Below are 56,624 nucleotides of genomic sequence, written 5' to 3' on the forward strand. Positions count from 1 at the left end.
CGAAGACAGACTCGTCGTCGACGGCCCATTTGCGGCCGGCGTGCCGACAAATGATCGCAATATCGTCCTGAAAGCGCTTTCCCTCGCTCGCGAGGAAGCGTCTCGCCTTAGCTTCGAAATCCCGCCGCTTCTCATCAGACTCACCAAGGCCTTGCCGCACGGCGCCGGCATCGGCGGTGGCTCGGCCGATGCGGCGGCACTCCTGCGCAGGCTCGGCTCTTTGTCTGCAGACTTGCCTGAAAATCTGGGGAAGCGAGCTGCCGAACTCGGGGCCGACGTGCCGATGTGCATGATCGGAAGACCGCTCATCGCTCGGGGCATTGGCGAAAAACTCGATCCAATCGAGATCGGCTCGATGCCCTCGATGGTGCTCGTCAATCCGGGCAAGCCGGTCTCGACGCCGGCGGTCTTCAAGGCGTTGCAGAATCGCGAGAACCTGCCGCTACCCTCCCTGCCCGAAGGCGGTTTCAAGTCGAGAGAAGACCTCTTTGTCTGGCTCGATGAGACCCGTAACGATCTTCAGGAAACAGCGACCGCAATCGAACCGGCGATCGGCGATGCTCTTGAGCAGCTCGCGGCCACAGGTGCCGACTTTGTCCGCATGTCGGGATCCGGATCGACCGTCTTCGCCCTTTATGAGGGTGCCGATCATGCAAAGCGCGGCGCAGAATCCATAGCTGAGGCTCGGCCGAATTGGTGGATTGCAAGCGCCTGACCGAGCAATTCCTTTAGCGCGATCGGTGGAACGCGCGCCTTCGCCGACAGTTCGGTTATCATGAGGCGACCGCAGAGACCTGGGGAGTGAATCGAGCCATGCCGCCCACCATCGATCAATCGGATTCCGACCGCTCCTTCATTTCTCTGTCGATCGCGATCCTCACCGTGTCCGACACGCGCTCCGAAGCCGAGGACAAATCCGGCAATCGCCTAGCAGGCCGGATCGAAGAGGCAGGCCATAAGCTTGCGGATCGCAGGATCGTCCGTGACGAGCGAGCGGCCATCGCCGAAACGGTCAAAGCCTGGGTGGAGGACGATAGCGTCGACGTCGTCATCACCACCGGCGGCACGGGCTTCACCGGCCGCGACGTGACGCCCGATGCTCTGGAGCCGATGTTCGACAAGCGTATGGAGGGCTTTTCCAGCGTCTTCCACCGCATCTCTTTCGACAAAATCGGCGTTTCCACCATTCAGTCGCGCGCAACCGCCGGCCTTATCGGCAAGACCTTCGTCTTCGTGCTGCCCGGTTCTCCCGGCGCCTGCGCCGATGCCTGGAATCACATCCTCAAGCCTCAGCTCGACTACCGTCACAAGCCGTGCAACTTCGTGGAAATCATGCCGCGTCTCGACGAACATCTGCGCCGGGGCGGACGCTCGGTCTAGCCCGCAGCGGTCGCGGGCCGAAGCTCCGTATCAAGCCGCTTTGCAGCCAGCCCCTTAGCGAGTTCCGACAAGGGCGCTTCTCCGCGCTGCTTGATCAAGCCGATCGCCTGCGCCTTCTTCAGAAGCAGGCCATCCGCAAGCGCGCTTCGGCGTTGCGTCAATCTGGACAGGAACCCGGCTCGATCACGCTTGGCGGTCCGAAAGCGAGCCGCCTGCGGGCCACCCGATGGCCCGTTGCCGTTGCCGATATGCTCGATGATTTCGTTCGTCCATCCGGTCGTCGGACGGCTACCTTTTTCCAGCCAGAGCAGCCATTCGGCCCGGTCCTGCTTGATCGTCGTCTCCAGATCGTCCGGCGCGATGACACGGCAGCCGCATTGATCGGCGACCGAGCGTGTGTCGTCCGTCATGCCGCGATCGATCAGAACCACGTTCTTGACCACGCCTTCGATGGAGCCGGAAATCAGCTCGGAAAGCGTCAGGGCGAGATGGCGGTCGTTGGAACCGCAGTCCATGTAGATGGTCAGCATGCCCAGACATGTAGGATCGCAAGCCTGTGATAGGCAAGCCTCTTCAAATGTTCTTGTCTTGTTCTCATTTTAGCTGTAAAGCATTTGTTCACTTGTTCACGCATTGTTCGAGGACCTGTCATGTTTGATATTGCAGCTGCGGACCGCGCCGCCTTCGATGCTTCGCTGGGCGTCGACATCGCCAACCGGATCATCGACGAGGGTGGCAGACGGATCGGCCCGTCTCGGCGCCGCGGCCGCGGTGCCGGCATCAATCCCAGCGGACGGTATGAGCCGTTCGCCCGCGATGCCTTTGACGATGGCTGGGATACGCTGGAAAATCTCCCAGCCTTCAAGACCGACGTTCAGGTGGAAAAGCCGCGCACGATCATCACGCGCAATACCTCGCCCGACATCTCCTTCGATCGCTCGGTCAATCCATATCGGGGCTGCGAGCACGGCTGCGTCTACTGCTTCGCCCGGCCAAGTCATTCCTATATGGGCCTATCGGCCGGCGTCGATTTCGAGTCCAAGCTCTTCGTCAAGCCGAATGCCGCCCAGCTTCTGGAGCGCGAACTCTCACGGCCGGGATACGATGTTCGCTCGATCGCGATCGGCACGAACACCGATCCCTACCAGCCGATTGAAAAGCGCTACGGCCTGATGCGCGAGATCCTGGAGGTTCTGGAGGCTGCGAACCATCCGGTCGGCATCGTCACCAAGTCGGCGCTCGTCCTGCGCGACATCGACATCCTCTCTCGCATGGCCGACAAGGGTCTCGCCCGTGTCGCCCTGTCGGTGACGACGATGGACCGCAAGCTCGCCCGCACCATGGAGCCGCGCGCTTCGACGCCGCAGAAGCGGCTCGATGCGATCCGCACGCTGAACGAAGCGGGTATACCGACCATGGCGATGACCGCGCCGATCATTCCAGGCCTCAACGACTCGGAAATCGAGCGCCTGCTGGAGGCTGCTGCGACTGCCGGAGCGAAAGAAGCCGGCTATGTCCTCCTGCGCCTGCCTTTGGAAGTCTCGCAGATATTCAAGGATTGGCTCCTGCGGCACTATCCCGACCGATATCGGCATGTCCTCTCGCTCCTGCGCTCGATGCGCGACGGCAAGGACTACGACGCGGAATGGGGCAAGCGGATGCGGGGCACGGGGCCCTATGCCCATCAGATCAAGCGACGCTTCGATCTCGCGGCCAAACGGCTCGGCCTCAATCAGAATCGCCAGTCCCTCAGGACGGATCTGTTCACTGCACCGCGCGGCGCCGGTGTCCAGCTATCTCTCATTTAGAGAACAAAACAGGATCACGATAAGCCGCTATCGTGAAACAAGGTTGTGCGTCGCCACCACCATGAACAGCGCGCGGCCTTGAGGAGAATCGGAGTTTGCGCAAGTCTTGCCGCACCATGGCTCGCCCTTCTTCTGATTCTCCGCCCCCTCCCATCACGACAGCCGTCAGATCGGCGACTGTCCGCACCCGACAGAAAAATGGATCCACAGGCGGGGTCTCGCTCAAGCCGAAGCCTGACTTCTCGCGCGAGTCGGCGCTTCTCGAAGCTGGCGCCGAATGGATCGCCGGGGTGGATGAGGTCGGCCGCGGTCCGCTCGCCGGTCCGGTCCTTGCGGCCGCTGTGGTGTTCGAAAACGCCGAAACGATACCGGACGGTATCAATGATTCCAAAAAGCTGACGGCGAAAGCTCGCGACCGGCTGTTCGAGGAAATTCTTGCGACCGCCCATGTCGCCATCGCCTCGGTCTCGGCAAGGGAAATCGATGTCATCAACATCCGTCAGGCCACACTGAAGGCGATGACCCAAGCGCTCGGACAACTCGCAATCCAGCCCGCTCACGCACTCTTCGACGGAAGAGATGTCCCGCCGTCCTGGGCCGCGCGCGGGACGGCGATAATCAAGGGAGACGCGGTCAGCGTCTCGATTGCAGCGGCCTCGATCGTCGCCAAGGTCCAGCGCGATCGCATGATGCAGCACGCCGACCGGGTCTATCCCGGCTACGGCTTTGCCTCGAATGTGGGCTATGGCAGTGCCACCCATCTCACCGCTATCACCGAGCTTGGGCCTACACCGATACATCGCATGAGCTTCCGCCCACTTCGATAGGTATCGAGCTTTTATCTCGGTCTCTTCTCCAATGAGATCGAACGCCGGTAACCACTTCCCTGTCTGCTTTTCTTGAGAGCGCCACGGCATTCTTTTATCGGCGAATATTTGAAAGCCCTGCTCTCGAATGACCGACGGCAGTTCGAGCTGCGTTAAAGCCCTTCGCCGAGTGTTGACCGACCCTGCGGCTCAATTCATTCGTCCGGCAGGATCAAGCGATTCATAGTCCTTGCCCGCAGGGGGGCGGGCGGAACATCGGTTTCCAGCTTCCCGTCTCGCTTCAGCAGGTTTAGCGTTCCCGATGATCGAGATAGAGGCGCACAGCATCCTGAACATGACGAAACCGATCCCCGCCGAGATGCTTGCCGCCATACCACCGTGTGACGACGACTAAGTGATCGAGGAGTTCCGCGCGCTCCAGCATGCGTACGATCACCATGCCCGCGCCCGCTTCACCGTCATCGTTCTTCGCGGGTCCGCTCTCGGTGAGAAAGGCCCAGGAATGATGGGTCGCCTTGGCGAATTTCTTTTTGCGCTTCAGCGAATCGACAAGTGCTTTCGCGTCCGCCTCGCTCGAACAGGGCGCGCCGGAGACCGCGTATTTCGAGCCCCGATCCGAAATGATGTTTTCGAGGACGAGCATGATTAGAGCCTGCCAAACCAATGCGCTTTAGCCAGAACATCCGATCCGATATCAAAATCGAAACGGGCGCCAGCAAGTTTCCACATCGCGCGCGGACGCGCTTCCGAGAAGGCAGTCTAAAACGAAATGGGCCCGGACGAACGCCCGAGCCCAATCAAAAAATAACAGCAAAGACCGCCGATCAGTTCAGACGTTGACGCACCGCCGCGATCGATTCCGAAACCGACTGGCCCGCGCCGTCACGCTGCGAAATCACTCGGGCTGCGGCCGCAACCGCGATATCGACCGCAGTCGCGCGGATTTCCTTGCGGGCATCGGACTCAGCCTGTGCGATCTGGTCTTCGGCCATCGCCGTGCGGCGCTCGACGAATTCCTTGTTCTTCTTAGCCGTCTCGGCCAGCATCTGCTGGGCCTCGCGCTTGGCCGCCTCGATAATGTCCTGGGCTTCCTGCTCGGCTTCACGGCGACGACGCTGATATTCGGCCAGCTGCTGCTTGGCCTCTTCCTTCAGCTCACGTGCCTCTTCGAGCTCCGACTGGATTCGCTTCGAGCGCTCATCCAGCGAGTCGTTGATGCGCCGGAAGCCCTTCACGTAGACGACCACCGCGAAGAAGGCAAGAAGGGCGATAAACGTCCAGAATGTATTGTCCATTCTCTTCTCCTTAGCCCCGCGTTTCAGCGACGGCCGATTCGACCTCGTCGCGCGAGACGTCGATCTTCACGACATCACGCAGGATCGTCTCGGCCACATCCGTCGCCATCACGTTCATCTCGTCCATGGCGGAACTCTTCGCCGTCGCGATGCGGGCACGTGCTTCGTCGATGCGGGCGTCGAGTTCGGCCTCCAGCTTGTTGCGCTGGGCGTCGGCCTCATTGCGGGCTTCGTTGCGCGCTTCCTGCGCTATGTTGTGTGCGCGCTCGCGGGCCTCCGCAAGCTCCTGCTCGTAGGCAGCCTGCGCTTCGTCGGCATCCTGCTTGGCGCGCTCCGCCGCCTCCATGTCGAGGGCGATGCGGTCGCGGCGATTTTCGAGAATGCCGCCGACCCGAGGAACGAGAACGTTCTTCAGAACCCAGTAGAAGACACCGAACGTGATCGCCAGCCACAGAAGCTGGGAGGGAAAGAATTCGGAATTGAACGGCGGAAAGCCGGCTTCGTGGCCGCCAGCGCCACCCGAGGTCTCGCTGTGCGTTCCTTCCGTTGGATCGCCATGGCCCTCGCCGGCCGATCCCGCTTCCTGCGCGAAAGCTTCGGTCATGAACATCAAATCACTCCGCCGAATTCCAAAGACCGGCGGCTGAAGCCGCCGGCCGTTTCATGCCTGAAATCTGCTCTTGTCGTCTGGATCAGACGGCGAAGAGGAGAAGCAGGGCGACGAGGAGCGAGAAGATGCCGAGCGCTTCCGTCACGGCGAAGCCGAAGATGAGGCGGCCGAACTGGCCGTCGGCTGCCGACGGATTGCGCAGGGCACCTGCCAGATACTGGCCGAAGATGGTGCCGAGGCCGATGCCCGCACCGCCCATTCCGAGGCAGGCAAGACCGGCGCCGATGAACTTCGCTGCTTCCGCTTCCATGTGAGGACTCCTTTTGAATTTGTCTCGTGTGCGGACTTGTTTGCGGCGGCTTTCACCGCCCGTTGTTTCCTGGATGAAGCTGTGACCTAGTGTGCGCCCGGATGGACAGCATCATTGAGGTAGAGGCAGGTCAGCACCGCAAAGACGTATGCCTGCAGGGCGGCGACCAGGAATTCGAGGGCCGTCAGTGCGACAGCCATGAGGAACGGCAGGATCGAACCGACGACACCAAGCGCGCCGAACGCGCTCAAGGAGACGACGAAGCCTGCAAAGACCTTCAGCGTGATGTGACCGGCAAGCATGTTCGCGAAGAGACGAACCGAGAGCGAAACCGGCCGCGACAGGAACGAGATGATTTCGATCAGCACGACGAGCGGCATCAGTATCGCGGGCACCCCTTCAGGCACGAACACGTTGAAGAATTTCACGCCGTGCTTCTTGATGCCGTAGCCGACGACCACCGCCATCACCAGCATCGCCAGGGCGAACGTGACAATGAGATGGCTCGTCACCGTAAAGAAGTACGGGAACATTCCGATCAGGTTGGCAACCAGAATGAAGGTGAAGATCGAGAACACGAAGGGGAAGAAGCGCATGCCGGCCGTGCCGGCCGCGTCCCGCAGCATGTTCGCGGTGAATTCGTAGGTGAGTTCCGTCATCGACTGCAGGCGGCCCGGAACAAGACCCCGGCCGCGCGTCGAATAATAGATGAAACCAGCCGTCAAGCCGGCTGTCGCCACCATGAAGAGCGCCGAATTCGTAAACGAGAAATCAAGTCCGCCGATCTCGATGGGAACGAGCGGAAAGATATTGAATTGGTGAATCGGATCGGTCGGGTCTGTTGCCAAACTCTGAGGTCCTTGTCGAAACGTCTATCGCGTCCTTGCGAGCCGGCCATGGCAATAGCCGCTGAAATTCGTCTTCGCAACACCCCATCTGGGCCGATGAGGCGCGATATCTAGGAATCCTTTGCGTTTTCCGGCGGACGATCGGAATTCTCACGGTGTTCCATCGGTTTGGCCGGCTTCGGACCGACTGAACGCAGCACGTTGCGAATGCCCGCCGCGAAACCGAGCATCAGAAAGACGATAAGCCCGAAGGGGCTCGTCCCGGCATATGTGTCGATAACGAACCCAAGACCGCCTCCGACAATGATCCCTGCGGCGAATTCGCTCGCGAGCTTCAGACCCTCGGCGATTCCCTTCATGCTGGAGCCAGAGCCGCTTTGCCGTTCGGCCTCATGGGCGCGGGTGGCCGAGCGCGCGGCAAGTTTCTTCTCAAGCGCGCTGCGCCGTTCGGCCCATTCCTCCGGCGTCCTTTTCACCGTGGGAGACTGAAGGTCATCGTCGCGATTCGGCTCGCCCTCGTCGTTGCTCGCGGAACTCACATCTCTCTCCAGATCATCAGGCCGTTCAGTGCGCCGACTTGTCGCTCTGCTTCTCGCTAAAGCCGGAAAAGCCGGTACGCATCAAGCTTGCTATCGTCGTAACGACGAGGATGCCGATGATGACGACGAGCGACCATCCGGTGGTGATGTGCGGCACCCATTCGATCGGCTGACCGTCATTGAGGAAGGGCAGCGTGTTCTTCTCCATGGCGTGGAAGACGAGCTTTACGCCGATGAAGCCGAGAATGAGGGCGAGGCCAAAGCCGAGATAGACGAGCCGGTCGAGAAGCCCGCCCAGCAGGAAGTAGAGCTGGAGAAGGCCGAGCAGGGCAAAGGCGTTGGTCGTGAAGACGATATAGGGCGAGTTCGTCAGCCCGTAGATCGCCGGGATCGAATCGAGCGCGAACAAAAGATCGGTCATGCCGAGGGCGACGATGACCACCATCATCGGCGTCATCAGCCGCTTGCCGTTCTCCCGAATGAAGAGCGCATTGCCATGGAACTCCGAGGTCGAGGGGAAGGTCCGGTCGAACCATTTCACTATGAAGTTCGGCTCGTATTCCTCGTCCGTCGTCTTCTGGTGCGCGAAGCTGTCAAAGGCGAGCTTCGCCGCCGTCGCGAGCAGGAAAAGGCCGAAGAGATAGAAGATCCAGGAGAACTGGTTGATCGCCGCTGCGCCCAGCGCGATGAAGATGCCGCGCATGATGAGCGCCAGCACGATGCCGATCAGAAGCGCCTTCTGCTGGTCCTCGCGCGGCACCTGGAAACTCTTCATGATGATCACGAAGACGAAGAGATTGTCGACCGACAGGCTCTTTTCCGTGATGAATCCAGCGAAGAATTCCAGCCCGTGCTTGTGGTCCCAAACGAGCCAGAGCGCTCCGCCGAAGACCAGCGCCAGCCCCATATAGAAAGCCGACCAGATCGCCGCTTCCTTGAAACTCGGCTCGTGTGCCTTGCGCACATGAGTCATGAAGTCGAAGACGAAGAGCCCGGCGATACCGGCGATGGTCGAGAGCCAGATCCACAATGGGATGGCGTCCCCGCCGCCCGAACCGGTCGATAGACTTTCCACTTCGATACTCCCTGACGTGATTCGTGGACCGGATCACCCTGCGGCGCGGTTCTTGAGCGACGAACGCCCCCGGCATTGTCGCGAGAGCCGTATCTAATCGCTGCTGACTGGACCGCAATGCGCGGCGATGCGCTTGGAGCTGGCAAACGAAAAATTCAACGATTTCACCGAGAAGCTTGACCTTCCAGTAGGTGGAAGCCCCACATCTCTTTCCGAGAGCAAATCCACGAGCGGGTTGAAGCATGGACCAGCGAACCGAATCATCGAAGACGCATGGGCACGAACATCACCACAGTCATGATCATGCCCACGGCCTCCATGATCACGGAGATACATCTGCCGTCATCCGAGACCCCGTCTGCGGCATGACGGTCGATCCGAACGCCGGCAAGCCCTCCACCGAACATGACGGCCGGACATTCCATTTCTGCTGCGACGGCTGCCGCAAAAAGTTCGAGGCGGCACCGGAGGACTATCTCACCGCGAAGGACCCGGTCTGCGGCATGAGCGTCGACCGGGCGAGCGCCGAGCACATGGCCAAGCACGAGGGCCAGCGCTTCTATTTCTGTTCGAGCCACTGCCAGTCGAAGTTCGAGGCCGATCCAGACGCGCATCTGAGCGAGTCCGACAAGCCGAAGCCCGCGCCCAAGGGCACGCAATATACCTGCCCCATGCATCCGGAAATCGTCCAGGATGGTCCCGGCGACTGCCCGAAATGCGGCATGGCGCTGGAGCCGATGGGCGCACCAGACCCGAACGAGGGACCGAATCCCGAGCTCGTCGACTTCACCCGCCGCCTCTGGGTCTCGGCGCTCTGCGCGGTGCCGCTTCTCATCCTCACCATGGGGCCGATGATCGGCCTGCCGGTGCGCGGCTGGTTTGGCGAGAGCCTTGCCGTCTGGATCGAGTTCGCTCTCGCGACGCCGGTCGTTCTCTGGGCCGCCCTTCCCTTCTTCAAGCGCGGCTGGGCCTCGATCGTCAACAAATCGCCGAACATGTGGACGCTGATCGCCATCGGCGTCGGCGCGGCCTATGGCTACTCGGTCGTCGCGACGATCTTCCCGGGTCTATTCCCGCCATCCTTCCGCGAAAACGGCGTGGTGCCGGTCTATTTCGAGGCCTCCGCCGTCATCGTCGCGCTGATCTTCGTGGGCCAGGTGCTCGAGCTGAAGGCGCGCGAGCGAACCGGCTCGGCCATCCGCGCGCTTATGGATCTCGCCCCGAAAACCGCCTGCCGCATCAAATCCGATGGCTCGGAAGAGGATGTCGAACTCGACGCGCTGAAGGAAAGCGACCGTCTTCGCGTTCGCCCCGGCGAGAGCGTACCAGTGGACGGAACGGTCGTCGAAGGTGGCTCGTCGATCGACGAATCGATGATCACCGGCGAGCCGATGCCCGTGACCAAGGAAAAGGGCGACACCGTCACCGGCGGCACGTTGAACAAATCCGGCTCATTCGTCATGGAGGCGCATGCCGTCGGCGAGGACACGACCCTCTCGCGCATCGTCGAGATGGTCGCGACCGCCCAGCGTTCGCGTGCGCCGATTCAGGGCCTTGCGGACAAGGTGGCCGGCTATTTCGTGCCGGCCGTCGTTGGCGTCGCGGTGATCGCCTTCATCGCCTGGGGCCTCGTCGGCCCGCAGCCGGCGCTCGCCCATGCGCTAGTGGCGGCAGTCTCGGTCCTCATCATCGCCTGCCCCTGCGCTCTGGGGCTCGCAACGCCCATGTCGATCATGACGGCGACCGGGCGTGGTGCCTCCGCCGGCGTCCTCATCAAGGATGCCGAGGCGCTGGAGCGCTTCGAGAAGATCGACACGCTTGTCGTCGACAAGACCGGCACGCTCACCGAGGGCAAGCCGAAGCTGACCGATGTGATCACGGCCGATGGCGTCGACGAGGCGAAGCTCCTCACCGCCGCGGCCTCGCTCGAACGCGGCTCGGAGCATCCCCTCGCCGAAGCGATCGTCTCGGGCGCGAAGGAGCGGGATGGAAAGCTTGAGGACGCAAGCGATTTCGACTCCGTCACCGGCAAGGGCGTAAAGGGTTCGGTCGCGGGCCAGAAGGTCGCGCTCGGCAACAAGGCCATGATGGATCAGGAAGGCGTCGACATCGCCGCCCTCTCCGAGAAGGCCGAAACGCTTCAGACCGAGGGCAAGACCGCGATGTTCGTCGCGATCGGCGGAAACCTCGCCGGTGTCGTCGCCGTGGCAGATCCTGTGAAGTCGTCGAGCGCCGATGCGATTCGCTCGCTGCACGACAGCGGCATCCGCATCGTCATGGCAACCGGCGACAACGAGCGCACGGCAAAGGCCGTCGCGAAGGAACTCGGCATCGACGAGGTTCGCGCCGGGCTCTCGCCTGAGGACAAGCAAGCTCTGGTCGAAGACCTGCGTTCGAAGGGCGGCAAGGTCGCGGTGGCCGGCGACGGCATCAATGACGCGCCGGCTCTTGCGGCGGCCGATGTGGGGATCGCCATGGGCACCGGGGCCGACGTGGCGGTGGAGAGCGCCGGCATGACGCTGGTGAAGGGCGATCTCGGCGGCATCGTCCGTGCCCGCCACCTTGCCGAGGCGACGATCCGCAACATCAAGCAGAACCTTTTCTTCGCCTTCGCCTACAACGCCGTCGGCGTGCCGATTGCGGCGGGCATCCTCTACCCGGTCTTCGGCCTGCTCCTTTCGCCCATGATCGCGGCAGCGGCGATGAGCCTATCCTCGGTCTCCGTGATCGGAAACGCGCTCAGGCTGCGGACGGTGAAGCTCTGAGCTTTCGGAGATAGGCTCAGGGAAAAGCAATCGGGCGGCGCGCGATAAAAGACCGCGCCGCCAGAACTTCAACCGCAAGCCTTGCGGATCGCCTGCATGTTCGCGGCATAGCTCTCCGGCGTTCCGCCTTTGAAGACCGCCGAGCCGGCGACAAGCACGTCCGCTCCCGCCTCGACCACCAGCGGGGCCGTCTCGGTCGTCACGCCGCCATCGATTTCGATGCGGATATCGCGGTCGCCGATCATTTGCTTCACGCGGCGGACCTTCTCCACCACCGGATGGATGAATTTCTGGCCGCCAAAGCCCGGATTTACGGTCATCAGCAGGATAAGGTCCACCTGATCGACCACATATTCGATGAAGCTTTCCGGCGTCGACGGATTCAGCGAGACGCCCGCCTTCACGCCAAGCTCGCGGATGGCAGCAAGCGAACGCGCCAAATGCGTCGTCGCCTCGGCGTGCACCGTGATCACGTCGCAGCCGGCATCGGCGAAGGCTTTCAGATATGGGTCGCAGGGCTCGATCATCAGGTGGCAGTCGAACACCTTCTTCGAAGCGCCGCGCACCGCCTTGATGATCGGCGGGCCGAAGGTGATGTTCGGCACGTAGTGCCCGTCCATCACGTCGAGATGGATCCAGTCGGCGCCTGCCTCGTCGACGGCGCGAATTTCCTCGCCGAGCCGCGCGAAATCCGCCGAAAGGATCGAGGGTGCGATCAGAACTTCACTCATCTCTCGCCTTTCTTGCGGCTCGATGAAAAAGGGGCGAACGCTTCCCGCGATCGCCCCGGACTTCGTTTTGGGGCGCGCCTCAGGCGGCAGCGTCCTTCGCGGCCTCGACCACCTTGTCCGGCGTGATGCCGAAATGTTCGAAGAGCTTCGGTCCGGGCCCGGAAGCGCCGAAGCCCGTCATACCGACGAAACGCCCACGATCGCCGAGCCAGCGATCCCAGCTCATTCGCACGCCGGCCTCGATCGCGACACGCGGCACGGAGCCCAGAACAGAGGCCCTATAGGCGTCGTCCTGTTCGGCGAAAAGCTCCATGCAGGGCATCGAAACGACCGCGGCATTCAGCCCCTGGCCTTTCAGAGCTTCGGCGGCCTTCAGCGCGACCTCCACCTCGGAGCCCGACGCCATGAGGGTGACGTCCCGCTCGCCGGCGGCTTCCTTCAGGACGTAGCCGCCTTTCAGGCTGTGGTTCTCCGAGATATCCTCACGCACCGTCGGCAGGCCCTGGCGGGTCAGCGCAAGCACCGATGGCCGGTCGTGTTCGAGCAGCGCAGCCTCCCAGGCCTCCACCGTCTCGATCACGTCGCAGGGGCGGAAAACCAGCATATTCGGCGTCGCGCGCAGCATTGTGAGGTGCTCGACCGGCTGATGGGTCGGGCCATCCTCGCCGAGACCGATCGAATCGTGGGTCAGCACATAGACGACCCGCTTGCCCATCAGCGCCGAAAGCCGCATGGCGCCACGCGCATAGTCGGAGAAGACGAGGAAGGTGCCGCCGTAGGGGATCAATCCGCCATAGAGCGAGAGCCCGTTCATGGCTGCGGACATGCCGTGCTCGCGAACGCCGTAATGGATGTAGCGGCCGGAGAAATCCTCCGCCGTCACCGGCTTCAGGTCCTTGGTCTTCGTGTTGTTCGAGCCGGTGAGGTCCGCCGACCCGCCGATGGTCGTCTCGACCACGCGGTTGACGACTTCCAGCGTCATTTCCGAGGCCTTGCGGGTCGCGACCTTCGGCTTGTCCTGCAACAGCGCATTGCGGAAGTTCAGCATCTCGCCCGTAAAGCCCGCCGGCAGCGTGCCGGAGGAAAACGCCTCGAAGCGCTCGCGCTCGGGATGGTCGGCGATCTTGCGCTCCCAGGCCTCGCGCGCCTCGCGGCCCTTGGCGGAAACTTCACGCCAACCCTTCACGACGGCGTCCGGCAATTCGAAGGGCTCTGAATCCCAGACCAGCTCCTTGCGGGCGAGCGCGATCTCGTCGTCGCCGAGGGCCTCGCCGTGCACCTTGTGGGTGCCGGCCTTGTTGGGCGCGCCATAGCCGATCACCGTCTTGCAAGCGATGAAAGCCGGCCGATCGCTCTTGCGTGCTTCTTCGATCGCCTTTTCCACAGCGGCCTCGTCATGGCCGTCGACCGAGAAGGTCTTCCAGCCGGCAGCCTCGAAGCGCGCGACTTGATCGGTCTTGGAAGCGATCTCCACCTTGCCGTCGATCGAGATACCGTTGTCGTCCCAAAGGACGATCAGCTTGTTCAGCTTCAGCGTCCCCGCGAGATCGATTGCTTCGTGGCTGATACCTTCCATCAGGCAGCCGTCGCCCGCGATCACATAGGTATAGTGATCGACGAGATCGTCCCCGAAGCGCGCATTCATCAGCCGCTCGCCGATCGCCATGCCGACGGATGTCGCAAGGCCCTGCCCGAGCGGACCCGTCGTCGTCTCGATACCGGCCGCATGGCCATATTCTGGATGGCCGGCGGTGCGGCTGCCGAGCTGACGGAAATCCTTGATCTGCTCGATCGGCATATCCTCGTAACCGAGCAGATGATGGATCGCATAAAGCAGCATCGAGCCGTGGCCCGCCGAAAGCACGAAGCGGTCGCGGTTCGGCCAGTTTGGCTTCGACGGATCGACCCGCATGAATTTCTGGAACAGAACGGTCGCGACGTCCGCCATGCCCATCGGCATGCCCGGATGTCCGGAATTCGCCTTCTGCACGGCGTCCATGGCGAGCGCGCGGATGGCGTTCGCCATATCCCGCGGATTGCGATCGGTGGTCTCGGGCGATGGTTTATCCAGCATGGCGGTCAGCTTTCTCGGCAAGCGTAAAAAGTCATCAGGATGCGCGTCGTTTGCGCTCCATCAGTTTCAGAATCAATGGGGTCAGGATCAATTGCATCGCGATATCGAGCTTGGCACCCGGCGCGACGATGGAATTGGCCCGTGACATGAAGCTGTGCGGGATCATCGACAAAAGATAGGGAAAGTCGATGCCGCGCGGATTGGCGAAGCGGATGACGATCATGGATTCGTCCGGCGTCGGAATCCAGCGCGCGATGAACGGGTTCGACGTATCGACGATCGGCACCCGTTGGAAGTTGATATCGGTCTGGGCAAATTGCGGACAGATATATTTCACGTAGTCCGGCATGCGCCTGAGGATCGTGTCCATCACGGCCTCTGTGGAATACCCTCTCGTCGACTTGTCCCGGTGAATCTTCTGGATCCATTCGAGATTGATCACCGGCACGACGCCGATCTTCAGGTCCGGGTAACGCGCGAGATCGATCGTACCCGTCTTCACGCAGCCATGAAGACCCTCGTAAAAAAGCAGATCGGAGTTTTCGTGCAGCGGCTGCCATTCGGTGAACTTGCCCTCCGGCAGGCCGTACTGCTCCATCTCCCGGTCGTCATGAATGTAATGCCGCGTGCGGCCCGTGCCCTTGCGGCCGTATTCGTCGAAGACGTCGCGCAGGTCTTCCAGCAGATTGGCTTCTGGCGAAAAATGCGAGAACGTCGTGTTCCCGCCTGCCGTTTCGGTCGCCATCTTCACCCGCATCGCATCGCGGTCATAGCGGTGGAACGCGTCGCCATCGATGAAGGCAGCGTCGACATTCTCACGCCGGAAGATCTGGTCGAAGATATCCTTGACCGAGGTCGTCCCAGCGCCTGAAGAGCCGGTGATCGCGATGATGGGATGTTTGGCGGACATTGAAACGCTTGATTACACGGCGGCGCTTTACGGCCTGAAGAGAGTTCGTTTTCCGAACAGCGGCGAGCGGTCGGCGAGCGCGTCGGGATCCGCGATATAGCGCTCGATCCGCTCGACCTCGCGCTTGGAGCCGAAGACCAACGGCGTTCTTACATGCAGGCCCTCGGGCTCGATATCGAGAATGCGCGTCGTGCCATCGGTCGCGGCACCGCCGGCCTGCTCAACGAGCATCGCCACCGGGTTCGCCTCGTACATCAGCCGCAGCCGGCCCTTCTGATAGCCCTTGCGCTCGTCGGCAGGATAAAGAAACACCCCGCCCCGTTGCAGGATGCGATAGGCGTCGGCCACCAGCGAGCCGACATACCGCATACCGAATTCCCGATCGCGAGGGCCCTCCTCGCCGGCCAGCAGATCGTCGACATAGTTTCGGATATGCGAGTCCCAATGCCGGTAGTTCGACATGTTCACCGAGAACTCTTTCGCCTTGTCGGCGATCGACACGGAGGCGGTCTGCTCGACGAAACCGCCGAACTTCGGTGAAAACAGGAACACATGCGTGCCGTCGCCGACAGTCAGCACAAGCTGGAGCTGCGGCCCGTAGACGAAGAAGCCCGCGGCAAGCTGATTCGCGCCTGTCTGCATGAAGACGGTCTTCGGGTCCGTGCGATGAGCATCGGTTACCGGAAGGATGGAAAAGATCGTGCCGATCGAGACATTGGTCGAGATGTTGGACGAGCCGTCCAGCGGATCGATGGCGATGGCGAAGTCGCCGTTCTCGTCGAGGGTGACCGGCCCTTCCTGCTCCTCCGAACCGAAGAACACGAAGCCCGAGTCCTTCGCGGCCTGAAGGAACGCCTTGTCCGCAAGGACGTCGAGTTCCTTCTGAACATCACCGTCCGTGTTTGTGTCGCCGCGCTGCTCGCCGAGATTGCTGCCGCCCTCGATGATCTGGTTTCGCACCTTCACCGACGCCGTGCAGAGATGGCGGATCGCCTCGGCGATGCGGCGCTGGCCTTCATCCGCATCTAGTGCGGATCTCAAGTAAGCGTCGAGCGACGATGGCATGACGGTTTCTCCCAAGGCTGCACGGACCTGTCGAGGCCTCCTTACACTATGAGGCGGGCCCAAGGGCAAGGTCCGGATATCGCTACTTGGATGACCAACCGCATGGCGACCAGGCGAGCAGTGATTTCGGATCGGCCTATCGGGTGCCGAGAAAGGCGGGCGGATCGAGAAGCGGAGCCTTTTTCAGGGCTTCGATCGAGCCGGAGCCCGTACAGAAGCAGACGATCCGCAGCGTCCGGATGACGTCCTCGAAATGCGCCATCAATGCCTCTACCGACGTTTCGGCCGCCTTCAGGGTTGCTGCCGCCTGCCCCACGAGATCGGCGCCGCAGCGAATCGCCTGAGCAACCTCGATGCCGTTGCGGATGCCGCCCGAAGCGATGACCGGCGTGTCCGGACAGACCCTCCTGATATCTGCAACCGCACGCGCCGTTCCGATACCCCAGCCGGCAAAGAGCTCGGCGATCGCCTTCTGTCGTGGATCAGCGGCGCGCGCCGCTTCCACCTTCGCCCAGCTCGTACCGCCTGCCCCCGCTACATCGATCGCGGACACACCGGCATCGACCAGCCGATTCGCGACCGCGCCGGAAATCCCGGCGCCGACTTCCTTGACGACGACCGGTACGGAGAGCTTCGAACACAGACGTTCGATTGCGGAAAGGACACCCCGCCAGTTCGTATCCCCGCCCGTCTGAACCGCTTCCTGAAGCGGGTTGAGATGAATTATCAAAGCATCCGCCCCGATCATCTCCACCGCGCGCATCGCTTCCGTCTCACCATAGCCGAGCACGAACTGCGCCCCGCCGATATTCGAAAGGAGCGGCACCGAGGGCGCCCGCTGACGCAGCGAACCATCGAGACCGCCGCCGCCGCGCCCTTCCAGCGCGACACGTTGAGATCCCACTGCGAGGGCAATACCCAACGCCTCAGCGGCTTCGGCGAGATGGGTATTGATCCGGGCCGCTCTTTCCGGCCCGCCGGTCATGGAGGAGATCAACAGCGGCGCTTGAAGCTTCTTTCCGAGAAAGGACACCGACAGGTCAATTTCCTCGAGCGAAAGCTCCGGCAGCGCGACATGTTCGAAGACGATCCGGTCGAGCCCGGTCGCGGCGTTTCGCGCGCCACCATCCTGCGCAAGCACGATATCGAGATGATCGATCTTACGTGACCCGATGTCGCTGGCCTTTGATCCTTTGTTTTCAGAGGCCAATCTTGTCTGCCCTAACGTTTTGCCAGTTATTCAAGGCGCATTCATTTCCCGGTCGAATTTCGCTGTAACCGTGTTAGCATCGGAATTGAACAGGCCGGAAGCTCAAGGGATCGAGATCAAGTTGTCTCTGCGTATCATGGACGTCGCCGCATGAGTACGACGCCGTCGGAGGAAGCCACCCGTCTCCTGAACCGGATCGAGCAGCGCCTTGGGCAGATCCTGCCCGCCTGCCTCGAAGGCCAGGAGCAGCTGCGGGACGCCATGGCAACCAGCGTGCTTGCGCCCGGTAAGCGGCTGCGTCCGATGCTGGCCGTCCTGACCGCAATCGATCTCAACGGCGATGTCGAGGCCGCCATCGAGGGTGGCTGCGCGATCGAGCTCATCCACACCGCCTCGCTCGTGCTGGACGACCTGCCCTGCATGGACGACGCGACCCTTCGGCGCGGCCAGCCGCCCACGCATGTCGCTTATGGCGAGGACACCGCCCTTCTCGCCGTCATCGCCATGGTCTCGCGCGCCTTCGAACTGCTGGCCGCAGCGCCGACACTCAACCCCGAACAGCGCACCCGATCGGTTGCTGCCCTCGGCAAGGCGGTCGGCACGAGCGGCCTCGTCGCCGGCCAATTTGCCGATTTGAGGGGAGGCAGCGGTTCGACCGACGATGTCGCGCGCACCAATGCACTCAAGACCGGCGCGCTCTTCCTCGCGGCCATCGAGATCGGCATGATCGGCAGCGGCGCGCCGCAGGAAACCCGTCGCGAGCTTGAAGCCTTTGCGCGCGAACTGGGCCTAGCTTTCCAGCTTCTCGACGATCTCCTCGACGACAGCCAGACGGCCGTCTCGATCGGGAAAGACATCGGCCAGGATGCCGGCAAATCGACGATCGTCTCGATGATCGGCCGGTCCTCGACGGAAGAACAGATTGACAGGCACATGCGTTCGGCCCTTGCCCATGTGGAAGCGGGCCTTGGGCCGAAGAGCCGTCTTGCCGGTCTTCTCCACATCATCTGGCAGACAGCCCGACATCGCACCGCCGAGCACAAGGCCGGCAAGGCCAAGAGCGGGGAGCGCGTCGATGAGCAGGCCGGGATGCAATGAGGCCGGTCGCTCGGTGAGCGAAGTCCTGTTGATAGCAGCTCCCGTAGCCTGTGGGCGGTTGATTCAACCGACAAGTCGGCTCAAGGCTTTTCCATGGCCGATCCGATCTACAAAATCCTGACCCACGACCAGTGGGATGCTTTCAACGAAGCTGGACGCTTCGACGGCGCTCCTGTCGATATCGCAGATGGCTACATCCATTTCTCGACCGCCGATCAGGTTCGCGAGACGGCAGCCAAACATTTCGCGGGAAAGCACGATCTCCATCTTCTCGCCGTCGATCCCGATCAGTTCGGCGATGCGCTGAAGTGGGAGCCCTCGCGCGGCGGCGCGCTGTTCCCGCACCTCCACGCGCCGCTCTCTATCGACACCGTCATCTGGGAAAAATCGCTGCCACTCGATGAAGACGGCCGCCACGTCTTCCCCGATGCTCTTTCCGGAGCGGCATCGTGACAGCCCTCTATCGCCTCGCTCGGCCAGCGCTTTTCCGCATGGACCCGGAAAAGGCGCATGATCTCTCGATAAAGGCCATCAAGCTCGGCCTCGCCAGGGGTGGTCGCATCCCGGTAGACGATCGGCTCCGGGTCAAGGTCGCCGGCCTTTCCTTTCCGAACCCGCTTGGGCTCGCTGCCGGCTACGATAAGAACGCCGAGGTTCCGGACCGGCTCCTGCGGCTCGGCTTCGGCTTCGTCGAGGTCGGCACGCTCACGCCACAGCCTCAGGACGGCAATCCCAAGCCGCGCCTCTTCCGCCTCAAAAGGCACGGCGCGGTCATCAACCGGTTCGGCTTCAACAACTGCGGCCATGCAGATGCGGTGGAGAGGCTCGCCGAACGCCAGCGCAAGGCCGGCATCGTCGGTGCCAATATCGGTGCCAACAAGAACGCGACGGACCGCGTGGCCGACTATGTGGAAGGCGTCGCCAGCTTCGCGCCCCTTGCCTCCTATCTCACGGTCAACATTTCCTCGCCCAACACGCCGGGCCTGCGCGATCTCCAAGCCACGAAGGAGCTCGACCGGCTGCTGGAACACGTCATCGCCGCCCGCAACGGCGAAGCAGCCGTCTCGGCGAGCCCCAAGGTGCCGGTCTTCCTCAAGGTCGCGCCGGACCTGACGAAGACACAGATCGCCGAGATCGCGAAGACCGCGAAAAAGCGGAAGGTCGATGGGCTGATCGTCTCCAACACCACCCTCTCCCGCGCCGGGGTCGAGGGTCACGCAGCCGCTCACGAAACGGGCGGCCTCTCCGGCAAGCCTCTCCGGGCCCGCGCGACCAGCGTTCTCGCCCATTTCCGCAAGGCGCTTGGTCCCGATATGCCGCTTATCGGTGTCGGCGGCGTATCCGACACGGCAGGCCTCATCGAAAAGGTCGAGGCCGGGGCCGATCTCGTCCAGATCTACACGGCCCTCGTCTATGGCGGCCCCGGCCTGCCGAGCGCCATCCTCAACGAGCTTCTTCGCTATCTGAAGCGCCACGAACTCGACAGCATCTCCGCCCTCCGCGACCGCCGGGCCGACGAACTCGCCGAGAGCTTCCCGCTCGACGATTGATCGCGGGTGGCCTACTGCGCGGCAATCGCCGGCACGGTCGAGCCGTTCGCGAGCGAGAACCCGCTCAACAGCCGGACAAGTTCGGCCTGCCGGTTCGCACCAGTCTTGGCATAGACCGCCTTCAACTGAGTGCGCACTGTCGCGGGCGAGAGACCGGCATCGATGGCCAGCTCGTTCGGCGAATGGCCGCTCGCGATACCCCGCGCGACCCGCGCTTCCGCTGGCGTCAGATCGAATAGGCAGCGGATGATCTCCGCGCTCGGCACATCCGAGGAAGCTGCGGCGGTCGTCGTCAGGATCCACGAAGCGGCGGAAAACACGTCTCGCGCCGTCCGCTTCACCGGGATCAGATGTGCCACCATTGGCGGAAGTTCGCCCGAGGGTCGCAACGGGATGGAGCAGGCGCCGCTATCCGCCCCGGCTTCCAGCGCATCGGCCAATAGCTGATCGGCGCCCTTTTCCGCAAAGCGGACCCGCCCGCTCCGGTCCTGGATCACCGTCGGCATCAGCGGTTCGAAGAGGGTGTTGACCGTCATGATCTTGTCGTTCGCGCCAATGACCGCCGCAGGCATGCCGACGAGCGAGAGGGCATCGGCAGCGGCCTGGGCACGTTCGAGCGCAAGCCGGCCGGAAAGGATGGCGGCCCGGCAGAGATGCGGCCGCAGCCGATCGAACCGTGAGCGGGTCTCATCCGGAAACGGGCCGGCGTCCAGCTTGCCCTCAATTGTGTAGACGAGCGCGCGCTGCGTCGGCGCCTTGACGGGCGTCGCCATGCACCAGCCGAAGCCGCGCGGCCAAAGGAAATCGGAGTAGAACGGCAATTCGGCAAGATCGACGCCCGGCAGGAATTCCTGCTCGCGCACGAAGCCCGGATGATCCAGCTCCTGACTGACCTTCAATCTGACGTTGAGTTGCGGCTGACCGAGCGCGATGAAATCTTCAAACAGCTGCGCCACCCGGTCCGTAGCGATATAGTTGACCGAGCCGCGCTTGATCGAAAACAGGGCCGCTCCTGCTCCATCGGCAACCTCGGAAAGATCATCCAGAAGATCGAGCCAAAGCTCGGGCCGAAGACCTGCCTCATAGATGCGGTCGATGATTTCGAAATCGTCCACGTTCAGCAGCTCCTGCCCGGATTCCGTAAAGTCAGAACCAGTAAAGCGAAATTTCATCAGATGATCAAAAAAATTCTTAATCTAAAAGAATCACAGCGCACATACCGCATTTGGGTGATGCGGCGGGTTCTCGAAGACGCTTTGATCAGTCTTGCCTTCGGGCTCCCTCCCGGGGACCGGACGGACCGGACAGCGCCTAAAACGCCCCAACTGGCGACTGTCTCGAGCCACGGATGACGTCGGCGCTGCCGACGTGACACCCTCGGGAGGGACCGAAGGCAGTCAGTCCTCCCAAGCACGTATTTTATCACGAGACCATTTTCGCATCCCCAAGTAGAAAAGAGCCGGCACATCTCCCAAGGTGCCGGCTCTTTTCTTCTATCGGTCTCTTCTGGGATCAGATCGGATGAGCTGAGCCGCCACCGCGGGCACGGTCCACTTCGCGCCACACGGTTCGCTCAACGAATGCCTGTCCGGGCAACCACTCAGCCGAAGGCCACTTCACTTTCCCGTGCGCGGCGCACTTCGCGGCGCTTGTTGACCAAAGTCGCGATCAAAACGCCAGCAGTCACGATCGCGATCAGAATCGTGCAGACGGCGTTGATCTCCGGCGTCACGCCGAGGCGCACAGCGCTGTAGATTTTCATCGGCAAAGTCGTCGCCGCCGGACCGGTCGTGAAGCTCGCGACAACCAGATCGTCCAGCGAGAGCGTGAAGGCGAGCAACCAGCCGGCAGCGACGGCAGGCCAGATTACCGGCAGGGTGATCGAGAGAAAGGTTCTGGCAGGCGTCGCGCCGAGATCCATCGCCGCCTCTTCAAGAGACCGGTCGAATGACAGCAGCTTCGACTGGACGATCACGGCAACGAAGCACATGGAAAAGGTGATGTGCGCCAGCGTCACCGTCCAGAAGCCCCGGTCGAAGTCGATAGCCACGAACAGGAGCAGCAGCGACAGGCCGGTGATCACCTCCGGCATCACCAACGGCGCATAGACCATGCCTGTGAAGAGCACCCGGCCGCGAAAGCGCGTATATCGCGTCAGCGCCACTGCCGCGAGGGTGCCGAGCAGTGTCGCGATCGTCGCCGAGAGAATGCCCACCCGAAGCGTTACCCAGGCCGCATCGAGCAGGCCCTGATTGTTGAAGAGCTGCACATACCATCGCGTCGAAAAGCCCGCCCACACCGTCACGAGCTGCGAGGCGTTGAAGGAGTAAATGACGAGCAGCACGATCGGCAGATAGAGAAACGAAAAGCCGACAATGATCGAGATGATGTTGAACGCCGTCCAACCCTGCCTCATCGCGCCGCCTCCCGGTCCTGTATGCGCTGGAAGATCACGATCGGCACGACCAGAATCAGCAGGAGGATGATCGCCACGGCGGAGGAGACCGGCCAGTCGCGATTGTTGAAGAATTCCATCCACAGCGTCTTGCCGATCATCAGCGTGCCGGAACCGCCGAGAAGATCGGGAATAACGAACTCGCCGACTGCCGGAATGAAGACCAGAAAGCAGCCGGCCAGGACGCCCCGGAACGATAGCGGGAACGTGATCGTCCAGAAGCTTTTCAGCGGCGTCGAGCCAAGATCGGCGGCCGCCTCCAAGAGGCTCTTATCCATCCGGTCGAGATTGGCGAAGATCGGCATCACCATGAACGGCAGATAGGAATAGACGATGCCGATGAAGATTGCCGTTTCGGTGTTGGTGATGATCAGCGGCTGATCGATCACGCCAAGGAACATGAGGAACTGGTTGAGCAGGCCCTCGGGCTTAAGAATGCCGATCCAGGCGTAGACGCGGATCAGAAAACTCGTCCAGAACGGCAGGATCACCAGCATCAGCAGGAACGGCTTCCAGCCCTGCGGCGCCTGCGCCATGCCGTAGGCTAGCGGATAACCAATCAGGAAGGTCAGGATCGTCGAGATCAGCGCGATCCTGAGGCTCGTCACATAGGAATTGAAATAGAGGGAGTCGTTCGCGATCCACAGATAGTTGTCGATCGTCAGCTGCTTGATCGACTCCCACCACGTCGTCGGATCGCCGAAAGTCGGCGTATAGGGCGGCATCGCCGTCGCAATCTGCGAGAACGACAGTTTGAGGACGATCAGGAACGGGACGAGGAAGAGGCAGGCGAGCCAGAAATAGGGAAGGCCGATAGTGATCGACCGAAACAATCCCTCGCGTGGTTTCGCCATAGCCCTTGCCCCCGTCAGTCCGCCAGAAGCAGCCCGGCATCCGGGTCGAACGAGACCCAGGCGCGGTCGTGCCAGGTAAGCTGAATCGGGCTTTCGCGGCTCGCATTGACCATCGAGACCCGGATGATCTTGCCGTCGTCCATCTTCAGGTGGAACGAAGTCATGTCGCCGATATAGGCGATCTCCCAGACCTCGCCGGAGAGGACATTCGGCCCGCTCAGTTCTTCGGACGAAATGCGGAGCTTCTCTGGTCGCACCGCATAGGCGGCCTTTTCTCCCGGCCCCACCTTGCTGCTGGTCTCCTCGTTCGCGTCGACCTCCAGAACATGGCCGGCGCCGGTCTCCAGCGTCAGACGATCACCATTGCGGGCTGTTACCTTCCCGTCGAAGATGTTCACCGTTCCGATGAAGTCAGCGACGAAGCGCGAGGTCGGCGCTTCGTAGATTTCAGGCGGAGTGCCGATTTGCAGGATGCGCCCCTCGCCCATCACCGCGATCCGGTCGGCCATCGTCATCGCCTCTTCCTGGTCATGGGTGACCATGATGAAGGTTATGCCGAGTTCGTATTGGAGATCGGTCAGTTCGAACTGGGTTTCCTCGCGCAGCTTCTTGTCGAGCGCGCCGAGCGGTTCGTCGAGAAGCAGCACTTTCGGCCGCTTCACCAGCGAACGCGCCAGCGCCACGCGCTGCTGCTGCCCACCGGAGAGCTGATGCGGCTTGCGCCGTCCGTAGCTCTCCAGTTTCACCAGCTTCAGAACTTCCGCGATCCTGTCCTCGCGCTCGGACTTCGCCATGCGGTCCTGCTTTAGGCCGAAGGCAATATTCTTCTCCACGTTCATATGCGGGAAGAGCGCGTAAGACTGGAACATCATGTTGACCGGCCGCTTGTGCGGCGGAATGCCGGTCATATCCTCACCGTCGAGAACGATCCGGCCCTTGGTCGGTGTCTCGAAGCCCGCTAGCAGGCGCAGCAGCGTCGATTTGCCGGAGCCCGACGCACCGAGAAGCGCGAAGAACTCTTTCTCATAGACGTCGGCGGATAGATCATCGATCGCCGCGGTGCCATCGAAGATTTTCGTGACACCTTCGAAGCAGATAAACGGTTTGGCGTCGGGATCGGTCCAGGGCGAGAAGCTCTTGCGAACCGATCCGAGTGACTGGGTTTTCAAGGGCCAGATCCTCTGGGCGAAGACCGCGTCCGCCGCAGAGGGCGGGCGCGGATGACAAGAGGTTGCTTACTGGCCGGTCACAATCCGCGTCCAGAGCCGGGTTTCCAGACGCTGCTCACGCGGCCCCTTGCTCTCCACAGCGAACAGGCGCTGGCGGGTTTCCTCGTCCGGATAGATGCTCGGATCGTTGAGGATTTCCGGCTCTACATATTCGTCGGCCGCCGCATTGCCGTTGGCATAGTTGACGTAGTTCGTCGCCTTCGCCATCACCTCCGGGCGCATCATGTAGTCCATGAATTTCAGCGCAGCTTCCGGATGGGGTGCATCGGCCGGGATCGCCATGTTGTCGACCCAGATCACCGCGCCCTCCTTCGGGATCACGTACTGGATTTCGACGCCCTGCCCCGCCTCCTTGGCGCGATCGCGCGATTGCAGGATATCGCCCGACCAGCCATGGGCCATGCAGATGTCGCCGTTCGCGAGGGCCGTAATGTATTCGGACGAATTGAACTTGCGGATATACGGCTTGACCTCAAGCAGCAGGTCCTCGGCCTTCTGCAGGTCCGCCTCATCGGTCGAATTCGGATCGAGCCCGAGATAATTGAGCGCCGCGGGCACGACCTCTTCAGAGGTGTTCAGCATGTAGACGCCGCAATCGGAAAGCTTCGAAACGAGTTCGGGATCGAACAGCAGATCATAGGTATTGAGTGGCTGGTCCTCGCCGAGCCGCTCCTTCACCATCTTCGTGTTCAGCCCGAGCCCGGTCGTGCCCCACATGTAGTTCACGGCATATTCGTTGCCGGGATCGTAGCGGGCAAGGCGTTCCATCACATCCGTGTCGAGATTGTCCCAGTTGCTGAGCTTTTCCTTGTCGAGCTTCTGGAACACGCCCGCATTGATCTGCCGTTGCAGAAAGGTGCCCGTCGGAACCACGATGTCGTAGCCCGAACCGCCGGCGAGAAGCTTGGTTTCAAGAATCTCGTTCGAATCAAAGACGTCGTAATTGACCTCGATACCGGTTTCCTTGGTGAAGTCTTCAAGGATCGATTCGTCGATATAGTCCGACCAGTTATAGACGTTGACGACCTCGGCCTGCGCATTCGCCGATCCGATCATGCCGGATGTGAAGGCTGCGCTCAGTGCAAGAAGAAGAGTCCGTTTCATATAAAAACAGCTGCCCCGTGTTCGGTCACAAGTGAAAGGCCCCTCGCGCGAAGACGGATCAAAGGCGCGAAGGCGTTTATCACTTTTTATATGGACAGGCTGTCCGCCCGTCCATGGCCGAGACTTGGAAATTCGAGGCGCGAGCCGCTTAAATCTTGTGCTTCAGCCGTGCATGAGCGTCGCGTTCAGCCGGCCGAGGACGCGAATTCGGCCATAAGGGCTGAAAACTCGCCCGGTGGCGGAAACTTCTCGAAACTATGCAGCGCGGGCGTTCTCGCCCACGGAAGCATTTCACTCGTATAAGTCTCGATGAACGGCTCGTAGGTCGCCGCATCCTCCAGCATGGTCGCGCGCACATTGACGAAACCTTCGATCTTCGGATGATAGCTGAAGAGCCAGCTCTTGCAGTGATCGCAGAAATGGTGCCGCGCTTCGCCATGCAACCCGCCGATCACCGTCTCCCCGGAGGTCAATTCGAAGGCTTCAGTCGCATAAAGCGAGCTCAAGGAGAAAGCACTCGCCGTCATCTTCTGGCAGCCGGTGCAGTGGCACGCCGTCGTCACAAGCGGCCTGCCCTTCACCTTGAACCGCACGCGGCCACAGCGGCATCCGCCTTCGATTGCCGCACCATCGTTTGGGGTGGGATCGGATTTCACCATTTTCGTCGCCCTCCGCTGGTCGATCTCAAAGGGTATCTAGCCGGTCGCATGCATGAAGTAGCGGCTGTGACGCAAGTGTGAGCGTAAAGCCGGTTCAACTCAGAGATCACGAACCATGAAGACGGCTTCAGGCCCATAGCTCGCCAGCTTCTCGCGCGGCACGGCGTCAGGCGCCTCGCGAAACCCGTGGCGCCGCCAGAAGACTGCTGTTCCATAGACCGAGATCAGGCAGGCCCTGTCCACCTCAGGCACACCTTCGAGCAGCGATTCAATCGCGCCGCCAGACAAAGAACGCCCTCTCATCTCCGGAAGCAGAGCGACATCGTGAACGTAGAATGCATCCGCATTTTCAGGCAGTTCGCCGAGCACACTGCCAAGCGCCGGAATATCGGGAAAGCGCACCGGATGGCCGATCGCATAGCCGCAGAGCGCACCCTTCAAATGGCAGACAAGCGCACCCGCCGGCCAAATCCGCAGCCGGTCGGCAAAGACCTCGACCGGCTCCCTGAAATCGGGATGGACACGGTCCGCGATCCGGACGACCTCTTCCAGATCGCCTGGCATCATCGTCCGCCATTCGGCTTCGACCGTCATGCGCCTTCTCAGACGACGTTACGGGTTGGGTGTCTGCGCGACGAAATTTCTCCGGCATCCCCGCCAGGCTCCGAGCGCAAGCCCATCAGCCGCTCGCGGACCGTCTCGATCTCCTTGCGCATATATTCGGCTTCTTCAGGAGTCCGCGCGGTGGATTGCACGCGCTCGCTGTATCGCCCCGAGGCGGCGGACCGCTCCGATCGCAGGGAGGTTACCGTCTCCGTCAGGGTCTGCCGACGCCCCGGAGCCGAACGATGAGAGGCGGGTTCAGTTACAGGCTCGGCCTCAGGACGCTTCGGAAGATTCCATTTGCGCCGGCTGGAGCGTTGCTTCTCTTCCGGAGCGAGGTCCTGCTCTTCGGCTGACATGTCCGCGACGGCCGCCCTGTTTGCGGCGCTCTCAAAACGCGCCTCGTTCAGCGCCCTGTCCGAGACCGTGCTCTCGAGCCTCGAACGGCTCGGCATCGGATCGGCATCAGCTTTTCGGAGTGCCCAGGCCTCGTCGTGCGTATCGGAACGTTCGGGCAGGCTCGTATCGCTTGCGCGCAAGCCCGGCGCGAGCGCCGTTTCATGCGTTTGTGTAGCCGATCCATAGGGCTCGGCTGCCGTTGCGTAGGCTCCGTATCCCTTAGCATGGCCCGCCTTGTTCTCCGCGAATATCGTCTTCACGGGCCGCCACAACGCCCAGACAAAGGCGAACCCGAAGCCAACGATCATGCCCGCGATGAAGCCGATGGCGACAACCGTGCGACGCGACATGCTCGAAGGAAGCAGCGGCGGCGTTGCAGAAGAGATCACGCGGACATTCGCCGTGTTGAGACGCTCCTGTTCGGAAATTTCACGTGCTCGCAGAAGAAAGGCCTCGTAGACCGCCCGCGAAGCTTCGACCTCACGCTCCAGCTCGCGCAGCCGGACAAAGGACTCGCTGGTTTCGAGCTGCTTGGTTTTCAGGCTGTCGATCTGGGCCGTGAGATCCTCGTCCGTGCTTTCGGCACGATCGAGCTCGGTCTCGGTCGCCGAAACGATGCGCGCCACCTCCGAACGGATAGCGGCCCGCGCCGAATCCAACGCCTGGGCATTGGCGATCCGGCGCGGATGGCGCGGCCCCAGTGAGCTTGAAAGGATCGCCTGCTGCTGGCTCAGCTTCTGGTACGAGTCACGCAGTTGGTTAAGTGCAGTCGAGGTCAGCTCCTCCGGAAACGAGCCTTCGACGACATCGTCGACACTCGCCGTGCGCATCTGTTGGGCCCTGTTGCGCAGGGCTGTCACGTCACCGCGCGAACGGGCGAGTTGATCGTTGATGCGCAGGATATAGTCGTCGTCGACCAGCCGCCCGCCCACGCCGACGAGGCGGTTCTCACGCTTGTATTCCTCTACGGCCCGTTCTGCCTCGCCCACACTCGCGCGGAGCTCTTCGAGCCGGCTCGAAAGCGCGTCGCTCGCCCGTCGTGCGGTAGAAGACTGGACCCGCCCGAGCTCGTTGATGAAGGTCTCGGCGATGAAATTGGCCAGTCGCGCCGATTTTTGTGGCGAGGGCGTCTCAACGCTGAGATGAAGAACGAAACTCTTAGGCTCCCGCTCAACGGACATCCGGCGGCGAAGATTGTCGAGCGTGACCAGTTCGATCCGGGAAAGCGGTGCGCCTTCCGGCGACGGCATCACCTTCTCCGTCAGGCCGAGATAGTCCTTGACGACACCGATGATCGAGAAGCCTTTGCCGTTGAAGTCCGTGTCGTTGAGAAGGTCCGCTTTCTCGACGACCTTGATCAGCACTTCGTTGGAGTCGATGACGGCGGTCTGGCTCTCGATGAGCGCAAGCGTCGCATCGCTCGGCAGACCGTTCGGCGTCACCTCGTTTTGCACGACCTTGATGTCGCGCGGATCGACCAGAACCTGGGTCGTCGCCGTATAGAGCTTGGGCGTCAGCAGCGCATAGCCCGCCGCGAGTCCTGCGCCAGCGAGCGCACAGAAAAGGATGAACCACTTCGCGCTCCAGATCTTGCCGATCACGTAGATCGGATCGATCAACGACGGACCATGCAAGGCATGCGCTTCGGCTCCGGCTTTAACGTGCCGGCGGGGCGCTGCGTCCTCGCGATGATCGGAATGCGAAGTGAACATGGTTGACAGCACGATCGTCGAATTCGCTGCACCACCCCGAACGGATGGCACTCCACGAGCCCGAATCTGAACGGACATGCTCAATAATTCGTTAAATTCGCGCTCACGGACGCACTGCAACATGCACGATCGCGTGTTTCGAATTGGCTTCAAATACGCGCCGCTTCGACAACAGACCGGATGAAATCAGCTCGGATGAGGACCGCTGAACCAGTTAAACGAATAAACATCATACCAAGCGAGAGAAAAAAGCTTTTTCTTGTTTGCAATGAAAAAGAGGTAGCCAATGGCGAAGTACGCACGTTCTTGTCCATCGATATCGCGCATTGAGATTACGCTGATTTTCCGCCATCGAATGCAAGCAAGCACTTTCATACCGATCAAACGATTTCTATCATTTCGCATTCCGCTAAAAAATATTCTTTCAAAATGAAAGCCTGCCCAATAATATCATTAGATAGAAAACCAAATAAAAGTATCAGCTAAACGCTCGCACGAACGATATATTAATTGGTTATGTCATCTATTGTTATTTACCGCATAAAAGATCCGGGTTCGCGTCGCCTGCTCGGCGGGAGGAAAATAAAAATGTTTCATATTGGCTCAAGGGATGCTCTCATTGAAGCGCTTGATCGATCACTTGCAATCATCGAATTCGACCCTCAAGGGATAATCCTTCGAGCAAATGCCAATTTCTGTGAGGCGGTCGGGTATGGCGAGGCCGAAATCGTCGGGCGCCATCACCGCATCTTTTGCGAAGCCAAGTATGCAGAAAGCCGCGAATACGAAGCATTCTGGGAAAAGCTCGGCAATGGTCATTTCGACGCTGGTCGTTACACTCGGCTCTGCAAAGACGGTCGGGAGATCGTCATCGAGGCAACATACAATCCGCTCCTCGATAGGAAAGGCAGGGTAACGCGGGTCGTGAAGTTTGCGACCGACATCACGGCCGCCAGTCAACGCGACCTGGAACTCGACGCGAAAATACAGGCCATATCTCGCGCCCAGGCCGTGATCGAATTTCAACCGGACGGCACGATCCTCGATGCCAATGATAATTTTCTCGATGCTGTCGGCTATGAGAAGCACGAAATCGTCGGGCAGCACCATCGCATATTCGTCGAGCCATCTCTTGCCAGATCTCCCGCCTATGCGCGGCTCTGGGAGCAGCTACGTGCGGGAAAGTATGTTGCCGACGAGTTCAAGCGGATCGGCAAGAACGGCAAAGTCATCTACATTCAGGCCTCCTACAACCCGGTCTTCGATCAGAAGGGACGTGTTCTGAAGGTCGTCAAGTTCGCGACGGACGTGACCTCGAGAGTTCTCGCGGTCGACAAGATTGCAGGCGGCCTGGGCAGAATGGCTGCCGGGGACCTGAGCGGTCGCATCGAGGAGCCTTTCACGCCTGAATTCGAACCTTTGCGCGCAGACTTCAACGCCTCGATCGACAATCTCGCGACAGTGCTTGCGAAAGTCAGCGACTCGGCCCGTTCGATCAACACGGCGACGGCGGAAATTCAGGCGGCTTCGGACGATCTCTCGCGCCGCACCGAGCAGCAGGCGGCCTCGGTTGAGGAGACGTCGGCAACGGTGCACGAACTGACCACGGCGGTCCAGGTCTCGACCCGGAGGGCTGAAGAGGCCGGTCAGCTCGTAAGCCAAACAAAGAAAAATGCGGAAAGTTCAAGTGCCGTGGTTCGCGTGACCATCTCCGCCATGGACGAGATCGAGACATCGTCACAGAAGATCAGCACGATCATCAGCGTCATCGATGAGATCGCCTTCCAGACAAATCTGCTCGCGCTAAACGCGGGGGTCGAAGCCGCCCGCGCTGGAGAGGCCGGAAGGGGTTTTGCCGTCGTTGCGCAGGAGGTGAGAGCCCTCGCCCAACGCTCGGCCGACGCTGCCAAGGAGATCAAGGCGCTTATCACCCGATCCGGAAACCAAGTAGCGCGTGGCGTCGATCTCGTGACGCAGACCGGGGCCGCGCTCGACATGATCGTCAGTGAAGTGGGCGAGATCCACCGACATGTTGCAGCGATCGTGGAGTCGGCCCGATCCCAGCGCACGGGTCTTGAAGAGATCAACATTGCTGTCGAGACGATCGACAAGGGCACACAGCAAAACGCAACCATGGTGCAGCAGGCATCGACAAGTTGCGATCACTTGGTGTCTCAGACCCAGGATTTGGCTCGCATTCTCCAACGCTTCCAGCTTCAGCCCGGAGAACGCTCGGGCCACCGCAGACATCTGAGAACCGCAGCCTGACACAACGGCGGCGGCCATTTTGGAGCGTCGCTCTCGGATGACCGCCGGAAACCCAAGCGGCGCCTGAGCCAGTCACAGGACAATCGAATTGACCGTTGCTGTCGATTCGGTTGTCCGGCGGCGCAAAGCCGCATTGCAGATGCCTTGGCATACTGCGCTTAAAGACATTTATTCATCGACGCATTGCTGTGATAGCTTGGTGATTGAGGGGCAAACCGCACCCCCTAGCCGGCGAACTACGACGGTGAGACCATCACCAGCCCAAGATGTGTGCGTACGCCGTTCAATAAAACGATCTTTCAGCATCCTCCGGTAAAAAATTTCGGTTGAAAACCCTTAAAATTTCAGTCGAATTCCTTAAAAAACGTTAAAATCTGTTATACTTATATTGGTCGTCGAATGCCGATCGGGGGACTGGCTGACACATGGCACAATCACATTTTCTTCGCTCGCTGAGCTGGGCACCGACAATATCCTTGTCATGGATGTGGGGGCTCGGATTTTTCTACTCCATGCACGTCGTATGGACGCAAGGCTGGCTTGGGTTCTGGGTGTTCGCTTTGGCGAACGCCGCCGGACTGATTAGTTTCGGCTGCATTCTGAATTCCCGCGATAGAGATTCGGAGAGTCTTTTCGGCCGGGTTGGCCCGCGTTTCGTCGGGCTGTTACTGCTTTGTCAGTTCGGGGCCATCGCGATCACGCTGTTTTCCCTCGGGACATATCTGTGGCCTTTGCTCCTTCCCGGCTCGGATCAGACCGTCTCGCTCATGCTGTCGGCAATCGTCGTAGCGCTTGCGTGTGCGATCGCGCATTCTTCCAAGCTCAGAACGCTCCGTTTTCTCCACATCGGCTACCTTGTAGTCGCGGTGGCCGCCATCGCTATCGCATGGGCCGCTATGCCGGCGGGTGCCGGGGTATCCGTCGCAGGAGAGATCGCTCCGGCACAATCCTTCTGGTTTTTGCTCATCCCGACCCTTGTCGGGTTCGCACTCGGGCCGTGGGGTGACCTTCAGCAATGGCAACGGGTGATAGAGATCAAGCGAAGCGGCCTGTCTGCGGGAATCGCCTATGCCGGCGGCGGACTGGTTTTCCTCGCGCTGCTGGTTGCGAATGCCGCACTTTCGAAAGCGGCAGGCGCTCATCTCATGGTCGCGGTGGACGAGACACTCGTCGCGCAGGGGTCGGTCGCAGCCCGATTCGGCACCGAGAGCCTCGGTGTTGGGGCCGCCGCATTCGCGCTCTGGGCGGTGATAGCTGCTCTCTCGACAATCGACAGCTTCTATTGCGCGACGCGCTGGTATCTCTCTTCCCTGCTGGCGAAGAGTCTTCACCCGGCACTCGCCTTCGTCCCGGCAGCAGCAGCGGCTTCGCCTCTCTGGCTGCTCGCAGCATCGATCGCCGGTGCCGGGCTGATGATGGCGATGTCGCTTTCACAGACCGCCTACATGATGCCCTATGCAACGCTTCTCGTGGCGCCGTCGATCTGTCTGGTCGTCTGGTCCGTCTACCGGCCGATCCCATTCGATACGCTCTCGGGCTATCTCTGGGGTCTCGTCGCCTCGCTGCTCTTCTTCGTCGGCTTTGGCGGTGACATGCCGGTCCTGGTCGCGGTTTCAACCGCGATCGCAATGCTCGGCGCCGCGCCGCTTTTCTACGGGATAATCACCGAAAAGAGCGCTGCCACAGGATCAGGCACGAAAAATGCGGGCAAAACGGCCTCCTCGGCGAACCGTACGATCGTGCCAGATCAGGGTCGCCCCGTCGCTGCTCAAGCGCCGGGCGTTGCACAAGGTACGCTTCCGGTGGCGAGCAACGACTCGAAACCTGATCATGGCTTCGACGGGCAGTCCTTCGTCATGCGGGTTACCCCCACCTATGACGACACGAATTCCGTGGGGAACGTCTATTTCGCGAACTATGTACGGTGGGTCGGAAAGGCGCGCGAACTGTTCTTCAACGCCTGCATGCCGAAGTTCGACCTCGAAACGACGTCCTATTTCGTGCTGACGAAATCCTTCAATCATGATTTTCGTCGCGAAATTGCCGAGTTCGAACCCGTGACGGTGTCGGTCAGGATCGCAAGGCATAACCGAAAATTCGTCACCCTGGGCCATGAGATTCGCGGCGCGAAGGGCGATCTGCTAGGCCGAGGCGAACAGGATCTGATGTTTGTCGATCGAGAAAACTTCAAGCCGCTCGATATTCCAGCGGATATCGTTCGCGGCTTTCTGCCGTTCTGGCCTTCCAATCGACCGGATGAAGACGCAAAAGAAGAACGGGAAGCCGCGCTTATGGCCGGGTGATCCTCAAGCCCACTCGAGCCGTCATGCGACCGCTTTTCTCGTGACAGGCTTCGGGTTCTTCGCGATGAGGTCGAGCGTTGTCGTCTCGCTCGCGGGCTTCCCGAAGAGATAGCCCTGAATCTGAGGGCAGCCGATCCGCCTCAGGCACTCATACTGCTCGGCGGTTTCCACGCCCTCGGCAATCGTCACCATGCCGAGGGTCCGACCGAGTTCGACGATCGTTCTTACGATGCTGACATCGCTTTCGCCTCCCGGCAGGTCCTTTATGAAGCTCCGGTCGATCTTGATCTTGTCGACTGGAAGCTTCTTCAAATACGCCAAGCTTGAATAGCCGGTGCCGAAATCGTCGAGCGCAAGCCTGACGCCCAGATCCCGCAATTGCGCCAGGACCTCCATTGCATCGTTTGTCGTTTCGAGAAATGCTGTTTCAGTGATTTCCAGCTCCAGCCTCTTCGGTTCGAGATCGAAATCGGAAAGCGCTTTCGACACAACGGAAACAAGGTCGGAATGCCGAATCTGCACCGTTGATACATTCACTGCTATCAACAAATCCCGATTGGGCCATGTCGCAGCGAACTGGCACGCCTTGCGCAGTCCCCACTCCCCAAGTGCGAGGATCTTACCCGTTTCCTCCGCCAGCGAGATGAATGTTTCCGGCGGGATAAATCCATGTTGCGGGTGCTTCCACCGCATCAAAGCTTCGAAGCCGCAGAGTTCGCCAGCCGTCGTCACCAGAGGTTGATAATTCAGCCTGAATTCCTCTCGCTCGACGGCGCCTTTCAGCTCTCCGATCAGGACCGCGCGCTCTTCCCGCTGAGAGTCCATAGATGGCGTGTAGAACCGGAAGCTGCCGCCACCTTCGTCCTTGACCCTGTAAAGAGCGACGTCGGCCTTTCGGATAATTTCTTCAGATTTCTTCTCGTCTCGAACCGTCGCGATTCCGATGCTGACACCGACGTCAAGGTAAAGGCCGTTGCAGGCGAAAGGCTGCTGCAAACTCTCGATGATGTCACCGGCGAGTGCGCTGTTCCTCGTTTCATCCGAAGTCAGACTCAGGACTGCGAACTCATCGCCCGCGAACCTGGAGACCATGATGTCGGGGCCCGAGAGAGCCTCCATGCGCTTGCCGATCTCGATCAAAAGCTCGTCACCGACCGCATGGCCAAACGTGTCGTTGACCTGCTTGAAACGGTCGAGGTCAAGGAGGAACACCGCATAGCCCGACCCATTGCCATCCGCGCGGAAGGCACGCTGTGCGTCCGAGACGAGTTCCTCAAACCGGTGCCGATTGGGGAGTTTCGTCAGGACATCATGGTTGGCAAGCTGATTGAGCGTTGCGACATATTCGGTCTGAAGCGTGATATCGGACCCCATCCCGCGAAAGCCAACGAAGCGCTGCTCCCGATCAAGGATAGGCTTGCCGGTCAAACACCACCAATAGGTCCGCGATCCGATTTGAACGGGAATGCTGAGCTGGTTGAAGGCCCGACGTGCAGAAATGGCCGCCATTAGCTCGTTGAATGCCTTGACCGGTGCTTCATCCGCTTTCGGCCCAATAAGCTCTGCGAACGAGGACTTTTCCAGCGCATCCTGATCGGCTTTCGACACCTCTGCAAAGCGCGGAGACGGCGACCTGATCAGCCCTTCAGCGTCGATCACCCACAACCAGTCGCTCGAATTCTGCTCAAAGTCCTTCAGGAGGAGGCTGCTCACCTCGCGTTGATGATCGAGGTCGACCTGCGCTTCTGCCCGCAAACTCGCCAACCTGCTGATCTGAACGATCGTCGCGAAGATAAAACACGAGTAGATAGCAAGCAGGATCGCGACAATTTCATAGAAGGCCTCGCCCGCCGTCGAAAGGGCAGCGAACGATCCTACGATAATGCTGCCTGAGAAAACGAGGCCGGCCGCCGGAACAAACCCGATGCAGATACCAGTCGCGATCAGTCCTGCACATGTCACAGCGATAAGAAGCTTACCGTCTGCATCTGCATCCTCGAAGAGCATAACGGGGATAGAGGCCAGGGCGATGCCCGCAATGGCGGCTATCCAGACCATTCGCCGCCGGATCGCTCTGATGGTTGCGGCAGGGGCGTTGATGTACTTTCTGCGCCAGTTGATGCAGGCGTTGAAGCCGATCAGCAAAACAACAAAAATCGTTGCCTGCAGGCCGATGATGTAAGGTATCATCGCGTCGTGCCAGAAGTAGAGGCAAACGATAACTGAAACGGAGACGCTCGTCGCGATCGTGAAAGGCGCCAGACGCATCGCGAGATCGACCTGATCCAGCCAAACCCTGTCGAGCGTATCCCGGCATTGCGCTGAACGAGGATCGTCTCCCACGTGTTGGATATCAGCCTCTAGCATTTTGCGATCCGAATCTTGGCGATGCGCAAGAAAAGTAATCAAGACTTATTAAAATTGTGCAAATCGGCCCAGTGACCCGAAAGCCGCCCGCTGGCGGACGGCAATTCTTACGCGGCCGAACGGAGCGGCCCGGTCGGCTTTTGATCGTTGCGAGGTCGAATTTGAAAATCGAACGCAGTTTCCGTGCGACCGGTTTGCGCCGTGCCTCACCGATCACTGATTTTCCAGCGTTTTGAGAAGTACTGCCGACATAGTCTTCAAAACAGATCATAGATCCACGCACCCACAAAAGACCAGAACACCGCCAATTGGATCGTTATTGCCCGCCGGACGATGGCGACGAAAACGTCGATTGATCGGTTCCATCATGAGCGATTGTCATTGGCCGGGGACCGTATGGGTTTGGCTTCCAAGTCATGCCTTCTGCCTCTTTGGCTATGACTGATGGTTTACGGCTCGAATAAGACAATGTTCCGGCTTCCTCAGCCGAGCATGGTGTCGTGGTAAATTTTATATTTACACATTACGCAGATTTATCTTAAATTATATAATATTTATATGACTTCTTAATTTGGAAAAATCGTCATACTTTTTAATTTAAATGACAATTTGCGAAGCCCACCAACTTCGACTTATTTTACGCATGTTCGAGGGCCGACGGACAATTCCCTGCTGGCGGCTGCTCCTGAACTGCACATCCATTTTCGGACCGACGATGAGCGACGCCCCCTTTCGGAACGAACAAGTGTTCCCCTCGACGGTGATGCGTCGAAGCCTGCCGACCGGCTGATCCGCCCAACCCCGCAACGACAGCGCCGGCTCTATCTCACACAACACAGCAACGCATTTCGTTCGCGAACATTACCTTTAAAGGCCGAAAGGACCAGGAGGTTTGACGTGATCGAAAGACGGCAAATCGCAACAGTGGGGTTCATCGCGACCGCTGTCACCTTCGGCCCCGGCCGCATGGCCTATGGCATGTTCCTCCCGCAGCTCAGGGAAGAATTCGGCTTCGGCACCGGAACCGCGGGCTCCATTGCGGGCCTTGCCTTCGCGGCCTTTTTTGTCGCGCTGTTCCTCACGGGCTGGATGACCGCGCGCATCGGGCCGCGCCTGCCCGTGCTAAGCGGCGGCATTTGCGCGGTCGCCGGCTTCGCGCTCACAGCCCTCGCGCCCAGCCTCGCGGTCATGACACTCGGTATCGCCCTCGCCTCCGCAAGCGCCGGATTTGCCTGGACCCCGTTCAACAGCATGACCGGGAAAGCGGTCTACGAAAACTTTCAGAAACGCACCCTCTCGATCGTCAGCACCGGCACCACGTTTGGGATCATCGGCGCCGGCGTTCTGGCGCTGGCGCTCGTTCTCGCCGGCCAGTCCTGGCGCATTGCGTGGTGGAGCTTCGCGGCCATAGCGCTCGCGGTGGTGATCGCACCACCGCTTCTCCTGCCGAGGCTGGCGATCGACGGGCAACAGTCCGACATCGCGCTAAGCACCGTCGGGCGGCGCCTTCGATCCTGGGACGCGGTGCCGCTTTACGGCTTCGCTTTCTCCTTCGGCGCGACGAACGGCACCTATCTCTCGTACTGGATCGAGCATATCGCCAGCTCCGGCGGGCTGCCCGGCATATCACCGGAGCTGATCGGGCCCGTCCTTCTCGTGGCATTCGGTCTCGCCGGCTGCCTCGGCCTTCTCACCGGCGATATCGAAGACAAGATCGGTCTTCGAGCTCTTCTGGTGGCTCTGTTCACCGGCTCAGCCGCCTCGCTGCTGCTGCTCGCCTCTATGCCGGGAAGCTGGACAGCCACCCTCCTCTCAGCCGCCCTACAGGGCGTCTGCCTCATGGCTCTCAGCTCGGTTTACTCGTTCTGGAGCGAGCGTCTCTTTCCGGGAATCCCATCGGCCAGCTTCACGGCTATCCTCATGGTCTCAACCGGCAACATGCTCGCTCCGCCGTTGGCTGGTCTGATGAGCAGTGCCATGGGCCTTGGAGCGACACTAGCCGTCTTCGGCATCGTCTCTCTCGCATCCCTGGTGTTCGTTAGAGGGGTAAAGGAGGTGTGACGGCGCTACGCCGCTGGACACGAAACCAAATCGATAGTTCTGTTTCAGAATCATGCCAGATATGACTTGGTACGTTTTGACTCTTTAAGACGTTCTGGCGTGGCTGCACCAACCGAAAATTAGACGTAGGCTCGTCTTTGACTCGATGACCTTGCAACGGGCCGTAAAAATCTCTGATTTTGTGGTTACGCAGTTCGTTTTGCCGGAACTGGACGGTACAGAAGAACCCGACCCAGCGGTCGGAGTTGGAGCAGGATGTCGAACTCCGCGACATTGGCCGTCAAAAGCGTGAGACCAAATTTCTCCGCCTGAAGAAACAAGGTGCAGTCGTTCAATGCTTTCATTTTATCGTCGTCGGCATAACCTTGCGTGCGGCCTAGGATCCCAGCAAGGACCGCAGCCCGGCCCATAATGTCAGCATCCGGCACGAGCTGGCGGTGCGCTGGCATTCCCCGAACGAGCCGCTCGATACTGGCCTTCACAGCTGGGGTGCGTTGGTCGTCCTCACGCAGTTGCCCGACGCCGAACATCAATTCCCCGACCGCAACCATCGAGTGGCTTACAATCCGGATGTCCATCAGCCTGTCGACGGTTTCGGGCGTGGTGCCCTTCATTTGGTCGATATAAACGCAGGTGTCGAGAAGCAGGGGACCACCCGCGACAACGTCGTCACCCAGGTAGGGCAACTGGTCGTCCCGGCGCCGGGCAAGCGTTCGACCAGGGTCGCTTTTTTTGACGCGCTCGGCCGTGCTGAAATCAAAGCCCACAGCGTCAGAAGCCGAAGTCTATTTCTGGATCAATAGTGCCACGGACGGAATGGAAAGCCTCCGCAAAATTGTCCTCGATCGCGACAGTGGCCAATGCGAACTCAAGGAGTTCAGTGTCAGAGGTAAGCCCTGTCTTGGCTTTAGCCTTCGCAATTAGCTCGTTGCTGACACGGCCCGCAATGCGTCCGTCCTTGGCTGCGGTGAGCCCCTCGTCGGCAGCGGCATGCATCACGGCTTCAACCATCTTGCCGCTACGGATCGACCGGATCACGCGGTCTTTGTTGAAAGCTTGCTTACTGACGCCTTGCAAACCATCAACTTCCACGATCGTCATATGAGGATGCCCCCGACCGGTGCTCACTTCAACGAACCGTCCAGTTCTAGTGTTGCGGCCGCGTTTTAAAAAGCCCGTGAGTGCTATACCCGAACCGGACGAACGGTGGTTCTTCGCCATATCACGTCAGCCTTGTTCAACATTGCGGATTTCTGTGTAACATAACGATCCTTCCTAAGTTTTCAACATAAACGTCCTTGCTTTGAAGCGGATAGACAAGTCCCTCCTTCGGGGACGCTCAAGCGCTCGCTTCTGAAACACTTTCACAGTATTCTGTTTCAGCCGATGCCGAGTCCACAACAGCTCAACGCCGCCATCGCCTTTGGCGATCAACTCGCCGCCGCGACGCGCCGTTGCAGCAATCCCATCCAGTTCTTTTCCTCATAATCGCTCGTCAGCGGCAGCGGCCGGTGCGGTGAGCCGTCGTCACGCGGCATCAGGTCCGGGATCCAAGTGTATTTGTCCGTGATCCCCCAGACGACGACCATTTCCGGCCGCTTCCAGGCGAAGACGCCGTCGAGGAAATCCTCGACGATGGAATAGGCCGCCTCGTCCATGACTTCCGGATCGGTCGGGCTTTCGAGATCGATCACGTCGAGCTCGGTGACAAGCAGCGACACGCCCAGCCGGTCGAGATCGCGGTGGAAGGCCTCCAGCCCCTCCTTGTCGATCTCGCGCCCGACATAGAGATGGCCCTGAATGCCGACACCGCCGATATCGATGCCGCCGTCCTGCATCTGCTGGACGAGCTCCAGCATCACTCGGCGACGGGCCGCGTATAGCTCGCCCTTCCATTCGAGATCGAAGTCGTTGATCACCAGCCGCGCCGTCGGATCGGTTCGTGCCACCGTCTGGTAGGCAAGCGGGATATGCCGGGGCCCGAGCATCCGCAGCCAGTAGGTATCTCGCAGCGGTCCCTCCTCGCGCGGATCGTAGGAGATCACCTCGTTGGCCACATCCCAACCGGTCAACCGGCCGCGATAGCGGTCCGTCACCCGCTCGATATGCTCGATCAGCACCCGCTCGGCCTCGCGCCTTGTGTCAATCCGCTCAACCCAGTCCGGCATCGCGCCCCACCACACATGGGTGTGGCCGCGCGCCAGCTTGCCATTGGCTTCCGCGAGATCGATCAGCCGGTCAGCGGGCTCGAAATTCCATTGATCGCGTTCGGGATGTATCATGTTGAACTTCAATTCGTTCATCGGCATGATCAGGTCGTAGTGATCGAGAAAAGCCTTGGCGTAGCGCGGATCGCTGTCGAGATACTGGCTCTGGATCGCCCCGCCCAGCGGAATGCGGCCCGTTTGCGCATCGGCCTCAGACGAAAGGCCCAGGCTCGCAGCGACCGCCATGCCGGCGCCGGCCTTCAGAACGGAACGACGCGTTAACGGCTGGCCGTTAATGTCCGCGCAACGGAAGTCGCTGGTCGCGCTGGATCGCTTGAGGCTTTTTGCATCCGGTATCATCGCCCAGCCTCCCGGAAACGACGGAGCGAAACGCCCCATGAACAGGATCGCAGTGTTGCGTCAAACCCTTAAGGGCAACCTAAGCGTCCTTCGCGATTATGCGTCCCTGGTTTCCGGATCGCTGGGCAGGCTCGTCCTGTCGCTCGGCTATTTCGTCTGCATCGCCAACGGTCTTTCGATCGGCGATTTCGGGCTTTTCGCGACAGCCTCGGCGACCGGCGTCATGCTCTCGCGGGTGTGCGGCCTCGGTTTCTATTCACCGCTTTACCGGGCGGCGATCGTCAAACCGCATCTCATCGGCACCTACACTGCCGGCTATATCGTCGCCTCCGTCCTCTCGCTGCCGCTGGTCGTGCTCGCCGGTGCAATCTTCTACCTGACCGTCTTTGCCGGCGAGATGGGCATCACAGCCTTCGCGTTCGTTCTCGCGGCAGAGATTATCGGATGGCGCTCGCTCGAGATCGTCATCATCGTCAACAACGGGATCGGGCGCTTTGGACGCGGCGCGCTCCTCACCATCTTCGGATCGGCGGTGAAAGCGCTCGCGGCGGTCGGCTTCTGGTTTCTCGCCGACGGCGAACTCCTCACCTGGGCGGCCTACTATCTCGCCGCCAATATGCTGTCCGCCGTCATAGCCCTGGCCGCCACCTATCCCCGCCAGCGCCTGCGCTTTCGGCCCAAGCTCTATCTCGCGCGCTGGCGCGACAGCATCTCGGTTTCAGGCGCCGACATGGTGTTCTATCTCCAGTCCGACCTCGACAAGCTGCTGGTACTTGCCTTCGGCGGCCCGGCCGCGGCCGGTATCTACGCCATCATCATGCGGCTGGTGGACCTGACGGCGCTTCCCATGCGCTCATTCAACACGCTGATCGTCCAGAAGATCATGAAGGCGCCGGCCTTTTTGGACAGCTGGAAGCGCCGGATCGGCATCGAAGCCGCCATCGCCTTCGTCTCCATCGGCGGTCTCGTCGCGCTCGGCGGTTTTCTCTGGCTCTTCCCGACTGCACTCGGCCAGAACGTCGCCGACGCTGCGCCGCTGATTCTGCTGGTGCTGATGGTTCCGGCTTTTCGCAACCTCGTGGAATACGAGGCCGAACTCCTCTACGCCCGGGGCAAGACGACGATCCGCGTCGCGATCCTTGCCACAGCCGCACTCCTCAAGGCCGGGCTCCTCGCAGCGCTTCTCGTCACCTTCGAGACCCAGGCGACTTGGATCGCGATGCTCAACGGGGTCTTCGCAATTTTGTGGCTCACCTCTGCCTTCGCCAGCTACACGGCACTCGACTGGCGCGGCTGGCCGAAGATGAGGCGAGGTGAGACAGGCCGCGAGGCTCCGGTCGTCTCCTGACGCGCCATCTCGGCTGTCTTGGCGCAGCCCATGCCTGGCGAGTTGGCGAATTCAAGAAAGTTCTCGTCGCCTCAGGCGAGGCCTGCCGCCTTGCGGATCAACGCACTGTCCGTTCCGGTGAAGGACTGGATGCCCGCCGCGACGTGATGCGGTTCAAGGGATTGGACAAACTGCTCCAGCGAAAGCTCGCTCATCGCCTCGCCATCCCAATACATGGAACAGCGTTGGTAGCCGACAGTGAAATGCCGATCGGGCCGCTTCTCGACCTCGTCCACGAAACGTCCGTAGATCGTGCATTCGGAAAGCGCGCGGGTTCGCGATAAGGCATCGATTGCTGAATTGCCGGTCACGCTCTCGATCCGCGCGTTCATGTCTCGCACGGTGTCCGTATTCCAGGCGATCAGCGTCGCGATATAGCCGGTGTCGGTATATTCGGGTTCGGCAATGCCCAGAAGCTCGCCCGCCTTGCGCGACCAGTCGTAATGGACCTTCTGATATTCCTCGAGGGCGACACGCACCCCGCCCGGCTTGCGGTAGAAGCCGACACGCCCCTCGTCATCCTCGAAATGGCCGGTATCGAAGTCCCGCAGGAACACGACGTCGGAATCGACGGTGATCATCGCGGTCTCGTCCAGCTTGGCCCCGAGCATGATCCGGCGAAGCTGCTGTGTGTGCCAGCCCTGGAGCGGCAGGCCCTTCGGCGTCAGCCAGATGCGCCGCTTGCCGAACCGCGTCGGATCGGGAACGGCGCGCAGCCACCATGGGAAGAGATCGCGTTCGTCGACCACTTCGCGCTTCGGCCCTTCCAGCGCCCGGAACATCGTGACATCGCGCGCTTCGACCGCGAGGATATGCTTCGTATACCCGCTCACCCGCGCATCGATGGAGTCGCAAAGAAGCCGGCAGCGCTCGAAATCTCCACGATAGCTCGATGTGACGATGGCCTGGGACAAGGAAAGAAACTTCCGCGCTGGAATGATCTGTAAGGCTTAAGGGTCGTTCTCGACGATCCTGTCAAGCGTTACCGGACCGAGCGAGGTGTCAGCCGATCCCGCAGGATCTCCGCAATGAAGAGCGGATTGCCGAGCACATAACGCCGCCAGAGCCGCGACGGCTCGAGCCCCAGCCGCCATGCCCATTCCAGCCGAAGCTTGCGAACCGCGAGAGGCGCACGCGCGACGTTTCCGGCAAGAAAGTCGAACAGCGCCCCGACGCCGATCAAGATACGTCCGTGCCGGGCGTCGAGATGCTCCACCATGAAGCGTTCCTGCGCTGGCACGCCCATCGCCACGAGAACGACGTCAAACTGCCCTTCCTCAAGCCGCACAAGCACGGCGTCGCGCCCCGCCTCGCCGAAAAACCCGTCCGAGACCGCGACGAACTCATGCTCGGGCAAGGCGCTGCGGAGCGTATCGGCCGCCTTCACCGCAACGCCCGGCGCACCACCAACAAGTCCGATCTTCAGCGGCGTCTTCGCTTCCCGGAAGAAGCGCGGCACGAAATCCGTGCCGTTGAGATTTTCGGCGAACTTCCGCCCGTGCAGAAGCTGAGCGCCAAGATCGACGCCGATCCCGTCGGGCAGAACCACGCATCGCGCGAGCGCTTTCCGATAGGCCTCGTCGCGCCGCGCAAGATTGACGCAGTGGGCATTGAGAAAGGCGAGCCGCAGAAAATCTCCCCGCGCAACGACGTCGCCGAGCCGCGCAATGATATCCTCGCCGCGGCAGTCCTCGACCGCCACACCCGCGAGAGCCATCCGTTCGGCGCCGCCAGCGGAGGACTCGCCGAAAACCGGCGCGCCGCCGGATTGAATGTCCTCATACTCGGCCCGCATCATGCGCTCGCCTTGAAACCGGGCTCGGCGGGCGTATTGCGTACGATCTTCGGCTGGAACCCGCTCTTTGTGGCACCGAGGCGCTTGAGCCCCGCCGCGATCGACTCGTCGAGCAGCGATTTCTGCGCCCGCGCAAATTCGCCCCCATCCACGCGGCCGATCTTTCCGGCGCGCTCCTTCTCCACGAGATCGATCAGCGCGTGGGCGAAATCGGAGGCGCGGTCCGCACGTCGCACATTATCCGGTATGTACGAGACTCCCCTTAGCGCCCGGCTCGTCGCTACGGCAGGCATGCCCTCTTCAAAGGTCTCCAGCGTTTTCAGCTGGATGCCCGTTCCGGCCTTCGTCGCAAGTGCCAGAACCCGCGAGCCGTGCACGAAGCCTTGAGCACTCTCGACCCGTCCCGGATAGCGGATATTGCCTGCGGCCTTCGGCGGTTCGCCGTCGAAGCGACCGGCGATCGCAATCTCGAAATCGAGCGGTAGAAGCGGGACGACTTCGTTCAGGAACCAGTCGAGCCCGATGCGGTTCGGCGCCCAGCTCCAGGTGCCGATCATGCCGATATCCTGGGTTCTACGTCCATCATCAGCCACCGGTTCGCGCCCCACCACCAGCGGCAGATTGATCGCTCGCTCGTCCCGCGCGATGCCGAGGCCCACCTTGTCGTCCTCGGCAAGCGTATGGATCACCCGTGCCCGCGCGCAGGCATGCATTTCAGCACGCTCCAGAAGCTGCGCCTCGCGCTTGTAGAGCACCCGGTCGATCGCGCTCTGGGCGTTGCCGGCATTCTCGATCGCCGAGCGGCCTTCAACATTATGTGCAACGAAGACGGTCGGATATTCGGCGAAGAGAAACGGATAGGCGGCCGCCATCGCGATCGAGGAGAGCACGATACCGTCGATCTTTCCGGCGCTCTTGATCTTCGTCAGAAGGTCGGAATTCGAATAGCGCGCCACCTTGGCCGCCGTGATCGGCAGCTTGCGCCGAAACGCGGTCGCGACCCAGGCCGCCTTCTGGAAGCCGGAGGCCGTCGCGTTTTCGATGCCGACTTCGCCGAGGCAGATCGCATTGTCCGGCAGCGCCGCGCCGGGGCGGCGATAGCCCATCAGCGTCAGCTTCACGCCCTGGCTCCGGTAGGCGTCCAGAATCGCCTGATTGGCGATTTCGTAGCCCGTCGACGGATTGCCGTCCGGCAAAATGGAGACGATCGCGAGAAGATGCATGACTTTGCCCTTCGAGCCCGTTGGACACGAGTGTTCTCAGGCAATCATGCCAGCGAACCCTTGAGCGAAGGCTAAAAGCGGCTGCGAAATTCACATTTTCAGCAGATCTCAAATATCCGCAGCGCCTCACGCCAGAAAAACGTGCTGGCCAAGCCTTTGAAACCGAACGAACGAGCGATGATTATTTGACCGGAAATCCGATCACGCCGCGATGGTAAGGAAACCGCGCCCGTTGCAGCGGATCGGGCCCGGTAAAGATCAGCCGCACGCGAAAAGCCGGGGGCGCGACCGCGATGAGGAATTTCCGCACCGTCGGATCGTCCGGATAGAACATCGGCATATCGAGGTAACGGCGTTCGTGGCGCACCCAGCGCGGGATCGCCGGCAGATGCCACCGCCGCGCCAGATGCTCGCCCACCCCGCCAAGAAAGGCGTCACATCGCGGAATATCGACGAAGCCAGGGTCGTCCGCGATCATCTCATGTTGCCGCTCGATGTCTCCGTCGGCGCCATAAAAATGGTCCAGAAACTCCCTCAGATGATGGTCCCAGTCCGGGTCCCCGCGCGTCCGCTCGGCAACGCCCTTCAGGCTGTGCGGCCGCACCGGATCAGCCTCCCAGCACCTGAGAGAAGCGCGACGCAACTTCGTAGGGCGGGTCTTCGTCATGGATGCAGCGGTAGAGACCGAGCAATTCGTCTTCGCTCCGGATATCCAGATGAGCCGCCAGTCTCCGCGCATCATTCAGATCGCGATCGCCCCGATTGACACTCTTCAGCGCCACCAGCTTCAAGGCGAGCATGTAGCGCGGATTGGCGACAACGACCCGCAATCCGGGCTGCTCGCCCGGTGGGTAATTGCCGGAAAATTCGAAAAGATCCTCGGGCTCTTCCAGCGGCGTGAACATGCCAACGGCATTGTTCAGCCAGTCGTCCTGCAAGCCCATTTGGCGGGCGACATGGGCGACTGACGGGCCGAGCTTTGCCTCTTCATGCCCTTCGCGAACCACTGCGCAAACATCCTGCGTCATCCGGCGCCAGTCGAATTGCAGTATGAGGGCACGTCCGCCGCAGACCGCAAGTTCGATGAGCAGGCCGCGCCGGGAAAGATCGCGTCCCAACAGCGTCAGCGCTTCGTTCAACCTCTCCCTGTCGAGCATGGACTTGCGGTTCCGTCTCAACCGGCGATCCGAAGCGCTGGGAAACGCATCGGTGCGGGTGCGATCGAAGCTTACGCGTCCGAAGCCACTCCGCCAAACCGCCCGGCGAAATCGCTCGCCTCGGCCTCGTCGCCCTCAGACCGTCGCCGCGTCTTCGACTTCACGAGGCAAGCTTCCGATCTGAGGATCGGATCGTCGTTCAAAACCTTCAGATGGTTCGCCGTCAGCGTCGAGCCGGTGGAGGTGATGTCGACAATAACATCCGCTGAGCCCGCCGCCGGCGCTCCTTCCGTTGCGCCAAGGCTCTCGACGATGCGGTAGCTCTGGATGCCGTGCAGCCGCGTGAAATGGCTCTGGGTGAGGCGCCAGTATTTCGTCGCGATCCGCAGGCGCCGGCCATGGCGCGCACGGAACGCGCCGGCGACGTCACCAAGATCGTCCATTGTCTCCACGTCCACCCAGCTCTCAGGCACCGCGACCACCACATCCGCATGGCCGAAGCCGAGGCGCGCGACGATTTCGACCGCGCTCTCGTGATCTGGGATCGATTCACGGATCAGGTCCTCGCCCGTCACGCCGAAATCGATCGCCCCGTCCCGCAGCTCCCGCGCGATCTCGGAGGCCGAGAGAAGCAGCACTTCCAGCCCGTCGAAGCCGGTGACACTCGTGCGATAGGACCGCTCGTTGGCTGCCGGCTCCACGGTGATGCCCGCGCCGGCCAGCGTCTCGATCGTCTTGTCCTTGAGGCGGCCCTTGGAAGGAATTCCGAGCGTGATCGTCATGCCGCCGCTCCCTCGTTCACAGCGCGAACATGCTCTTCCAGCCGGGCGAGCCAGAGCGAGAAGCCGACGGCCGGTATCCGCTCCTCGGCCCCGAGCAGCGTCATCAGCCGGTCGTACCGCCCGCCGCCGGCCAGCGTCACGCCGCCGGTCTTCGGCCGCACCTCGAAGACCATGCCGGTGTAATAGTCGATCGGCCGCCCGAACGCCGCCCGATAGGTGATGGTCGACAATTCCACGCCTGCCGCCTGCAGCGCAAGATTGCGCGTCTCGAAGAAGCCGATCGCCCGATCGAGCACCAGCCCTGCCCCTTCGGCAAGCGCACGCACTGCCGCGCCCGCCTCGGCCAGCGGGCAGTCGATCGCGAGAAACCGCTTCAAAAGGTCGATCGAGGCAAGGCTCAGCCGACCTTCCGCTGTCGCCACCTTCTCGATCAGGCGCTGGGCGACCTCCTGCGGCGTGCGGCCGGAATGGGGCGGCAGGCCCGCCTCCTCCATGCGCTCGCGGATCGCGCGGATCAGCGCGCCCTCCTCTCGCTCGCGGGCAAGCTCCAGCAGCGCATCAGGCACGTTTTCGAGCGAAGCCGAACCCGGATTGGCGAGCGCTTCCATCACATGGCCGAGCTGCTGGTCCTCGCCGAAGGTGCGGATCAACCGGCGCTGCCAGCCGTCCGGCAGGCCGAGCGCCGAGAGAAACGCCTCGAACAGCCCCTGATCGCCAAGCACGACATCCACGCTGTCGAGCCCAACGCCGAGCGTCTCGCAGGAGGCAAGCGCATCGGCCAACGCCCGCGCATCGGCCGTCGCAAGATTCGGCTCACCCAGATCCTCGATGCCCGCCTGCTCAAGTTCGCGCGGCCCCTCGTCCTCGCGCGGTTGGCGGAAGACGAGGCCACGATAGGAATAGCGGCAGGGCAGCGGCTCGCGCCGCTCGATATGGTGCAGGCAGACGGGGATCGTGAAATCCGGCCTGAGGCACAAATTGATGCCCGCCTCGCCGCGCGTCAGGTAGATGCGCCGGCGCAGCGCCTCTCCCGCCGTGTCGAGATAGGGCTCGGCCGGCTGGAGCAGGTCCATGGTGATGGCGCTTGCCCCGCGCGTCTGAAACAGCGCGGCCAGCGCCTCGGCCGATGGGCTCGCGGAATTCATGCCGAGCGGCTCTTCCGCTGCCGATCGAGGATCGCCGTCACGGCAGCAACCAGCTCACTCTCGTCCACCATCTCCTGCCCGGCCCGCGCTTCGCGCCATTCGGTGTTGTCGGTGATCTCCGCCGACATCTCCTTGCCGAGGGCCAGATCCTTCACCTGCACCTTGCCTGCCGCCTTCTCGTCCGCACCTTGAATGACGACGCAAGGCGAATTGCGGCGATCGGCATATTGCAGCTGATTGCCGAACTTCTTGGGGTTGCCCTGGAAGACCTCCACCGGCACCAACGGTTTCGACGGATCGGCATTGAGCGCGGCACGAAGCGTCGTCGCCATCGCCTGATAATCGGCCATCCGGTCGCGATCCATGACCGTGACGACGACGGGGCCGGTGCGCTCGGCGGTTTCAAGCCGGCCGAGATTCTTGAGCGCCGTCATCAGCCGCGAGACGCCGATGGAAAAGCCCGTCGCCGGCACCGGCTGGCTCATGAAACGCGAAACGAGCCCGTCATAGCGTCCACCACCGCCCACCGAGCCGAACTGAACCTTCTGGCCCTTTTCGTTGACGACATCGAAGAGGAGCTCGGCTTCGAAGACCGGGCCGGTATAGTATTCGAGGCCTCGGACGACGGAGGGGTCAATTGTAATTCTGCGAGGACCATATCCAGCAGAATCAAGATAATTTGCAATTAATTCTAGTTCGGACACTCCTTCCAAGCCGACCATAGAAGATTGGAGATCACTTTTGATAGCAGATGCCGTTGCACGATTTGAATTATAGAAAACTTCCGTGTTTACAATCTGCTTTACGCCATCAGCTTTCTCTGCGGATGATGCGTCGACTTCCTTCTTGAGCCACATGGTTACAGACTCAGGAGCTATGTATTTTTCAACAATTCGGATTTGATTTTCAGAAAGGCCGACACCTTCAGTGTGATCGCCACTTTCATCAGTTCGACCCTGGCCAAGTAATAGCCGTACGCCGTCTATGCCGATCCGATCCCTCTTATCGAGGGCTCGCAAAACCATGAGTCTTCGATTGTAGCTTTCTGCACCCGATAGACCGGCCACCTCCAGCACCCCATCGAGAACCTTCCGGTTGTTCACCCGAATCACATACTGGCCGCGATCGATACCCAACGCCTCCATCGTGTCGGCCATCATCATCGCCATCTCGGCATCGGCCGAAACGTTCGGCGCGCCGACGATATCGGCGTCGAACTGCATGAACTGGCGGAAGCGCCCCGGCCCCGGCTTCTCGTTGCGGAACACATAGCCCGCCCGATAGCTGCGATAGGGTTTCGGCAGGCTCTCGTAATTCTCGGCGACGAAGCGGGCGAGCGGCGCGGTCAAATCGTAGCGCAGGCTCATCCACTGCTCGTCGTCGTCCTGCAGCGAGAAGACGCCCTCGTTCGGCCGGTCGCTGTCGGGCAGGAACTTGCCGAGCGCATCGGTAAACTCGAAGACCGGCGTCTCGACGGGCTCGAACCCATAGGACTCGTAGACCCGGCGAATGGTCGCCAGCATCCTCTCCTGCGCCCGCAAATCCTGCGCCTCGCGATCGACAAAGCCGCGCGGCAGACGTGGGCTTACACGCTTCGGCTTCTTGTCCTTGGCCATTCTCGCGAGGGTCCTGTCTGGTGTTCTTGAGTTCCACTTGCACGCAATGGCGCGCATATGTGCGACACGCACATGCCCGGTCGCTCTACCGGATGCATTTCTGAGGGACAAGGCAAGAGAGCGCATGTCTGAGCTCTCTCGTCATCCCGGTCTCCGAACCGGGATCCAATCCAGAGGCCGTTCCTCCCTCATGAAGGTGGAGATGGCGCCACCAAATTTACCGAAAGTTTAGAGGAATGGACCCCGGCTCGGAGGCCGGGGTGACGAAGGAGGAGAGTGCGCGGCTCCTGTTACGAGCCACGAAGAACGCTAGTTGCCAAGATGAAGTCCCCCGCCGTATTCGGTCAATTCACCGTTCCAGACCGGCTGCCTTTCGGAGAGTCTCGTCGATACGCGACTGCCAGCCCGGACCGCCGGCCTTGAAGTGATCGAGCACATCCGGGCTGAGCCGGATCGAGACCGGCACTTTCGTTGCCGCCTTCTGCGGCCCCCGCGTCCTCGGGAAAGCCGCGCGGATGCGCTCCGGGAGTTCACTCGCCGGGCGCGCATTGGCAAAGTCGTCTTCGGTCCATTCCGGGTTCTCGGAATCAATCAGTGACGGGCGGGACATAACGCTTCATCTCCTTCTGATGCGCCCGGCGAAGACTGATCGCACGGAGGATGCCGTCTCGCTCGGTGAAAGCGAGACTATGAGCCTCGCCATCCAGCAAACCCCAAGCCCGATAGCGGGTTTCGCCGTAATCTTTGCTATCGTCCTCGACGAAGGCGAGGATTTCGAAATCCCTCGCACGAGCGAGCGAAACACCGTGCTTCTCGATGTTCGTCTCGTCTTTCTCCGGATCGAACTCGATCTGCATATTGATTGAGCTAGGCCTTCATTCAGGCGGTGTCAATTAAATTGTATATACGAAAAGAGGTGCACGTTTCGAAAAAGAGTTTCTGCCGCTTCGTCCTAAACTTTCGGCTAGAAGCACAATGCTCTCGGCATCGTCATCCCGGCCTCCGAGCCGGGGTGACGAAGGAGGATAGTGCGGGGCACATCCCGCTGAATGCTTGGCAGGGTGGCCGCGCATGACGAGAGACCGTGACCGAGGCGCTCAAGCCGCCTGCCGAACCCCACCAATCGCCTGCATGGCCTCGGCGGCAATCCGATGGCTCTCTTTCCTCTTACCGTGATCGTGAATCTGGCTCGCGAAGATGATCTCGTCGGGCTGGTAGCGCTCCATCCAGCCTTCGATCGCCGCCCGCACGCTGGCCGGCGAGCCGACCGCCGAGACCCGCAGAGCCTCGTCGACGCCAGCCTTGATCGCCGGATGGGCGGTCTCGCCGAAATCCTCCACCGGGCGCGGCAGCTTGCCGGGATTGCCGGTGCGCAGGTTCGCGAAGGCCTGCTGCATCGAGCTTTTGAGGAAATGCCCCTCATCATCCGTCTCCGCGCCGAAGACGTTTGCGGCGAGGATGAAGTGAGGCTCGGGATGAGGCTCGGACGGGCGATAGGTCTCGCGATAGGTCTTCGCCGCCTCGGCGAGAGCGCCCGGCGCGAAGTGGGAGGCGAAGGCGTAGGGCAGACCGAGATAGGCCGCGAGCTGCGCGCCATAAAGGCTCGAGCCGAGAATGAAGATCGGCACCTCGGTGCCCTCGCCCGGCACGGCGCGCACCTTGCCCTGCGCATCGTCGTCCTTGGCGAAATAGCCCATCAGCTCGACGACGTCCTGCGGGAAGTTGTCGGTCCCGTTCATCGTGCGACGGAGCGCCATCGCCGTCTTCTGGTCCGTGCCCGGCGCGCGGCCGAGGCCGAGATCGACGCGTCCCGGATAGAGCGTTGCCAGCGTGCCGAAGGCTTCCGCCACCATCAGCGGCGAATGGTTCGGCAGCATGATGCCGCCCGAGCCGATACGAATCGTCTTCGTGTTCGCGCCCACATGCCCAAGGGCGACCGCCGTCGCGGCACTCGCGATCCCCACCATGTTGTGGTGCTCTGCCATCCAGAAGCGGGTATAGCCCAGCGCCTCGGCATGGGCCGCAAGATCGGCGGAATTGGCGAGCGCGTCACGCGCGTCAAAGCCTTCGGGAATCGGCGAAAGATCGAGAACGGAATAGGGAAGCGTCATCGGGCGTGCCTCAATTGGCTCATCTGTCATGTCGTGACAGCGATATGGGCGCGCGCCGTGCGATCCGAAAGAGATGCGCGCCTTCCCTCCGCCCTCCTTCCCCGTTAGAAGCCCGCAACGATCCGTTAACCATTCACACTCGGGAGCCAACATGCGCCCATCCAAACGCCCCGCCGACGCCATGCGCGAGGTCTCGCTGACCACCGGCGTCAACCGCCATGCGGAAGGCTCATGCCTCGTCAAGTTCGGCGAGACGCATGTCCTCTGCACGGCCAGCCTCGAAGAGCGCATTCCGCCCTGGCTCAAGAATTCAGGCAAGGGCTGGGTGACGGCCGAATACGGCATGCTGCCCCGCGCCACCGGCGACCGCATGCGCCGCGAGGCGTCAGCCGGCAAGCAGGGCGGGCGCACGGTTGAAATCCAGCGCCTCATCGGCCGCTCGCTGCGCGCCGTCGTCGATCTCGGCGCGCTCGGCGAACGCCAGATCACGGTGGACTGCGACGTCATCCAGGCCGATGGCGGCACCCGCACCGCATCCATCACCGGCGGCTTCGTGGCGCTTGCCGAATGCCTGAAATGGATGGAAACGCGCGGCATGTGCCAGCGCAAGGATGTGCTGAAAGGCCATGTCGCCGCGGTCTCCTGCGGCATCTACAAGAACGAGCCGGTGCTCGACCTCGACTACCCCGAGGACTCCGTCGCCGAGACCGATGCGAACTTCGTGATGACGGGCGCAGGCGGGATCGTCGAAATCCAGGGCACCGCCGAAGGCGCACCCTTCTCGGAAGACGAGTTCATGCAGCTCATGGCGCTGGCCCGAAAGGGCATCGGCGAGCTGGTCGAGGCGCAGACCAAGGCACTGGGAGACGCGTAAGGCCATGCCCCTCCTCAAACCCGAAGACGGCCCCCTCCTCGTCGCCAGCCACAATCGCGGCAAGATCTGGGAAATCCGCGAGCTGATGGAGCCCTTCGGCTTCGAGGTCACCTCCGCCAAGGAGAAGAACCTCGAAGATCCCGAGGAGACCGGCACCACCTACGAGGCGAATGCCGAGATCAAGGCGCTCGCCTCCCACAAGGCCACCGGCCTTGCCTGCCTGTCGGACGATTCCGGTATCTCGATCGACGCGCTGAACGGCGATCCCGGCATCTACTCGGCCCGCTGGGCGGGACCGGACCGCGACTTCGACATGGCGATGCGAAACGTGGAGGAAAAGTTGCAGGCGGCCGGCGCGACCACACCCGACAAGCGCCGCGCCACCTTCGTCGCGGTCCTCTGCCTCGCCATGCCCTCCGGCGAGACGCATCTTTATCGCGGCGAGGTTCACGGCCAGATCGTCTGGCCACCGCGCGGCGATCTCGGCTTCGGCTACGACCCGATCTTCCTGCCAGACGGCCTCGAAAAGACCTTCGGCGAGATGATGTCGGCCGAAAAACACGCCTGGAAGCCCGGCCAGCCGGACGCCCTCTCCCACCGCGCCCGAGCCTTCCAGAAATTCGCCCGCGAAGCCCTCGGGACAGATTGAGCGGATAGTTTCAGGCCGATGAGCACGAGCCTTCTCGAAGCGCCCAGGACGAATGTCCTTCCGTTCAAGCCGGTCGCGACCGATCCCGGCTTCGGCGTCTATGTGCATTGGCCGTTCTGCGCCGCCAAATGTCCCTATTGCGACTTCAACAGCCATGTGCGGATGAAGCCCGTCGATCAGGCGCGCTATGCGGCGGCCTTCGAGCGCGAGCTGGCCGAGATGGGCCGGCGGTCGAGGGGCGAGAGGGTCACCTCGATCTTCCTCGGCGGCGGCACGCCATCGCTCATGGAGCCGGCGACGGTCGGCATCATCCTCAACGCGATCTCCAACATCTGGACCGTCGCGCCGGATGCCGAGATCACCCTCGAAGCCAATCCGTCGAGCGTCGAGGCGAACCGCTTCCGGGGCTATCGCACCGCCGGCGTCAACCGCGTCTCGCTCGGCGTTCAGGCGCTCAACGACCGCGACTTGAAGCGCCTCGGCCGGCGGCACAATGTCGAAGAGGCGCTGCGCGCCATCGGCCTTGCCCGCGAGATATTCCCGCGCCTCTCCTTCGATCTCATCTATGCCCGGCCCGACCAGACGGTCGCCCAGTGGGAGGCCGAACTTGCCCGCGCGATCGATCTCGCCGCGGATCACCTCTCGCTCTACCAGCTGACGATCGAGGAAGGCACGGCCTTCTACGCCCTCCACAAGGCCGGCAAGCTGATCGTGCCGGACGGCGATCTCTCCGCCGATCTCTATGAGGCGACCCAGTCGATCACCGCTGCGAAAGGCCTGCAAGCCTACGAGATTTCCAACCACGCCGTGCCCGGCGCGGAAAGCCGCCACAACCTCACCTACTGGCGCTATGGCCACTATGCCGGCGTCGGTCCCGGTGCCCATGGCCGTCTCTCCTGGGACGGATATCGCTACGCCACGGCCAACGAGCCCCTGCCCGAGACCTGGCTCCAGATGGTCGAGGACTGGGACCATGGCATGAAGGTGGAGGAAGCCCTCAGCATCTCCGAACAGGCGGACGAACTTCTGCTGATGGGCCTGCGGCTTGCCGAAGGTGTCGATCTCAAGCGCTGGCGCGAACTCTCAGGCCGAGACATCGATCCGCGCTCCGAGCGCGACCTCGTCGAAAACGGCATGGTCGAGCGGCTCGGCCGCGATCGTCTGCGCTGCACGCCGGCCGGCATGATGGTTCTCGATGCGGTCGTCGCGGACCTGGCCTGAGCGTGTCGACTAGCTGCTGCGCACGTTCAGCTCCGACAAGATCACAAATTCCGGTCCGGAATATATTGATCGCTGCACGGTAAACACCCGGCTAAGGAGATAAAGCGCGCACCGATCGGAAATCTTTCCGGGCTAAGTTGTTGAAAGCTTAATGGTTACAACAGCGCGCGCCTCTCAATCGGACTTTAGGATGCCGACCTTCTATTTCGACATAGAGGACGACTCGACGCTTCAACGCGATGAAACAGGCGTTGTATGCGACAGCAGCGAAGCTATTCAGAAATTCGCTATGGAGGCACTGCCCTCCATCGTCTCGGAGCGGCTGGCGGACGCCAACCGACACACGATTGCGATCTTGGTCCGCGACGAAGAAGGGGCCTATGTGTTCCGGGCGGCCATGACCATGACGGCTGGCTGGCTGCGGTAGCAGAGGGCACCTAACTTTCTCGGTAGGCCGGCCGGAGATGCGGGTTTGTCCATTTTGCGGAAAACGGCTGCTGGCCCTCCCCGCTCCGCGCGTATAATTCTCCGCGAATGACCCAATCGAATTCCAGCCGGACCTATACGATCCGAGGCGCCGTCCATGAGGCGCGGCGTCCCGAGCCTGGGCTTTATCTCGTCGCGACTCCGATCGGCCATCTCGACGATATGAGCCTGCGCGCGCTCGACGTGATGGCGGGCGCCGAGCAGCTTGCCTGCGAAGATACGCGCGTCACCGGCAAGCTCCTGAAGCGCTACGGCATCGACCGGCGCATGACGACCTATCACGACCATTCCGGTGAAAAGGCCGCCGACACCCTGATCGAGGCTGTCCGTGCCGGCGGATCGGTGGCTCTTGTATCGGATGCAGGCACACCGCTGGTTTCGGACCCAGGCTACGAACTCGTTCAGGCCGCAATCGAGGCGGAGGTTCCGGTCTTCACCATACCTGGCGCATCGGCGGTCCTCACGGCACTCGCGATTTCGGGCCTTCCCTCGGATGCGTTTTTCTTCGCGGGCTTTCTACCGTCCAAGGAAAAAGCGCGGGCCGACCGCCTGGAAGCCCTGCTCCGCATCCCCGGCACGCTCGTCTTCTATGAGGCGCCGCACCGCATAGCGGCCAGTCTCGCGGCGATGAGTGCAGCACTTGGCGATCGCCCGGCAGCCGTGTGCCGTGAGCTGACGAAGATGCACGAAACGGTCTATCGCGGTCCACTCTCGAAGCTTGCAGCCGATTTCGCCGCGATGGAAACAGTGAAAGGCGAGATCGTCGTCTGCATCGGCCCGCCCGCCGAAGACGAAACGCCCGGTGAAGCAGACATCGACGGCATCCTCGAAGGGCTGCTCGCCGAGATGAAGCCCACCAAGGCCGCCCAGGAGGCAGCGCGACTGACCGGACTCCCCCGCCGCGAACTCTACCAGCGCGCGCTTTCGCTCAAGGACAAGGGATGAGCGGGCCGAAGCGCCACGAGAAGAACGCCGGCAAGACCGAACGCCGGTCGCGTTTTCGACGCGGTCACATCGCGGAATACCGGGCAGCGCTCGCCCTCATTCTCAAGGGCTTCCGCATCTCTGCCCGCCGCTACAAGGTGAAGGGCGGCGAGATCGATCTCATTGCGCGCAAAGGCGATCTCGTCGCCTTCGTCGAGGTCAAGGCGCGGTCCAGCGTCGAAGCTGCGATGGAGGCCGTTGCCCCGCAGGCCCAGCGCCGGATCGAGAACGCGGCGGACCAGTGGCTCCGCCGCCAGCCGGATCATGCCCGGCTTACCTCGCGCTTCGATATCGTCGCTGTCTTGCCTCGCCGATGGCCGGTCCACATCCCGAACGCCTGGACAGCCCGCTGAGCTTGTCCCAGCGCATCGCCCATGAAAAAAGCGCCTCCGATCGAGCGGAAGCGCTTCGTTCTATCTTGTTTCGAGCCCCTTTTGTCCGCAGCCGTCAGTGAATGCTGACGGTCTCGAGCTCGTTCTGGCTTGCGCTTTGCAGGATCGATCCCGGATCGTCCGAGA

55 protein-coding genes and 1 pseudogene (2 of these 56 cut by a window edge) are annotated in these 56,624 nt (G+C 61.4%); 19 read left to right on the top strand and 37 right to left on the bottom strand.

Annotation, left to right across the window (positions count from 1 at the left end):
- Positions 1 to 715: the 3' portion of a 4-(cytidine 5'-diphospho)-2-C-methyl-D-erythritol kinase gene (locus tag ABRA89_RS05300; protein WP_349940411.1), read on the top strand. It extends 158 nt beyond the left edge of the window; only the last 715 of its 873 coding nucleotides appear in the window; its start codon lies off the left edge, out of view; it ends in the stop codon at positions 713 to 715.
- Positions 716 to 813: 98 nt separating this feature from the next.
- Positions 814 to 1,380, top strand: a complete 567-nt coding sequence (gene moaB, locus ABRA89_RS05305) for a molybdenum cofactor biosynthesis protein B (RefSeq protein WP_349940412.1) — start codon at positions 814 to 816, stop codon at positions 1,378 to 1,380.
- On the opposite strand, the gene ABRA89_RS05310 is transcribed toward moaB, so the two are convergent.
- The gene (locus tag ABRA89_RS05310) at positions 1,377 to 1,910 is read right to left on the bottom strand and encodes a glycosyl transferase family 2 (protein WP_349940413.1); all 534 of its coding nucleotides are present in this window, start codon (positions 1,908 to 1,910) and stop codon (positions 1,377 to 1,379) included. The genes moaB and ABRA89_RS05310 overlap by 4 nt on opposite strands.
- A gap of 120 nt (positions 1,911 to 2,030) precedes the next feature.
- Between ABRA89_RS05310 and ABRA89_RS05315 the strand changes: the two genes are divergently transcribed.
- Together ABRA89_RS05315 and ABRA89_RS05320 are read left to right on the top strand one after the other, a co-directional pair.
- A complete protein-coding gene (locus tag ABRA89_RS05315) occupies positions 2,031 to 3,188 on the top strand; it encodes a PA0069 family radical SAM protein (RefSeq protein WP_349940414.1) in 1,158 nt (385 codons plus the stop codon).
- Positions 3,189 to 3,304: 116 nt separating this feature from the next.
- Positions 3,305 to 4,015: a ribonuclease HII gene (locus ABRA89_RS05320; protein ID WP_349940415.1), complete on the top strand. Its 711-nt coding sequence runs from the start codon at positions 3,305 to 3,307 to the stop codon at positions 4,013 to 4,015.
- Positions 4,016 to 4,304: 289 nt separating this feature from the next.
- On the opposite strand, the gene ABRA89_RS05325 is transcribed toward ABRA89_RS05320, so the two are convergent.
- The 7 genes from ABRA89_RS05325 to ABRA89_RS05355 all read right to left on the bottom strand — a co-directional run bounded on the left by ABRA89_RS05325 (position 4,305) and on the right by ABRA89_RS05355 (position 8,692).
- Positions 4,305 to 4,658, bottom strand: a complete 354-nt coding sequence (locus tag ABRA89_RS05325; RefSeq protein ID WP_349940416.1) for a YigZ family protein — start codon at positions 4,656 to 4,658, stop codon at positions 4,305 to 4,307.
- A gap of 181 nt (positions 4,659 to 4,839) precedes the next feature.
- A complete protein-coding gene (locus ABRA89_RS05330) occupies positions 4,840 to 5,310 on the bottom strand; it encodes a F0F1 ATP synthase subunit B family protein (protein ID WP_349940417.1) in 471 nt (156 codons plus the stop codon).
- A gap of 10 nt (positions 5,311 to 5,320) precedes the next feature.
- The gene (locus tag ABRA89_RS05335) at positions 5,321 to 5,920 is read right to left on the bottom strand and encodes a F0F1 ATP synthase subunit B (RefSeq protein WP_349940418.1); all 600 of its coding nucleotides are present in this window, start codon (positions 5,918 to 5,920) and stop codon (positions 5,321 to 5,323) included.
- A gap of 82 nt (positions 5,921 to 6,002) precedes the next feature.
- On the bottom strand, positions 6,003 to 6,230 hold the full coding sequence (locus ABRA89_RS05340; protein ID WP_007067168.1) for a F0F1 ATP synthase subunit C: 228 nt from the start codon (positions 6,228 to 6,230) through the stop codon (positions 6,003 to 6,005).
- An 86-nt stretch (positions 6,231 to 6,316) separates the two neighbouring features.
- Positions 6,317 to 7,078 carry a F0F1 ATP synthase subunit A gene (locus ABRA89_RS05345; RefSeq protein WP_349940419.1) on the bottom strand — a complete coding sequence of 254 codons (762 nt, stop codon included), beginning with the start codon at positions 7,076 to 7,078 and terminating at the stop codon, positions 6,317 to 6,319.
- Positions 7,079 to 7,188: 110 nt separating this feature from the next.
- Positions 7,189 to 7,617, bottom strand: a complete 429-nt coding sequence (locus ABRA89_RS05350) for an AtpZ/AtpI family protein (RefSeq protein WP_349940420.1) — start codon at positions 7,615 to 7,617, stop codon at positions 7,189 to 7,191.
- Between the two features lie 25 nt (positions 7,618 to 7,642).
- Entirely contained in the window at positions 7,643 to 8,692 is a 1,050-nt protein-coding gene (locus ABRA89_RS05355; RefSeq protein WP_349940421.1) for a TerC family protein, read from the bottom strand.
- Positions 8,693 to 8,934: 242 nt separating this feature from the next.
- Here ABRA89_RS05355 and ABRA89_RS05360 point away from each other — a divergent pair, with 242 nt between their 5' ends.
- On the top strand, positions 8,935 to 11,457 hold the full coding sequence (locus tag ABRA89_RS05360) for a heavy metal translocating P-type ATPase (protein ID WP_349940422.1): 2,523 nt from the start codon (positions 8,935 to 8,937) through the stop codon (positions 11,455 to 11,457).
- Positions 11,458 to 11,525: 68 nt separating this feature from the next.
- On the opposite strand, the gene rpe is transcribed toward ABRA89_RS05360, so the two are convergent.
- From rpe to fni, 5 genes are all read right to left on the bottom strand, one after another.
- Positions 11,526 to 12,188 (bottom strand): ribulose-phosphate 3-epimerase, encoded by a 663-nt coding sequence (rpe, locus tag ABRA89_RS05365; RefSeq protein ID WP_349940423.1) that lies wholly within the window; start codon positions 12,186 to 12,188, stop codon positions 11,526 to 11,528.
- Positions 12,189 to 12,267: 79 nt separating this feature from the next.
- The gene (gene tkt, locus ABRA89_RS05370; protein WP_349940424.1) at positions 12,268 to 14,262 is read right to left on the bottom strand and encodes a transketolase; all 1,995 of its coding nucleotides are present in this window, start codon (positions 14,260 to 14,262) and stop codon (positions 12,268 to 12,270) included.
- 34 nt (positions 14,263 to 14,296) lie between these two features.
- Positions 14,297 to 15,172, bottom strand: coding sequence for a phosphoribulokinase (locus tag ABRA89_RS05375; protein WP_349940425.1), 876 nt, complete (start codon positions 15,170 to 15,172; stop codon positions 14,297 to 14,299).
- A 27-nt stretch (positions 15,173 to 15,199) separates the two neighbouring features.
- Positions 15,200 to 16,237, bottom strand: coding sequence for a class 1 fructose-bisphosphatase (locus tag ABRA89_RS05380; protein ID WP_349940426.1), 1,038 nt, complete (start codon positions 16,235 to 16,237; stop codon positions 15,200 to 15,202).
- A 136-nt stretch (positions 16,238 to 16,373) separates the two neighbouring features.
- Positions 16,374 to 17,447 (bottom strand): type 2 isopentenyl-diphosphate Delta-isomerase, encoded by a 1,074-nt coding sequence (fni, locus tag ABRA89_RS05385; RefSeq protein WP_349940427.1) that lies wholly within the window; start codon positions 17,445 to 17,447, stop codon positions 16,374 to 16,376.
- A gap of 150 nt (positions 17,448 to 17,597) precedes the next feature.
- Here fni and ABRA89_RS05390 point away from each other — a divergent pair, with 150 nt between their 5' ends.
- The 3 genes from ABRA89_RS05390 (at position 17,598) to ABRA89_RS05400 (ending at position 20,095) form a co-directional block, all read left to right on the top strand.
- Positions 17,598 to 18,545: a polyprenyl synthetase family protein gene (locus ABRA89_RS05390; protein ID WP_349940428.1), complete on the top strand. Its 948-nt coding sequence runs from the start codon at positions 17,598 to 17,600 to the stop codon at positions 18,543 to 18,545.
- 93 nt (positions 18,546 to 18,638) lie between these two features.
- On the top strand, positions 18,639 to 18,998 hold the full coding sequence (locus ABRA89_RS05395) for a DUF952 domain-containing protein (RefSeq protein WP_349940429.1): 360 nt from the start codon (positions 18,639 to 18,641) through the stop codon (positions 18,996 to 18,998).
- A complete protein-coding gene (locus ABRA89_RS05400) occupies positions 18,995 to 20,095 on the top strand; it encodes a quinone-dependent dihydroorotate dehydrogenase (RefSeq protein WP_349940430.1) in 1,101 nt (366 codons plus the stop codon). The genes ABRA89_RS05395 and ABRA89_RS05400 overlap by 4 nt, the downstream gene beginning before the upstream one ends.
- 11 nt (positions 20,096 to 20,106) lie before the next feature.
- Here ABRA89_RS05400 and ABRA89_RS05405 read toward each other — a convergent pair whose 3' ends face one another.
- The 8 genes from ABRA89_RS05405 to ABRA89_RS05440 form a co-directional block, all read right to left on the bottom strand.
- Positions 20,107 to 21,210 (bottom strand): helix-turn-helix transcriptional regulator, encoded by a 1,104-nt coding sequence (locus ABRA89_RS05405; protein WP_349940431.1) that lies wholly within the window; start codon positions 21,208 to 21,210, stop codon positions 20,107 to 20,109.
- Positions 21,211 to 21,695: 485 nt separating this feature from the next.
- Entirely contained in the window at positions 21,696 to 22,511 is an 816-nt protein-coding gene (locus ABRA89_RS05410) for an ABC transporter permease (protein ID WP_349940432.1), read from the bottom strand.
- Positions 22,508 to 23,404, bottom strand: coding sequence for an ABC transporter permease subunit (locus tag ABRA89_RS05415; RefSeq protein WP_349940433.1), 897 nt, complete (start codon positions 23,402 to 23,404; stop codon positions 22,508 to 22,510). Before ABRA89_RS05415 ends, ABRA89_RS05410 begins: the two co-directional genes overlap by 4 nt.
- 14 nt (positions 23,405 to 23,418) lie before the next feature.
- Positions 23,419 to 24,573 (bottom strand): ABC transporter ATP-binding protein, encoded by a 1,155-nt coding sequence (locus ABRA89_RS05420; protein WP_349940434.1) that lies wholly within the window; start codon positions 24,571 to 24,573, stop codon positions 23,419 to 23,421.
- Between the two features lie 66 nt (positions 24,574 to 24,639).
- Positions 24,640 to 25,737 (bottom strand): polyamine ABC transporter substrate-binding protein, encoded by a 1,098-nt coding sequence (locus ABRA89_RS05425; protein WP_463671252.1) that lies wholly within the window; start codon positions 25,735 to 25,737, stop codon positions 24,640 to 24,642.
- A gap of 185 nt (positions 25,738 to 25,922) precedes the next feature.
- Positions 25,923 to 26,396 (bottom strand): GFA family protein, encoded by a 474-nt coding sequence (locus ABRA89_RS05430; protein WP_349940435.1) that lies wholly within the window; start codon positions 26,394 to 26,396, stop codon positions 25,923 to 25,925.
- Between the two features lie 99 nt (positions 26,397 to 26,495).
- Positions 26,496 to 26,990 carry a GNAT family N-acetyltransferase gene (locus ABRA89_RS05435; RefSeq protein ID WP_349940436.1) on the bottom strand — a complete coding sequence of 165 codons (495 nt, stop codon included), beginning with the start codon at positions 26,988 to 26,990 and terminating at the stop codon, positions 26,496 to 26,498.
- 8 nt (positions 26,991 to 26,998) lie between these two features.
- Positions 26,999 to 29,017 (bottom strand): GumC family protein, encoded by a 2,019-nt coding sequence (locus tag ABRA89_RS05440; protein WP_349940437.1) that lies wholly within the window; start codon positions 29,015 to 29,017, stop codon positions 26,999 to 27,001.
- 681 nt (positions 29,018 to 29,698) lie between these two features.
- Between ABRA89_RS05440 and ABRA89_RS05445 the strand changes: the two are divergent.
- The 3 genes and pseudogenes from ABRA89_RS05445 to ABRA89_RS05455 all read left to right on the top strand — a co-directional run.
- Positions 29,699 to 30,013: pseudogene (locus ABRA89_RS05445) on the top strand (PAS domain S-box protein); the annotation flags it as partial.
- A gap of 108 nt (positions 30,014 to 30,121) precedes the next feature.
- Positions 30,122 to 31,378, top strand: a complete 1,257-nt coding sequence (locus ABRA89_RS05450; protein WP_349940607.1) for a methyl-accepting chemotaxis protein — start codon at positions 30,122 to 30,124, stop codon at positions 31,376 to 31,378.
- Positions 31,379 to 32,145: 767 nt separating this feature from the next.
- Entirely contained in the window at positions 32,146 to 33,681 is a 1,536-nt protein-coding gene (locus ABRA89_RS05455) for an acyl-CoA thioesterase (RefSeq protein ID WP_349940438.1), read from the top strand.
- A gap of 21 nt (positions 33,682 to 33,702) precedes the next feature.
- On the opposite strand, the gene ABRA89_RS05460 is transcribed toward ABRA89_RS05455, so the two are convergent.
- Complete coding sequence (locus ABRA89_RS05460; protein ID WP_349940439.1) at positions 33,703 to 36,024, bottom strand: putative bifunctional diguanylate cyclase/phosphodiesterase; 2,322 nt, start codon at positions 36,022 to 36,024, stop codon at positions 33,703 to 33,705.
- Between the two features lie 921 nt (positions 36,025 to 36,945).
- On the opposite strand from ABRA89_RS05460, the gene ABRA89_RS05465 reads away from it, so the two are divergent.
- Positions 36,946 to 38,109: an MFS transporter gene (locus tag ABRA89_RS05465; RefSeq protein ID WP_349940440.1), complete on the top strand. Its 1,164-nt coding sequence runs from the start codon at positions 36,946 to 36,948 to the stop codon at positions 38,107 to 38,109.
- A gap of 185 nt (positions 38,110 to 38,294) precedes the next feature.
- Here ABRA89_RS05465 and ABRA89_RS05470 read toward each other — a convergent pair whose 3' ends face one another.
- The 3 genes from ABRA89_RS05470 to ABRA89_RS05480 all read right to left on the bottom strand — a co-directional run bounded on the left by ABRA89_RS05470 (position 38,295) and on the right by ABRA89_RS05480 (position 40,562).
- A complete protein-coding gene (locus tag ABRA89_RS05470; RefSeq protein WP_349940441.1) occupies positions 38,295 to 38,876 on the bottom strand; it encodes a type II toxin-antitoxin system VapC family toxin in 582 nt (193 codons plus the stop codon).
- 4 nt (positions 38,877 to 38,880) lie between these two features.
- Positions 38,881 to 39,330 carry a hypothetical protein gene (locus ABRA89_RS05475; protein WP_349940442.1) on the bottom strand — a complete coding sequence of 150 codons (450 nt, stop codon included), beginning with the start codon at positions 39,328 to 39,330 and terminating at the stop codon, positions 38,881 to 38,883.
- 209 nt (positions 39,331 to 39,539) lie between these two features.
- Positions 39,540 to 40,562 carry an endo-1,4-beta-xylanase gene (locus ABRA89_RS05480; protein ID WP_349940443.1) on the bottom strand — a complete coding sequence of 341 codons (1,023 nt, stop codon included), beginning with the start codon at positions 40,560 to 40,562 and terminating at the stop codon, positions 39,540 to 39,542.
- 166 nt (positions 40,563 to 40,728) lie between these two features.
- Here ABRA89_RS05480 and ABRA89_RS05485 point away from each other — a divergent pair, with 166 nt between their 5' ends.
- Complete coding sequence (locus ABRA89_RS05485) at positions 40,729 to 42,024, top strand: lipopolysaccharide biosynthesis protein (protein ID WP_349940608.1); 1,296 nt, start codon at positions 40,729 to 40,731, stop codon at positions 42,022 to 42,024.
- 71 nt (positions 42,025 to 42,095) lie between these two features.
- Here ABRA89_RS05485 and ABRA89_RS05490 read toward each other — a convergent pair whose 3' ends face one another.
- The 11 genes from ABRA89_RS05490 to ABRA89_RS05540 form a co-directional block, all read right to left on the bottom strand.
- The gene (locus ABRA89_RS05490) at positions 42,096 to 42,977 is read right to left on the bottom strand and encodes a DUF6492 family protein (protein WP_349940444.1); all 882 of its coding nucleotides are present in this window, start codon (positions 42,975 to 42,977) and stop codon (positions 42,096 to 42,098) included.
- 68 nt (positions 42,978 to 43,045) lie between these two features.
- Positions 43,046 to 43,861, bottom strand: coding sequence for a WecB/TagA/CpsF family glycosyltransferase (locus ABRA89_RS05495; RefSeq protein ID WP_349940445.1), 816 nt, complete (start codon positions 43,859 to 43,861; stop codon positions 43,046 to 43,048).
- The gene (locus ABRA89_RS05500; protein ID WP_349940446.1) at positions 43,858 to 45,081 is read right to left on the bottom strand and encodes a glycosyltransferase family 4 protein; all 1,224 of its coding nucleotides are present in this window, start codon (positions 45,079 to 45,081) and stop codon (positions 43,858 to 43,860) included. Before ABRA89_RS05500 ends, ABRA89_RS05495 begins: the two co-directional genes overlap by 4 nt.
- Positions 45,082 to 45,262: 181 nt before the next feature.
- The gene (locus tag ABRA89_RS05505) at positions 45,263 to 45,685 is read right to left on the bottom strand and encodes a hypothetical protein (RefSeq protein WP_349940447.1); all 423 of its coding nucleotides are present in this window, start codon (positions 45,683 to 45,685) and stop codon (positions 45,263 to 45,265) included.
- 4 nt (positions 45,686 to 45,689) lie between these two features.
- Positions 45,690 to 46,238 (bottom strand): hypothetical protein, encoded by a 549-nt coding sequence (locus ABRA89_RS05510; RefSeq protein ID WP_349940448.1) that lies wholly within the window; start codon positions 46,236 to 46,238, stop codon positions 45,690 to 45,692.
- A 71-nt stretch (positions 46,239 to 46,309) separates the two neighbouring features.
- Complete coding sequence (gene hisG / locus ABRA89_RS05515; protein WP_349940449.1) at positions 46,310 to 47,020, bottom strand: ATP phosphoribosyltransferase; 711 nt, start codon at positions 47,018 to 47,020, stop codon at positions 46,310 to 46,312.
- Positions 47,017 to 48,165 carry an ATP phosphoribosyltransferase regulatory subunit gene (locus ABRA89_RS05520; RefSeq protein ID WP_349940450.1) on the bottom strand — a complete coding sequence of 383 codons (1,149 nt, stop codon included), beginning with the start codon at positions 48,163 to 48,165 and terminating at the stop codon, positions 47,017 to 47,019. The genes hisG and ABRA89_RS05520 overlap by 4 nt, the downstream gene beginning before the upstream one ends.
- Positions 48,162 to 49,781 (bottom strand): histidine--tRNA ligase, encoded by a 1,620-nt coding sequence (gene hisS, locus ABRA89_RS05525; protein WP_349940451.1) that lies wholly within the window; start codon positions 49,779 to 49,781, stop codon positions 48,162 to 48,164. Before hisS ends, ABRA89_RS05520 begins: the two co-directional genes overlap by 4 nt.
- A 349-nt stretch (positions 49,782 to 50,130) precedes the next feature.
- Positions 50,131 to 50,391: a BrnA antitoxin family protein gene (locus tag ABRA89_RS05530; RefSeq protein ID WP_349940452.1), complete on the bottom strand. Its 261-nt coding sequence runs from the start codon at positions 50,389 to 50,391 to the stop codon at positions 50,131 to 50,133.
- Complete coding sequence (locus tag ABRA89_RS05535; protein ID WP_349940453.1) at positions 50,369 to 50,638, bottom strand: BrnT family toxin; 270 nt, start codon at positions 50,636 to 50,638, stop codon at positions 50,369 to 50,371. Before ABRA89_RS05535 ends, ABRA89_RS05530 begins: the two co-directional genes overlap by 23 nt.
- Positions 50,639 to 50,878: 240 nt before the next feature.
- A complete protein-coding gene (locus tag ABRA89_RS05540; RefSeq protein ID WP_349940454.1) occupies positions 50,879 to 51,892 on the bottom strand; it encodes an LLM class flavin-dependent oxidoreductase in 1,014 nt (337 codons plus the stop codon).
- A 151-nt stretch (positions 51,893 to 52,043) separates the two neighbouring features.
- Between ABRA89_RS05540 and rph the strand changes: the two genes are divergently transcribed.
- From rph to ABRA89_RS05570, 6 genes are all read left to right on the top strand, one after another.
- Complete coding sequence (gene rph / locus ABRA89_RS05545) at positions 52,044 to 52,766, top strand: ribonuclease PH (RefSeq protein ID WP_349940455.1); 723 nt, start codon at positions 52,044 to 52,046, stop codon at positions 52,764 to 52,766.
- A gap of 4 nt (positions 52,767 to 52,770) precedes the next feature.
- Positions 52,771 to 53,415 (top strand): RdgB/HAM1 family non-canonical purine NTP pyrophosphatase, encoded by a 645-nt coding sequence (gene rdgB / locus ABRA89_RS05550; RefSeq protein ID WP_349940456.1) that lies wholly within the window; start codon positions 52,771 to 52,773, stop codon positions 53,413 to 53,415.
- 18 nt (positions 53,416 to 53,433) lie between these two features.
- Entirely contained in the window at positions 53,434 to 54,636 is a 1,203-nt protein-coding gene (gene hemW, locus ABRA89_RS05555; RefSeq protein WP_349940457.1) for a radical SAM family heme chaperone HemW, read from the top strand.
- Positions 54,637 to 54,826: 190 nt separating this feature from the next.
- Complete coding sequence (locus ABRA89_RS05560) at positions 54,827 to 55,063, top strand: DUF6894 family protein (protein WP_349940458.1); 237 nt, start codon at positions 54,827 to 54,829, stop codon at positions 55,061 to 55,063.
- A gap of 107 nt (positions 55,064 to 55,170) precedes the next feature.
- Positions 55,171 to 56,067: a 16S rRNA (cytidine(1402)-2'-O)-methyltransferase gene (gene rsmI, locus ABRA89_RS05565; protein ID WP_349940459.1), complete on the top strand. Its 897-nt coding sequence runs from the start codon at positions 55,171 to 55,173 to the stop codon at positions 56,065 to 56,067.
- Positions 56,064 to 56,459, top strand: a complete 396-nt coding sequence (locus ABRA89_RS05570; protein ID WP_349940460.1) for a YraN family protein — start codon at positions 56,064 to 56,066, stop codon at positions 56,457 to 56,459. Before rsmI ends, ABRA89_RS05570 begins: the two co-directional genes overlap by 4 nt.
- Before the next feature lie 94 nt (positions 56,460 to 56,553).
- On the opposite strand, the gene ABRA89_RS05575 is transcribed toward ABRA89_RS05570, so the two are convergent.
- On the bottom strand, positions 56,554 to 56,624 hold the final stretch of the coding sequence (locus tag ABRA89_RS05575) for a BQ00720 family protein (protein WP_349940461.1). Its footprint extends 184 nt past the window's final position; the window shows 71 of its 255 coding nt (coding positions 185-255); its start codon lies beyond the right edge, outside the window; its stop codon occupies positions 56,554 to 56,556.

Origin of the sequence: Fulvimarina thalattae, assembly GCF_040239565.1 — a bacterium.
Taxonomy (GTDB): domain Bacteria; phylum Pseudomonadota; class Alphaproteobacteria; order Rhizobiales; family Rhizobiaceae; genus Fulvimarina.

What these genes read in the sequence shown, in the direction of transcription:
- moaB (WP_349940412.1), top strand. Translation starts at nt 814, where the DNA reads ATGCCGCCCACCATCGATCAATCGGATTCCGACCGCTCCTTCATTTCT.
- ABRA89_RS05310 (WP_349940413.1), bottom strand. Translation starts at nt 1,910, where the DNA reads ATGCTGACCATCTACATGGACTGCGGTTCCAACGACCGCCATCTCGCC.
- ABRA89_RS05315 (WP_349940414.1), top strand. Translation starts at nt 2,031, where the DNA reads ATGTTTGATATTGCAGCTGCGGACCGCGCCGCCTTCGATGCTTCGCTG.
- ABRA89_RS05320 (WP_349940415.1), top strand. Translation starts at nt 3,305, where the DNA reads ATGGCTCGCCCTTCTTCTGATTCTCCGCCCCCTCCCATCACGACAGCC.
- ABRA89_RS05325 (WP_349940416.1), bottom strand. Translation starts at nt 4,658, where the DNA reads ATGCTCGTCCTCGAAAACATCATTTCGGATCGGGGCTCGAAATACGCG.
- ABRA89_RS05330 (WP_349940417.1), bottom strand. Translation starts at nt 5,310, where the DNA reads ATGGACAATACATTCTGGACGTTTATCGCCCTTCTTGCCTTCTTCGCG.
- ABRA89_RS05335 (WP_349940418.1), bottom strand. Translation starts at nt 5,920, where the DNA reads ATGTTCATGACCGAAGCTTTCGCGCAGGAAGCGGGATCGGCCGGCGAG.
- ABRA89_RS05340 (WP_007067168.1), bottom strand. Translation starts at nt 6,230, where the DNA reads ATGGAAGCGGAAGCAGCGAAGTTCATCGGCGCCGGTCTTGCCTGCCTC.
- ABRA89_RS05360 (WP_349940422.1), top strand. Translation starts at nt 8,935, where the DNA reads ATGGACCAGCGAACCGAATCATCGAAGACGCATGGGCACGAACATCAC.
- rpe (WP_349940423.1), bottom strand. Translation starts at nt 12,188, where the DNA reads ATGAGTGAAGTTCTGATCGCACCCTCGATCCTTTCGGCGGATTTCGCG.
- tkt (WP_349940424.1), bottom strand. Translation starts at nt 14,262, where the DNA reads ATGCTGGATAAACCATCGCCCGAGACCACCGATCGCAATCCGCGGGAT.
- ABRA89_RS05375 (WP_349940425.1), bottom strand. Translation starts at nt 15,172, where the DNA reads ATGTCCGCCAAACATCCCATCATCGCGATCACCGGCTCTTCAGGCGCT.
- ABRA89_RS05380 (WP_349940426.1), bottom strand. Translation starts at nt 16,237, where the DNA reads ATGCCATCGTCGCTCGACGCTTACTTGAGATCCGCACTAGATGCGGAT.
- ABRA89_RS05390 (WP_349940428.1), top strand. Translation starts at nt 17,598, where the DNA reads ATGAGTACGACGCCGTCGGAGGAAGCCACCCGTCTCCTGAACCGGATC.
- ABRA89_RS05395 (WP_349940429.1), top strand. Translation starts at nt 18,639, where the DNA reads ATGGCCGATCCGATCTACAAAATCCTGACCCACGACCAGTGGGATGCT.
- ABRA89_RS05410 (WP_349940432.1), bottom strand. Translation starts at nt 22,511, where the DNA reads ATGAGGCAGGGTTGGACGGCGTTCAACATCATCTCGATCATTGTCGGC.
- ABRA89_RS05415 (WP_349940433.1), bottom strand. Translation starts at nt 23,404, where the DNA reads ATGGCGAAACCACGCGAGGGATTGTTTCGGTCGATCACTATCGGCCTT.
- ABRA89_RS05425 (WP_463671252.1), bottom strand. Translation starts at nt 25,737, where the DNA reads ATGAAACGGACTCTTCTTCTTGCACTGAGCGCAGCCTTCACATCCGGC.
- ABRA89_RS05430 (WP_349940435.1), bottom strand. Translation starts at nt 26,396, where the DNA reads ATGGTGAAATCCGATCCCACCCCAAACGATGGTGCGGCAATCGAAGGC.
- ABRA89_RS05435 (WP_349940436.1), bottom strand. Translation starts at nt 26,990, where the DNA reads ATGACGGTCGAAGCCGAATGGCGGACGATGATGCCAGGCGATCTGGAA.
- ABRA89_RS05455 (WP_349940438.1), top strand. Translation starts at nt 32,146, where the DNA reads ATGCTGTCGGCAATCGTCGTAGCGCTTGCGTGTGCGATCGCGCATTCT.
- ABRA89_RS05475 (WP_349940442.1), bottom strand. Translation starts at nt 39,330, where the DNA reads ATGGCGAAGAACCACCGTTCGTCCGGTTCGGGTATAGCACTCACGGGC.
- ABRA89_RS05480 (WP_349940443.1), bottom strand. Translation starts at nt 40,562, where the DNA reads ATGGCGGTCGCTGCGAGCCTGGGCCTTTCGTCTGAGGCCGATGCGCAA.
- ABRA89_RS05495 (WP_349940445.1), bottom strand. Translation starts at nt 43,861, where the DNA reads ATGATGCGGGCCGAGTATGAGGACATTCAATCCGGCGGCGCGCCGGTT.
- ABRA89_RS05500 (WP_349940446.1), bottom strand. Translation starts at nt 45,081, where the DNA reads ATGCATCTTCTCGCGATCGTCTCCATTTTGCCGGACGGCAATCCGTCG.
- ABRA89_RS05510 (WP_349940448.1), bottom strand. Translation starts at nt 46,238, where the DNA reads ATGCTCGACAGGGAGAGGTTGAACGAAGCGCTGACGCTGTTGGGACGC.
- hisG (WP_349940449.1), bottom strand. Translation starts at nt 47,020, where the DNA reads ATGACGATCACGCTCGGAATTCCTTCCAAGGGCCGCCTCAAGGACAAG.
- ABRA89_RS05520 (WP_349940450.1), bottom strand. Translation starts at nt 48,165, where the DNA reads ATGAATTCCGCGAGCCCATCGGCCGAGGCGCTGGCCGCGCTGTTTCAG.
- hisS (WP_349940451.1), bottom strand. Translation starts at nt 49,781, where the DNA reads ATGGCCAAGGACAAGAAGCCGAAGCGTGTAAGCCCACGTCTGCCGCGC.
- ABRA89_RS05530 (WP_349940452.1), bottom strand. Translation starts at nt 50,391, where the DNA reads ATGTCCCGCCCGTCACTGATTGATTCCGAGAACCCGGAATGGACCGAA.
- ABRA89_RS05535 (WP_349940453.1), bottom strand. Translation starts at nt 50,638, where the DNA reads ATGCAGATCGAGTTCGATCCGGAGAAAGACGAGACGAACATCGAGAAG.
- ABRA89_RS05540 (WP_349940454.1), bottom strand. Translation starts at nt 51,892, where the DNA reads ATGACGCTTCCCTATTCCGTTCTCGATCTTTCGCCGATTCCCGAAGGC.
- rph (WP_349940455.1), top strand. Translation starts at nt 52,044, where the DNA reads ATGCGCCCATCCAAACGCCCCGCCGACGCCATGCGCGAGGTCTCGCTG.
- rdgB (WP_349940456.1), top strand. Translation starts at nt 52,771, where the DNA reads ATGCCCCTCCTCAAACCCGAAGACGGCCCCCTCCTCGTCGCCAGCCAC.
- hemW (WP_349940457.1), top strand. Translation starts at nt 53,434, where the DNA reads ATGAGCACGAGCCTTCTCGAAGCGCCCAGGACGAATGTCCTTCCGTTC.
- ABRA89_RS05560 (WP_349940458.1), top strand. Translation starts at nt 54,827, where the DNA reads ATGCCGACCTTCTATTTCGACATAGAGGACGACTCGACGCTTCAACGC.
- rsmI (WP_349940459.1), top strand. Translation starts at nt 55,171, where the DNA reads ATGACCCAATCGAATTCCAGCCGGACCTATACGATCCGAGGCGCCGTC.
- ABRA89_RS05570 (WP_349940460.1), top strand. Translation starts at nt 56,064, where the DNA reads ATGAGCGGGCCGAAGCGCCACGAGAAGAACGCCGGCAAGACCGAACGC.